This is a genomic window from Acinetobacter sp. ANC 4862 (assembly GCF_004336635.1).
In the GTDB taxonomy this organism is placed as follows: Bacteria; Pseudomonadota; Gammaproteobacteria; order Pseudomonadales; family Moraxellaceae; genus Acinetobacter.
This window is the reverse complement of record NZ_SJXH01000030.1, coordinates 1-41,854: the sequence shown is the minus strand read 5'-3', so window position 1 is coordinate 41,854 and position 41,854 is coordinate 1. Positions and strand designations below refer to the sequence as shown.

The following is a 41,854-nucleotide window of genomic DNA, read 5'->3' as shown; positions in this document are numbered from 1 at the left end:
ATGCAGAGGGCATTGATCTAGACTGACGAATCCATTTATGCAACAGATTCGCATTGACCTGATGTTGCATTGCTACCTTAGCCACCGATGTATCTGGCTGCTGGCATTGCTGAATAAGTTGATGTTTAAATTCAGCCGTGAAGGTTCGACGGGGCTTTTTTAGCGTTGGTGTACTGTCTATAACTGTCTTTAAATCCATAAATAGGTGTCCACTTAAATTTAGTGGACACTATCGCGGTATTAATGAGTTAGAAAAAGTGGGGTTCAGCGGACGCTTACTATTTTATCTGGTACTAAATCTTTAGATTCTAGTTGGTTACTTAGAGATGTGCTTTTATGTAGATAGAAAGGTTTCCAATCATTTGGTACTAAGTTTGATTTACAAGCAGTATCATAGCCTTTGATAATTTCAATAATCATTTTTTGTGTTCTATGATCTAATAGTTCATCAAATTGTTCTAAACAAGAACTCCTATTGAGCCATGCCTGAGGATAAATTGTATTTTGCTTTATGACTAAATTATAAAGTTGTAACGCTTCAGAAAATCGAAATTGCTGTTTTAGAGTATTAGCTAGATTAATCAAATTTTGTTCGTAAAGATCGTAGTCATCTTATTTTTTAATTATTTTATATGCTTTCCAATATAGGTTTTTTACTTCATTAAATATTTCTATATTTTTAAAATTTACTCTTTCTTCAGAATAACCACAATTATTTGCAAGAGCTAATTTTCCATTAGCTAAATTATAAAAATAATTGATATTAAAATTTTCTTCATAGTGGTTAGAGTTGCTTTCAAAAATTTGAATTCCTTTTGAGATAGCATCTGTATTTTTTAAATACGTTCCTGCATCGATAAATTGACTTGCTAGATTAAAGTAAATTTTTAAAACAATATCGCTTTTTTCATGTTTCTCCAATTCACTTAAAATTATTTCAGCATTGAATAATGCTTCGTGCCATTTATCATGATTTATTGAATTAGAGATAGAATTTATAGCGTCATTAATTTTTTTTAATTCAAGTTTCATTTAAATATTTTGTATAAAAAGCCCCACTAGAATATAGCAGGGCTTTTTATAAGTGTCTAAAAATTAAGACACTTTATCACCCGGTTTAGCACCGCTTTCAGGTGAAATCACCCAAACGCCATCGCCATTACCCGCAGCTAACACCATACCGTTTGAAATACCAAAACGCATCTTACGCGGTGCAAGGTTTGCAACCATCACCACCAATTTGCCTTTCAGGTCTTCTGGTTGGTAGAACTCACGAATACCGCTAAATACGTTACGTGGCTCAGCTTCGCCAACATTCAAAGTCAGTTGAAGAAGCTTATCAGAACCTTCAACCGTCGTAGCTTCAAGAACCTCTGCTACACGCAAGTCAACTTTCATAAAATCATCAATATTAATGATTTCAGCTTCGCCAACTTTAGCTTCAGGTTTCTTTTCAGCCTTCTTCTCTTTTTTCTTTTCAGCTTTTGGTGCTTCAGCAGGGGCAGCTAAAGAATCTTTAGAAGCATCGACCATAGCAGCTACAGCTTTTGGATCCACACGTTGCATTAACGGTTGGAACAACGCAATTTCATGACCGACTAATACTTGCTTACGAGATTCAAAGTTGAAGCTGTCTAACTGTAAGAAGGCTTGAACTTGCTCTGCAAGCGTAGGCAATACAGGAGCCAAGTAAACGGCCAATTGACGGAACAAGTTAATACCCACAGAACATACGTCGTGAACCTGTTGATCTTCGCCTTCAATTTTCGCGAGTGCCCAAGGCTTTTTCTCATCAATATACTGGTTGGCTTTGTCAGCCAGCGCCATGATTTCACGGATGGCTGTTGAGAATTCACGTGCTTCATAAGCTGCCGCGATTGAATCGCCTGCATCAATAAAGCTTTGTAACAGTTCAGGCTCTGCACATGTTGCAGATAATTTGTTGTCAAACTTGGTATTGATGAATTTTGCACAGCGGCTGGCAATGTTCACCACTTTACCGACTAAGTCAGAGTTTACTTTCTGAACGAAATCGTCAAGGTTTAAGTCAGAATCTTCAACTTTGTCAGAAAGTTTAGACGCGAAGTAGTAGCGTAGGTATTCAGGGTTCAAATGCTCTAAATACGTTTCAGCTTTAATGAACGTACCACGAGATTTAGACATTTTTTGACCATTTACAGTCAAGAAACCATTGACGAATAAACCTGATGGCGTACGGTAGTTTGCGCCTTCAAGCATTGCCGGCCAGAACAGCGCGTGGAAGTACACGATGTCTTTACCAATGAAGTGATAGACCTCATTTTTAGAATCTTTTTTCCAGTAATCATCAAAGCTGAGTTCAGGACGTTTGGTTTTAATGTAGTTCTCAAAACTTGACATGTAACCAATTGGCGCATCTACCCAAACATAGAAGTATTTGTTTGGTGCATCTGGAATTTCAAAACCGAAATACGGTGCGTCACGAGAGATATCCCAATCGTTTAAACCGGCTTCAAACCATTCATCCAATTTATTTGCGATAGAAACGGGCAAGCGACCTTCATCACGCGTCCATTTTTGCAGGTATTCACCAAAATTCGGAAGTTTAAAGAAGTAATGATCTGATGATTTTTCAACAGGAGCAGCACCACTTAAAGTCGATTTTGGATTCAATAATTCTGTTGCATTATAGGTTGCACCACAAACTTCACATGAGTCGCCGTATTGATCTTCTGCTTTACATTTCGGGCAGGTACCTTTAATGAAACGATCTGACAAGAACATGCCTTTTTCAGGGTCGAATAACTGTTTTACAGGACGAACTGCGATGTTGCCAGCTTCACGGTTTTTAATATAAATCTCAGATGAACGATTTTTATTTTCTTCGCTATTGGTCGAATCATAATGGTCAAAGTGAACACCGAAACCATCAAAATCACGCATATGTTCTTTTTGCACATTGGCAATTTGCGCTTCCGGTGAAATACCGTTTGCTTCAGCGCGAAGCATGATTGCTGTACCGTGAGCATCATCCGCACAGACATAAGTCACGTCATGACCCATTGCACGCATGGCACGAACCCAAATATCTGCTTGGATATAACCGAGTAAGTGACCCATATGGATTGGACCATTGGCGTATGGAAGGGCGTTAGTGACTAGGATATTACGCACGGATATGACTCTCTCATTCGTATATTATGCAAGGTGATCGATTTTACCTTAGTTGCATGCCGGATGCACAAGGGATTAGCTGAATTCTTTTCAAAAGTAGATTTTTATATATTCGCTGATCAAGAACAGCGATAATAGCCTGCTATATAGATGTGAATGAGTAGCAAACCCATGATTGATGATGATTTTGATTTAGATGATTTCGAACGAGAAGTGACCCGAATTCCACAAAATCAGAATGCTCAGAACAAACTCGGGAAAGGCATTTTGCAAAACGCCGAGCAATATCTTCAGGAAATGTCTGCGGGTGAACATACGCATTTAATGCAGGCATTACGTCAACATGCCCAAGTTGAAGCTTATTTTGATGTACTTGCCGATGATCTGGATCAACCGGTCGATGCCAAATTTGCCAATGATGCATTAAACCTGATTCATATCTGGAGCTTGATCAATCAACATGAACAGGATGTAGCAAGCTTCGATCTTTTAGATGTGATCAATACCGATTATTTCCAAGCCGAACTGCTTGAAGCCTTTGATGCTTTGGAAATTGATGCCGAAAATAAAACACAGCGCCGTCTGGTGATTCAAGAAGCGTTTAAACTGTATCAGATGCAGTGTTTTGCAGGTTGTATCCCGCTTTTGTATGCTCAATTGGAAGGTCTATTGACCGATGTCCTGATTGAACGTGGTTTCTTAAAACAGAACCAGACCAAATTTGTCGATGTCTACAAAATTGTTCCGGGGTTAAAAGGTCATGAAATAAAGAGCTTGTGGCATAAAGCTAAAATTGCCTGTGAAATGAATGTTTATTTTGCAGAATTGGCAGCCTATAAAATGGATAGTAGCTCAACTGTGACCATGACACGCCATAATATTTTGCATGGTACGGATGTCAGTCATTTCAGCAAAGAACGCAGTTTTATCTTGTTTATCTGGCTGTTTTCAGTTGTGAGTTTTATGAGCACACTTAGAAAATAATAAAATAAAGATCATTCAATTGAATGCTGCTGATTTGAAATTCACTGAAGTAAAGCTCTGAAATGACCCACCAAATACATCATCCAAACAAAGGGTGGTGTATTTTTCTGAATGCAAAGCTTTCCTAAAGTAATGTTAATCACTCGATTTATCTGTAGATCGGAAATTAAAACAACAGTACATATTGAATGAAAGATTAACCTGAGATTTTAAGTCGATTTAGGGGGCGAGCAATTCGTGAGTTGAAGCTTGCAATTAGAGCTTATTGGATTAAAGAACATTGAGTTAAATTGAAGTTGTTCAATCATTTTATAGGTATCAATCACCGAAGATGGTACAAAAATATTCCATATATTAAGTTAATAATGAATTAACTAGGCTTTAATAATTGAGTGGGCATGATCATTTTTATTTATTCAAAGAGTGGCTAAATATAACAGATACGATGAATTCAATTTTCCTTCGAATGAATGAAATATAGAACTCAGTCAGCTTGTCAGTTTTGAAGAATCAGTGGATAGAAACTTAAAAATAAAAGAACTTAACTAAACGGAAGGAGTTATCTGGTGCTGTTGAAAAAACAACACCAGAACATATTGGATTCATTGTAATGCATTGAAAATTGTATGCTCTTAAAGTTGAGATTAGGGGAATTGCACTCAAATTTAGATTATACAGTACAGCCTTTTATACTTGGAAAGGACGGGTTGAATTTTATAGTTCACGCCATACTTTATTTTCATCATTTAAAGAAACAGTGAAATTAAAGTTTGAGTCGTCAGATACAAGCAGACCGGTAGGTGTATGCATCACAACTTTTAAAATAGTCCCTTGTTCAAAAACTAAAGGATTGCAATTTTCTTTTTTTAGAATGACTGGTTTTAATAATTCGATGACTAAATTGTCCATTTTCTTTCCCCGAGCGTTTTCACTAACCTAGTGAAATACTAGCATGATTTGATAGATGTTTAACCAATTTTATCAGCATTGAGAATTAAATCAAAAAAAATCAGATGGAATTTTTATGTGATATGCACATTAAATAGAAAATTGCGAGTTTGTTGAATTTTATAATCTAATTTTGTAAGTTTTTTATAATTTCCCTTCGTGTCGAAGAAAGGAAAACCCATTAGCTCATTGGATGATTTTTTAATATTGTTTTAATTTATGAGTACTAGCCTATTTAGTCATAGGATTTATGGTTTCGCTGTGCTCTCATCTGCTTTGGGGACTCAAAACAGATGAGAGCACATTGCTTAACTTATGGTTCAAGCATACCTGTGGGGCAACATCTCTAAGCCCTTCACCCTGAGAAAATAAAGCTTATCTTCTTTGCGCTTTGTATCTATGATGAGTTGAAATGATGGAAATATCATCGTTAGGTTAATTTAAAAGTACACATTGTTTATTGAAATGTCGGGTTGTTGAACATGATTCACGCGAAAAAACATTTCACAAACAGTGAATAAGTTGTTACAAAGATGAAAATACTAGAATAATGGCGGATCCATCCATGGGGCTAAAAATCGGTTTGGTTTGAGTGGATGGCTTAGGTTGTAAATTAAAAAATAAAGGAATATCCATACGCAATGTTTAAATCTTTTTTTCCGAACCCGAAGTGGTTCTTTTTGTCGTTGCTGCTTTGGTTTTTAATCAATGTTGCTTTGTGGTATTCAGGTGGAAATAGTTGGGGAACATTTTTAGGCTTTGCACAAGGCTATCATGAGGCTGAATTGCCAATTGGCGTAAGTCGTTTCTGGACCCCTTCATTTTTATGGTTTTATCTGTGGTTTCTGGTCTCAACGGTTATTTTTGCCCTGTTCTGGAAATTTAAATCCAGCAATCCCTGGCAAGGCTGGTCAGTCTGGGGTTCTGCCTTTATTCTGTTTAATATCTGGTTTTCAGTGCAAGTCAACGTCGTGGTGAATGCGTGGTATAGCCCATTTTACGACTTGATCCAGAAAATGCTCGGCAGTGGCGGGGGGGATGTCAATTTACTTTACAGTGAAACCATGACCTTCCTGTACGTTGCCATGGTTTATGTCACGATTGCGGTATTTAACCTGTTCTTTGTCAGTCATTATATCTTCCGCTGGCGTACAGCGATGAATGACTATTACACCGCACATTGGGAACAGTTACGGTATATTGAAGGGGCTTCGCAGCGTATTCAGGAAGATACCATGCGTTTTGCTAAAACTACGGAAAGTTTGGGGGTGAGTTTCATTCAAGCCATGATGACTTTAATGGCGTTTTTACCGGTATTATTACAGTTGTCATCGCATGTGAAACAATTGCCTGTGATTGGTGAAATTCCGTATGCACTGGTCTGGGCAGCCATTAGCTGGGCGGTTTTGGGTACAGTGGTGTTGATGGTTGTGGGTTATAAATTACCCGGTTTGGAATTTAACAACCAGAGGGTTGAAGCTGCATACCGTAAAGAACTGGTCTATGGTGAAGACTATGCTGATCGTGCCGATCCACTGACCTTAAAAGAATTATTTAGCAAAGTCCGTTTTAACTATTTCCGTTTATATTTCCACTATGCCTATTTCAATATGGTGCGGATCTGGTATATGCAACTGGATAATCTGTATGGTTTATTTGTGCTGTTCCCGAGTATTGCCGCAGGGGCGATTACGCTGGGTTTGATGATGCAGATTGCCAATGTGTTTGGTAAGGTGCGTGAGTCATTTCAGTATTTGATTGAGTCATGGCCAACGATTATCGAATTGCTTTCGATTTATAAACGTTTAAGAGCGTTTGAGTCGACCTTGCATAAGTAATTTGAATTGAAATAAAAGCCCGTATCTTGCGGGCTTTTTTGATTCTAATATTTTTAAATAGCTTCAATAGTGCAGGTATGCAGTTGAAAGGGGATAAATAACAGCATTTTGAAATGATTCAGCAACACTGGAAATCGTCATTAGGATGTATATTGATAAAAAAGGCTGGGATAAGAAAAGATGAAAGTTTTCTACAGTTTGATGTCTCTCATTTGTTTAACCGCGCTGAGTCCATTCACTGTGGCCCAAGATATTCAAGGCCGGTCTTTTTCTTATCTGGATTGGGAGGTCCATTGTAGCAATACTGGAACGTGTCGGGCGGCAGGTTATCAGACTGATAGTGCTCAGGCGATGCCGGCTTCGATATTGCTGATGCGTCAGGCCGGGGCGAAACAGGTAGTTCAAGGGAATTTTGCCTTATCCCGTGATGGTCAGACTTTAGACAGTAAAAAACTTAAAAATATTCGACTTTATCTGAATGGCAAAGATTTTGGCGCAGTCAATGTAAAACCTTCCGCTCAAGCTTTAATTGGAACGCTGAATGCCCAGCAAATCAATGGATTATTACAATACACCCAGAAAAATGTAAAAATCGTATTTAAAAATAACCATTACACCTGGCAGGTTTCAGATGCGGGCATGACTGCAACTTTATTGAAAATGGATGATTTCCAGAAGCGTACTGGCACAGTCGGAGCATTGGTAAAAAAAGGATCGGCAAATGAATCAAAAGTTCTAGCTGCACAGCCAAAGCCGATGGTCAAAAAGGTCAACACAGCTACCAAACCTTATTTAACACTACAGCCAAATACTGAACAGTATCAAGCCGTACATACGCTTCTCATGGCTGCCCAACCAGAGCTTCAGGATGCTCATGTATTCTGTGAAGGTATTAATGAAGAAACGGTTGCAAAACCCCAAGCCATAGAACTTTATAAACTCACCAATCATAAAGTTCTGGCAACAACGCTATGCTGGCGTGGTGCCTATAATGAAGGCTATGGTGCCTGGGTGTTGGAAGAATCTTTAAAAGGCAAGGCGACCTTTGTGACTGAATTTGCCTCAGACTTTGCAGCAGGTGAAATCAGCAGTGCGCAAAAGGGGCGTGGTCTTGGAGATTGCTGGGCAATGAGCCAATGGATCTGGAACGGTCAAACTTTTGTGAAAACGCTGGATCGCTGGACAGGCATGTGCAAAGGTTTCCCGGGTGGAATTTGGGATCTGTATCTGATTGAAGCTGTGGTGAAGTGATTCATATGGTAAATAGGAAGGATGAATGAGATCGGTTGGAGCATCTATTGCTCATGAGGCGATTATTGAAAAGCAATCAGTCAGATATATGTTCAAGAAAATAAAAAAATCATTTTGATAAAAAAGATAAAACTTGGTCATTTCATTATTGAAATTGTCGAATGGCTTTAGTGATAAATTTCTTTAAACCACTTATAAAATTTTAAAAATGCGATTTAATTGTTATGTGGTTCAAATTTTAAGCGAAAAACATTTAAAAATTGGCAGTTTTTGGTGGGCTTTAAATGAAAAATTAAAAAATCAATTCAATAAAATCAATAATGAAATCAAAGTTATGAGTTTGTTATTTTTTGTATTTTCATATACTTTCATCTCATACGGCATAATTGAGAATTGATACGTGAATTTCAGAACAATAATCTTGATTGGTGGAGTGGGCATCGCTTTACATGGCTGTACCAGTATTGACAGTTTTAACTCGGATTCAGTTAAAAATTTTACCTCACCTCAGGAGCTCATTGTTCAGAAAAATATTAATGCTGCAAATGGTCGGGCGAAAGAATATGTCTATTCTTGGGGACCAAAGCAAAGCAATAAAGAACCTCAATCTTTATATCCAAGAAAACATTTAAATAGTTATTGTTCTGCCAAGCATGGAAAGTTCTCTCTTTTACATAAAAGTTCAATGAGTTTAGTAAAGAATCAATGGGATAAAAAACTGCTCTCTACCTATAGCAGTGTCAAGCAAGGCATAGGCGCATATAAGTGTGTGCAAAGTGATGGGCAAAGCTGGATTGTATCCATTGAACCTGTTGCTGAACGCAAATTAGATGATGGTAGTGACGCCCGTATGGTCGCGCTTCAAACTAAAATAATGACGGCTTTAGACGCTCAAAAATTTTATTCTAGTGCCAGTTCTTCAAATACTCCTGCTTCAAAAAAAACCACTGCAAATAATCAAACTGCTAAAAATACACCGAGTAAAACGACCACGCCAAAAGAAGTTGAAGTTAAAAAAGAGGCTAAAGAGGCGGAAGCTAAAAAAGAGACCAAGCCTACGCCTCCATTGCCCGTAAAACAGTCTGCATCAGTTGTCGAAACACCACAGCAGCAACAGCTTAAATATTATGTTTCAGCACGTCGTGATTTAAATAAAGGAACCAATCAGGTGGCTGCCTGTAATAATGCACAACGCGCTTATAACTTTGGAAAGTTACATGGTTCGAATGCGGCAAATGTCTATGCGGAATCTGGCGTGCTGGTTGCGCGTTGTTTAACCAGCGTACCGAGTTATAGCAGTCGTTTTTCTAATTCAAAAGCGCAGGCAGTCAAAATTTTGCAGAATTTGGCCAATAATCATAATCATGCTGGGGCGAAGCATATGTTGAGGCAGATCAAGTAATTTGTCTGCATTCATTTTGGATTTTAAAAGACTCGTCCAGTCAGCTGGATGATCCAAATGGTGGGATAAAGGATGATGTCTAAACCATAGCCCAGATGAATTTCATTTTGTTGGATTCGATATTTTACTTGAATAGAAAACATCATTTTTTGGTGTTGAATTCAATTTTTAGTGAGTCCAGTTTACAGAGTCATAACAGGTAAAAACCTCAGCGTTATGATACAAAGACAATGATTTTTCACTGGAGTTCGCCTTATGTCTCGCAAAGTTTTAACCACGACTCATCACAGCATTTCACGTATCGGTTTTTCAGCTTTGATGGCGGTTGCATTGTTGGGTTCCGCGCAATTGGCGACAGCAGGACCAACGGTCGAGCAGCTGAGTGATTGTCTGGTGAAATCGACAACCGAGACGGATAAGAAGACTGTACTGCAATGGACCTTTGTGGCTTTATCGACGCATCCAGATTTAAAAAGTTTTAGTCAGGTGACCGATGTTCAGAAAGAGCAACTGGATAAAAGTCTAGCGACCGTTTTACAGCGCATCTTGGTGGAGCAGTGTCCTGCACAAACCAAAGCCGTGATTCAAGCAGAAGGCTTGCAAGCTGTAGGCGATAGTTTTCAGGAATTAGGTCGTACTACGGGTGAAGCCATTGTGAAAAATCCTGAGGTGAATAAGCAGTTGAAAGGTGTGCTGCGTTATGTCGACCTGAATAAGATGGTGATGACTTTTTTGACGCCTGATGTGTGGAATAAGTTGGGGACTATTCGGAATAAATAAGTAAAAAAGTCCCCCTTTGGAAAAGGGGGATTTAGGGGGATTTTTCAAGATCATCATAAAATCCTCTCCCTAGCCCTCTCCTTTGCCAAAGGAGAGGGAATCACACGTATCGAGTTGATCACTTGACAAAGTCTCCCTTTCTTAAAAATGAGAAGTGAAGCTTCGCAAGGAAAAGAATTACAATAAATTAGGATAGAACTTCTCAAACTCTTTATTCACCGTTTCACCTCTCAGTAAATATCCTTTGGGTTGAATATAACTATAAATTTCCCGTGCAGGCTGCTCATGCCAACCAATATTAAATGCGCACAGTTTTGGGAAAAAAGTAAGGTGGCTATAATTTAAATTGTTATGAATCCAATAGGCAAGCTGTTGCCAGTTTGATTGGTCTTTTTCATACAGTTCTAAAAATGAGGGAATGACAATACACGCTGTTGCACCAAAACCATTGGCATCGGGATAGTCCCAAATATGGCTAGCATAATTTTTCTCATTACTCGCGCAGTTATGTCCTTTTTCATTGCCCATTTGATTCACTCTTGGTGAGCGATATGCAGATCGAATGGCGATACGTCCAAATTTGTCTTGCAGTGGTTCAAGCAGTTTTTCGCAAAGTTGTGTGCCTGTTCGAATGGCAATATCAGGATGATCAGGAAAGTTTGGAACACCGTACCAGTTGGCGATTTCGCTGTAGAGGAAATCACGCATAAAAAAGGATTTGGATAGGCGGGTACGTCCTAAGTCTTCGAGCTTGGTTATAGAGCTTACTTTTTTGATAGTCATATATTTTATTTCTTTAACTTCATATAAGAATGTTTATGACCATTGTCCAAAGTTCTTTCATCATATTCAAAAAGTTGAGGTGTATTTTTTACTAAATCACCAAGTTTTTTAAAGCCATAATTTCTTGGATCAAAATCAGTTTGCAATAGTTTCCATTGAGAACCGAATGATGCAACAGTTATCCATTCAGAATCCTGATTGTCGAAAATTTGCTTAATGGTATGTAAGGGAAGAGTAGTATTTATATTCTGTATTGGTTCACTTTTTAGGATAACTTCATTTTCTTTAGAGGCGGTTTTTGAAATGCTTTTTGGAATAATTATTTCTTCTTCAACTTCATCTGTTCGTAAGTTTTCTACATAAATAAATTGAGAGCACGCGTTCTTGAAAGCTTCAGGAGTCTGTTTTTTTCCAAAACCATAAACTGTAGCTCCTTGTTCTTTGATACGAATAGCTAGAGCAGTAAAGTCACTATCACTAGAGACAATGGCAAAACCGTCAAATCGATTTGTATATAACAAATCCATTGCATCAATAATCATAAAACCGTCAGTGGCATTTTTTCCTGTTGTATATTCAAATTGTTGGACGGGTTTAATAGCAAGCTCGTTTATTATTTTTTTCCATTGGGTGTTTTGTGTGCTTGTGAAGTTTCCATAAATCCTTTTGACTGTTGCTTCACCATATTTTGTGAGTTCATCTAAAATATTTTTTATATCCTTTGCTGAAGCATTATCCGCATCGATTAAAACAGCTAACTTAGAAGTGCGTTCTTCAGTAATATTAAATATCGTTTTACTTGTAGCCAAAATTTACCCCTTGTTCTATATTTTTAATTTTAACTAAATGATAAATATAATTTATTTTGAAATAAAAAGCTTTAGGTAAAGTGGTTTTTATTGTCTCGATAAGAGTAATATTAATCAAAATTTTGTTATGAATGTATTTGAACTATGAAAATTAAATATTTTTCTGTTGCTTTTATTTCCTTAGCTTTAATGACACCTTTAATTGGTTGTGGTGGAAATAGAATCTCAGAAGATGAATATGATGAGATGGTAAGTGAAAAAGATCAAATAATCAGTGAACAACAAGAACAAATCCAAAAATTGAATGATCACATAGCAAATTTAGAAGAAAAGATTAATGAAATTGATAGTCAAGTCCAAAACTTTGAAGATCAAAATTGGAGAGAAGTTGTTCCTGAAGTCGAAGGTCAAATTGACGATTTACAGAATGAAGTGGGAAATAGCCCAGTTGAGTCAGAATATTGAAAATCTAAATTTCAAAACAAAACCCGCTCTAAAGCGGGTTTTTTCTGAATAATTAGATCAGCTTAACCAATCAATTTCTTCATCAATTCATTTACTTGAGCAGGGTTGGCTTTACCGCGTGACGCTTTCATCACTTGACCTACAAGACCGTTAAAGGCTTTCTCTTTACCAGACTTGTATTCTTCAACCATCTTCTCGTTTGCAGCAAGAACTTCTTTAATGATCGCTTCAATCGCGCCAGTATCGGTTTCTTGCTTCAAGCCTTTTTCCGCAATAATGGCATCGGCAGATTGACCATTGGATTCCCACATAAAGCCGAAGACTTGTTTCGCAATTTTACCGCTGATTGTATTGTCTACAATACGCGCAATCATGCCGCCAAGCTGTTCAGCTGAAATTGGAGAATCGGTAATTTCCAGGTTCGCTTTGTTTAAAGCTGCAGAGAATTCACCCATCACCCAGTTAGCTGCCAATTTCGCCTGTTTCGCGCCACCTGCAGCAACCACTACAGCTTCGTAGAAATCAGCCAATTCACGTGAACCAGTGAGTACGTGTGCATCATATTCAGACAATTGATGCTCAGATACAAAACGCTCACGACGTGCTTTCGGTAACTCAGGAAGTTCCGCACGAATCGCTTCAATTTGCTCATCAGAAATAATCACAGGCAACAAGTCTGGATCAGGGAAGTAACGGTAATCGTTGGCTTCTTCTTTAGAACGCATAGAACGCGTTTCCATTTTGTTCGGATCGAACAAACGGGTTTCTTGGATGATTCTGCCGCCACTTTCCAAAATGTCCATTTGGCGTTCAATTTCAACATTGATCGCTTTTTCAATGAAACGGAAAGAGTTGATGTTTTTCAATTCACAACGCGTACCGAATTCATTACCCGGACGACGTAACGACACGTTACAGTCACAACGGAACGAACCTTCCGCCATGTTACCGTCAGAAATACCTAACCAGCGTACAAGGGTGTGAATGGTTTTTACATAAGCCACAGCCTCTTCAACAGAACGCATATCCGGTTCAGATACGATTTCAAGCAGCGGAGTACCGGCACGGTTCAAGTCGATACCGGTCATGCCTGCAAAATCTTCATGTAAAGATTTACCGGCATCTTCTTCCAGATGCGCACGTGTCACGCCAATACGTTTTACAGTGCCATCTTCAAGCTGAATATCAACATGACCCAAGCCCACAATCGGGTTGTCCATCTGGCTGATTTGGTAGCCTTTTGGAGAGTCAGGGTAGAAGTAGTTTTTACGTGCAAATACAGACGCTTTGTCAATATACGCATCGATCCCTAAACCGAAACGCACCGCCAACTCGACAACTGCTTTGTTGAGTACTGGCAATACACCTGGCATCGCCAAGTCAACCAAGCTGGCTTGGGTATTTGGGTCTTGACCAAAAGTCGTCGAAGAACCAGAGAAAATTTTAGAGTTTGTGTTGAGCTGTGTATGGATTTCTAAACCAATAACAACTTCCCAACCATCAATCAGCTTCGCCATTACACTGTCTCCTCTGCAATTGCCGCACGTTTGGTATGCCAATCGGTTGCTTGTTGATACTGATGTACAACAGACAACAATTGAGATTCTGACCAGTAGTTACCAATCAACTGTAAGCCAACGGGTAATTGATCTTTATCAAAACCAACAGGCGCGTTAATTGCTGGCAAACCTGCCAGGTTCACAGCGATGGTGTAGATGTCGCCCAAATACATTTCAACTGGGTCTAAAGATGCACCAATTTTATAGGCTGTGGTTGGTGCAGAAGGTGCAGCAATCACGTCTACAGATTCAAAGGCTTTTAAGAAATCTTGCTGGATGAGACGACGTACTTTTTGTGCTTTTACGTAGTAAGCATCGTAATAACCGGCAGAAAGCGCATATGTACCAATCAAGATACGACGTTGAACTTCAGGACCAAAACCTTCTGAACGTGAACGCTTGTACAAGTCTGTTAAATCCACCGGATTTTCACAGCGGTAGCCGTAACGAACACCATCAAAGCGTTGTAAGTTAGACGATGCTTCAGCAGGTGCAATCAGGTAATAGGTCGGAACATAAGCATCAGTCATGTTGAGATCAATCTCAACCAGAGTCGCGCCCATCTCTTCCAATTTTTTCAACGATTCTTCAACGCGTGCTTTCACGTCAGCATCTAAACCGGCAACATTGAAGTACTGTTTTGGAATACCAATGCGTAAACCTTTAACCGAAGTACCGTTCAAGTTGGCTACGTAATCATCAACGTCTTTATTTACCGAAGTTGAGTCACGGTCATCATGACCTGCCATCCCATTCATCAAATAAGCACAGTCTTCAGCTGAACGCGCCATCGGGCCGCCTTGGTCTAAAGATGATGCATAGGCGATCATCCCGAAACGAGACACACGACCATAAGTCGGTTTAAGCCCTGTAAGACCACAGAAAGACGCAGGTTGGCGAATTGAACCACCCGTGTCAGTACCGGTTGCAAACGGTGCAAGATCAGCCGCTACAGCTGCAGCAGAACCACCTGAAGAACCACCCGGAACATGATCAAGCGCCCACGGGTTTTTGGTTGCGCCAAAGTAAGATGACTCTGAGGTCGAGCCCATGGCGAATTCGTCCATGTTCACTTTACCTAAAGTCACCAAACCTGCAACTTTACCTTTCGCTACAACGGTCGCGTCGTAAGGAGAGATAAAGTTGTCCAGCATTTTAGAACCGGCAGTGGTTTTAATGCCGTGGGTGCAGAAAATATCTTTGTGTGCAACGGGAACACCAGTCAACACATTGGCCATTCCAGATTGGCGCAGGGCATCCGCAGCATCTGCTTGAGCTAAGGCTTGTTCAGGCGTAACCGTGACATAACTTTGTACTTGGGCATCGATTTTTGCAATGCGTTTTAAATAATGTTCGGTGAGTTCACGAGACGAGAATTTAGAGCCAGCTAAACCCTCAGAAAGTTCACGAATCGATAAGCGATGTAAATCTGTCATGAGAAATAATTCTTTACGTTTAATTTAACAAAAATGGTTTGACTGATTGGTATTTATTCAATCACGCGTGGAACAAGGTACAAGCCATCTTGAGTTGCAGGTGCAACAGCTTGATATTCTTCACGATGATTTTCTTCAGAAACCACGTCTTCACGTAAGGGTTGCGGATTGTCAAATGGGCTTTTAAGCGGCTCGACACCTTCTGTGTCAATGCCTTTTAAGGTTTCCATCATGCCTAAAATTTTATTTAGACTTTGAGCATATTCAGCAGATTGCGTATCATCTAGCGACAATCGTGCAAGATTGGCGATTGCTGAAACTGTTTGTGCATTTAAATCTGCAGAATGCTGTGCATCCGTTGTAGACATAACATCACCTGATCAGTATTAAAAAAATTCAAAATATCGTGCGTTATAATAAGCGATTGACTTGTTCAAATCATCACATTTAGTTAAAGTTGCCACCTTGCGTCCACATAAAGTTTAATCGAGAACGTCTCCGTGATTCTAAAAAGACTAATTGGCTTGTTTTCGCCCGATCTAGCCATTGATTTAGGTACAGCAAATACACTTATTTATGCACCAGGACGAGGCATTATATTAAATGAACCGACGGTTGTGGCAATTCGTCACAGTGGTTCACAAAAAATTGTTGCCGCGGTAGGTCTTGATGCAAAGCAAATGCTTGGTCGTACTCCTGCGAATATTACTGCAATCCGTCCCATGAAAGATGGTGTGATTGCCGATTTTGAAGTTACAGAAACCATGCTGAACCAATTTATCAGCAAAGTGCATGAAAGACGTCTATTTCCACCTGCACCGCGTGTCGTGGTTTGTGTTCCTTGCAAATCAACCCTGGTAGAACGCCGTGCCATCCGTGAAGCGGTATTTAATGCCGGTGCGCGTGATGTTCGCTTGATTGAAGAGCCAATGGCTGCTGCAATTGGTGCGGGTATGCCGGTTGAGCAAGCATGTGGTTCAATGGTGGTTGATGTCGGTGGTGGTACCACTGAAATTGCCATTATTTCATTACAAGGCTGTGTCTATGCAGACTCGCTACGTATTGGCGGTGATGTATTTGATGAACAGATCATTAACTATGTACGTAAAGCACATGGCTGCGTGATTGGTGAAACCACTGCTGAAGTGATTAAAAAAGAAGTGGGTATGGCATTGCCGGATGAAGGTGCTAAACCGCTCGAAATCGAAGTTCGTGGTCGTAACCTGGCTGAAGGTGTGCCTCGTGCAATTACTGTGACTTCTGATGAAATTATGCAAGCCATTTCTGACCCATTACAAAATATTGTATCTGCGGTTAAATCTGCACTTGAACAAACACCTCCTGAATTGTCGTCTGACATTGCAGAACGTGGCATTGTCTTGACAGGTGGCGGTGCATTATTACGTAACCTCGATAAACTGCTTGCACAAGAAACAGGTTTACCTGTGGTTGTCGCAGAAGATCCTTTAACTTGCGTGACGCGTGGTGGTGGTAAAGTCTTAGAATTCTTTGATAATCCAAATCATGACATGCTATTTGTAGGCTAAGTTAAGGACCAGGCGGGTGCAAACAAATCTGTTTTCTAGACAACCGCCATCTTTTCGCTCATTTATCATTGCGGTCATCACATGCTGGGTCGTGCTATTTTTTAATTGGCGCATGCCGCATGTGATTCAGCCCGCACGTGATGTCTTGTATGCGGCATATAATCCTATTTATGCCTTAGCAAGTTATCCAGTGTTATCGCGAGAATGGCTAAATCAACAAACCAAGTCTGAAGCCCAGTTACGTCGTGAAAATACCGCGATGCAAGCCGAGCTTTTACAGGCGCAAGTTCGTCTGCAAAAATTATCTGAACTTTCTGCTGAAAATACCCGTCTAAGAGGTTTACTCGATACCCCACTGATTATTGATGGGCGTATGGAAATTGCAGAGGTGATTGGTACAGATGCAGATCCACTCAGACATATTATTGTGATTAACCGTGGTGCAAGCAGTCAGCTCAAAGTCGGTCAAACGGTTTTGGATGACAAAGGCATTATGGGGCAAATTATCGATGTTTATCCGCATAGTAGCCGGATCATGCTGTTGTCCGATAAAGAGCATTCTCTATCTGTACGTTTAGAACATACCGGAATGCGTGCCATTGTGACCGGTACAGGTGATTTAGGTCATTTGAAAATGGAATATGTTCCAACCAGTGCCAATATCAAAGTCGGTGAAAAAGTCTATAGCTCAGGTTTGGGTGCACATTTCCCTGCGGGTTACTTAGTGGGAACAGTGTCTAAAGTGAATCGACATAATTCGGGTGAATTTGCCAAAATCGAGGTGATTCCAGCAGCGCTATTGGCAGGTGGACATCATGTGGTGGTGCTCTTTTCTGATTCTTTAGCGATGGAGCAACCGTATGCTGCTCGCTAAATTACGTTCTGAAAATAACCGTGATCCTTTAATTGCCATTATTGTTTCAGTCATTATCTGTTCAGTACTGATCGTTTATCCATTGTCCTATGCTATTTCAGGCGCACGTCCATTATTCATGTTGCTGGTGATGCTGTTCTGGATCATGTGCCAGCCGACATGGTGCGGGATCTGGTTTGCCTTTGCGACCGGTATTTTTACCGATCTTCTGATGGACGCACCCTTGGGGATGAATGCTTTAACCTTTGTGATGATCACTTTTATTGCCAGATTTTTAACTCGGGAACGACGCATTTTGACCTTTGCTAATCTATGGGTCATTAGTTTCTTGGCCGTGTTGGCACATTTGTTTATGACCTGGATCGCTCAAATTATGGGTGGTATGCAATTTTCCATTGCAAGACACTGGCAGCCCTTTGTGAGCAGCGTTTTAGTTTTCCCTGTTATTTATTTTATGTTAAGAAAATGGCGCGTTTAATTCTCGCTTCGAGTTCTCCGCGCCGTCGGGAGCTGCTTCAGCAACTTGGACTGGAATTTGAAATTTTTAGTCCAGAGATTGATGAATCGGTTTTAGCAGGCGAGGGCATTGCAGCTTATGTGGAACGTCTCGCATGTACCAAGGCTCAAGTGGTCTTGGACCAATTCCCTGGTGCCATTGTTATCGCAGCTGACACCAGTTTAGGTGTCGATCATCAAATTTTAGGTAAACCTGAATCTAAACAACATGCTTTTGAAATGTGGCAACGCATTTCAGGTCGTAAACATGATGTATTTTCAGGTGTTTGCGTACGTACAATGACAGAAAAATCAAGTATAGTGGTACGAACGCAGGTTGAGTTTCAACAATTAAGTCTCGATGATATGGAAAGTTATTGGGCGACAGGCGAACCTGTAGGTAAAGCGGGAGCTTATGCCATTCAGGGGATTGCAGCACGTTATATTCCTCGCATAGAAGGAAGTTATAGTAACGTTGTGGGCTTACCTTTATATGAGACAGTACAGTTATTACAGTCGGTTAAGGCACTAAATTAACGGCTGAAAAAAAGAATTTTTATAATGTTTTGAGTCTTATTATGTCTGACGAGTTGTTGATTAACGTCACACCTATGGAATGTCGGGTGGCCTTAATCCAAAATGGTACGGTCAATGAACTATTTGTAGAGCGCACGGTTAAACGTGGTTTGGTTGGAAATATTTACAAAGGCAAAGTTGTTCGCGTTTTGCCAGGTATGCAAGCCGCGTTTGTAGATATTGGTTTATCTCGGACCGCATTTTTGCATATTAACGATATGGTATGGCCGCGTAATCAGCCGACACCCAATGTTTTTGAGCTGCTACAACCGGGTCAGATCCTCACTGTTCAAGTGATGAAAGATATGCTCGGAACCAAAGGTGCGCGTTTAAGTACTGACCTTTCTATTCCTTCGCGTTATCTCGTTCTTATGCCCTATGGTCATCATACTGGCGTTTCACAACGGATTGAATCTGAACAGGAGCGTGATCGCTTACGTTCGATGATTGAAGGCATTCAAACTGAACATAAGCTACCGGGCAGTGTGATTGTACGTACTGCTGCTGAAGGTATTCCAGAATCAGAAATTGCCCAAGATATGGCTTATCTGGCGAAGCTTTGGGAATTTATTCAGCGCAAGCAAACCAGTATCGCTGTTCCTTCACTGATTTTTGAAGAGCTTCCGCTTCCGCAACGGGTGATTCGTGATTTAGCCAATGAAGATACCGCTAAGATTTCAGTCGATTCGCGTGAAATTCATGCAAAGTTGCTAGAGTTTGTCGAAGAATTTGTACCGAGTATGCAAACCAGACTGGTGCACTACCCAGGTGAACGTCCTATTTTCGACTTGTACAATGTCGAAGAAGATATTCAAAAAGCGTTACAAACACGTGTAGCGCTTAAGTCTGGCGGATATTTGATGTTAGACCAGACTGAAGCGATGACCACGATTGATGTCAATACCGGTTCATATGTCGGTGGTCGGACACTGGAAGACACCGTGTTCAAAACCAATATGGAAGCGACGCAAGTGATTGCACGTCAGCTGCGTTTGCGCAATTTGGGTGGCATTATCATTATCGACTTCATTGATATGCAGGAAGCGCAGCATCGTGAAGAAGTGATGAGCCAGTTTGAGCGCATGCTTGAACGCGATCATGCCAAAACTAAAATCACGCAAGTATCGGAGCTTGGCCTGGTCGAAATGACCCGTAAGCGTACCCGTGAATCTTTAGAGCACTTGTTATGTGAATCATGTTCGACCTGTCAGGGACGTGGTTATGTGAAAACTGCAGAGACGGTGTGTTATGAAATTTTTCGAGAAATTTTAAGATATGCGCGCGCTTTTGAATCAAAAAGTGAATTTACCGTTGTTGCGCACCCTTTGGTGATTGACCGATTGTTAACAGCCGAAGCACCGGCAGTGGCCGATTTAGAGCACTTTATAGGGCGTATGATCAAGTTCCAGGTGGAAAATCTATATACGCAAGAGCAATACGATATCATTCTGAGCTGAAATTGTAACAGAATATCGTTAAATACTTGTTACATCTGAAATTTTACTTTCTTGATGTAATTTCTAATACTAGTCATACACAGTAGCCAAAGCCAAAATCTCCCTTTTTGGCTTAGCAAAAAAAGAGGTATGACATGAGTATGAGTCAAGTAGTTATTAAAAAAAGTTTGAATGCGTTAGATAATAAACCAACACAGAATGGTTACATCGTCGATGAGCAAGGTAAAGAAGTTCAGATTACTGCTGCCATGATTCGTTCGGTCTGCCATCAATTATTAAATCAATGTCGTGCAATTAAAAATTAAGGGGCTCATCAAAAGCCCCTTAATTTATTCATATTTACTCTTTATCACTTGCGGTTAACTCACCGCCTGTAACTTTGGGGTTTCTTGACCCACGACCTCTTCAAATCGCTGAATTTCATCTTCTAGGTGAGTCAGTAGGTTTTGCATTTTAGGTAAGGCATTTCGACAGCCTGTTAAGCCCACTTCCAATTTATCCAAATAACTGGTCATTGTAATATTGAGGGCCTGTCCATCTAAAACAATAGAAGCCGGGTAGAGTGCATCCAGTTTGGCACCATTCCAATATAACGGTTCACGCGGTCCGGGTACATTAGAAATCACAATATTGAACGCTTGGCGTTTTGGCATCATTCCCGAGACAATATTTAGACCCGCTGCACCGTAAACCAGCGCGCTATAGTTTAAAATCTGATTTGAATTCATGCGTTTGAACCGCTGCTTGGCATTTAATACACTACGGCGAATAATTTGCAGGCGTTCTAAAGGCGTATCTTTATGCGTACCCAGATTAGCTAAAATCATGGTAATACGATTTGAAACTTCAGAATCATCATCACGAATTGAAGCAGGAACCATAGCAATCAGCGGTTTTTTCGGCAATGCGTTATGACTGAGCAAATACTCACGCAGAGCGCCAGAACAGATGGCCAAGACTACATCATTGATGGTGACACCGAGTGCTTTTGCGATTTTACTTAAACGGCCCAATTCAAAGGATTGGGCAGCAAAACGGCGTGATGAACTGACTCGCTGATTTAAAATACTGCTGGGTGCCTGAAAGCTGGAAACATAGTCCGGATTGCGCCCCATATCTTTGCAGATGGTTTGCGATAGTTCATACATAACTTTAGGGGTAGCTTCAAATTGTGATTTTACTGCTCCCATGATTTTCTTTATACGGCTTGCTTTTGGTTCTTTTAATCGTTTAGCACGAGGACCTTCGACACACCAGAGAGGAACAATACTCTTGGCTTCTGGATCATAGGATAGTGATTTTTCGACTAAACGCATGCCGGCAATACCATCAACCATCGCATGGTGAATTTTAAAGTACATGGCAAAGCGGTTGCCTTCAATACCTTCAATAATATTACAGGTCCAGAGTGGTTTAGCACGATCAAGCAGTGCGCTATGCTCTTGTGAAATATAAGTCAGTAATTCACGGATTCGACCTGGATGCGGAAGCGCGATGTGACGGAAATGATGGTCTAAATCAAATTCCTGGTCTTCGTCCCAAAATAGGCCATTGAGTTTATTATTAAAAGGCGCAACAGGAAGACACTTGGATTTACGAATATCAGCAACGAGATCTTGAATGAATGTGTCAGGTGCATTGTCAGGAATTTGAAATAGAAACAGTCCACCGACATGCATCGGTTGTTGCCGTTTTTCTAGCGACAAAAAAATAAAATCAATTGGGTGTAATGGACGCATAGCGCGGAATGCCTCACTGCAATTTTTGGCTGTTCTTATATGAACAGGCTTGTTAGAATTATAAAAACCGTTTTTTAGTATATCTTTTTTCAAAAAGAAAAGAACTGCTTTCTGTGTAATGATAAGTTAAAAAAACCACTGAATAACAGTGGTTTTTTTGAAAATTATTTTAAATTTCCTGCGTGCAATCCGCATTCTTTATGGGTAGCTTCTTCCCACCACCAGCGACCTTCACGTTCATGCTGGTTTGGCAATACAGGGCGGGTGCAAGGTTCACAGCCAATCGAAATAAAACCACGTTCATGCAAAGGATTATATGGAATTTCCATCATACGAATATAGTTCCATACATCAGCGCTTGACCAGTTAGCCAAGGGATTATATTTAATGAGTTGTTTACCTGGACCTGAAAAACCGGCATCCGCCTGAACTACGGGAATTTCATTCCGAGTACCCGGACTTTGATCTTTACGCTGACCGGTAATCCAACCATCCAGCGTAGCCAGTTTTTTACGTAAGGGCTGAACTTTACGAATCCCGCAACATTCTTTATGCCCATCTTGATAGAAGCTAAAGAAACCTTTTTCAGTGACCAGTTTTTGCATCGTTTCTGTTTCTGGGAAGCAAATTTCGATCTCAATATTGTAGTGTTTACGGACAGTATCGATAAATTGATAGGTTTCTGCATGTAAGCGGCCGGTATCTAAACTAAAGACACGGAAGGGCTTACCCAGATGGGAGGCCATATCAATCAAAACGACATCTTCAGCACCTGAAAATGAAATGGCAATTTCGCCTTGCTGGCTTAATGCAAGTTCCAGAATCTCACTGGGAGATTTATCGGCATATTCAGATGCAAGTGCATCCACAAGGTCAATGGTAGGGATGGTAGTCATGACAGTTCCTGGCTATAGGCTTGGATACTTAAAAACCTATATTAATTTATTTCACAACGATTTTAATAGAATTGAAATAATCTGCTTAGCACTAAAAAATAAATACTTATGAATAAAATAGATTTGAAAAACAGCACCTGAAATATCAGTTTTTAAGCTATGATAGCGCAAAATTTTTTCACTCACATTGGGAGAACCCATGGAAATCGTATGTCTTGATCTTGAGGGTGTGTTAGTTCCAGAAATTTGGATTAACTTTGCCAAAAAAACTGGAATTAAAGCATTGGAAGCCACTACACGTGACATTCCGGACTACGATGTGTTGATGACGCAGCGCCTGAATATTTTAAAAGAGCACGGTTTAGGCTTGAATGATATTCAGGACGTGATTGCAGATATGGGACCTTTCCCGGGTGCTAAAGAATTTGTGAAATGGGTAAGTACGCATTTCCAGTTGATTATTCTTTCAGACACTTTCTATGAATTTGCTCATCCTTTAATGAAGCAGCTGGATTGGCCAACCATTTTCTGCCATAAATTGGAAACTGATGAAAATGGCATGATCTCTGCGTACAAACTTCGCCAGCCGGATCAAAAGCGTCAGGCAGTTAAAGCATTGCACGGTTTAAACTTTCGTGTGATTGCTGCAGGTGATTCATATAATGACACCACCATGTTGGGCGAAGCAGATCATGGCTTCCTGTTTGATGCTCCTGAAAATGTGATTGCTGAGTTCCCGCAATTTCCAGCTATTCACGGTTATGAAGCATTGAAAGAGGCGATTCGTAATGCTTCTGTACGTGATATTCCAGCTTAAGATCCTAAATCTTTGAAATAAGAAAAGGGCGCCAATGGTGCCCTTTCTTGTTTAGTCCTAATGTTTAACGCAATTAGAAGCGGTAACCGATTTTCAGGCCATAGGCAAGTGCTGTGTTGTCTTCAAAATCACCGACCACATTGCCGCCAGTTTGTGCTTTCGCATCACCTAACCAAAGATATTTTACGCCAGCTGCGATAAAATAGCTTTCTGCTGGACTATACTGAGCACCTAGACCCACATTCCAGTTTCCTTCAACAGGACCTAAAGTGGTTACAGGGTTGCCTGCGCCAGAATCGTATCCAACAGAAGCTGTGCCAGCCCATTTGTCATTGATTTTTCGAGAAATACCCGTAGTAATAGACCATTGGTCATCCGAGTAATCAATTAAATTCTTGCCACCAGATTTTGCATGTAAATTTTTAGGCGCTACCGCAAATTGATCCCATTGCACCCAGCGAATATTTGCAAATGCTAAAGTATTTTTAGCAATACCTGACTGCAAATCCAAATTTACAGATTGCGGTGTGACCACTTCTGTTTCACTTTGCAAGCCACTTAGTTTGCCAAAAGCAAAGCTTTCGGTTGTATTTAATTCATGTTTGATTTCGGAACGATATGTTACTGCAGCTTTTAATGCGATTTCAGGAATGGAGTAAGCTGCACCCGCAAGCCAACCATAGGCTTCCGCTTCTTTAAAGTTAATGTCATAGCCGCCTAAAACCGCTGGGCCACCATAAGCTGCACCACGTAAAGAAACTTTACCTTCAACGGTTTGATAGACAGGGCCTGCGTAGAAATTCCAGTTTTTATTCGGTTGATAGCCTATTAATGCTGTTACATTATTGGTTTTAACTTCTACACGCGTACCTTGATTTACTGTTTTATCCGCAAATACACTGTTTTCCACAGCATATGTCGCATCAGCACCATAAGGTTGATCATATAATAGACCTAATGAAATTTGATCTGTTGCTTGAATTTTCACAGCTGCAGTAGGGAAATAATAGTCATCACCCATATCGCTGACTTGATTTCCAACAATGTCTTTACCTTCTACAGTTGGATCAATAACTGTAAAACCTGCTTCAGCATAATTTCCTGGCTGTAAAAAAGCAGAAATTGATTGGCCTGAACGGTCTAAACCACCCGCAATTACTGAAGTAAGTGGAAGAGTGCTAATAAAGATAGCCATAGATAAGGTGTTGAGCTTCATAGTTCTTTCCGTGATGCCATTTTGTAACTAAAAGTCATGGAAAAGTAACATAAATAAAAAAAGAGTAAATGCTCAGCTCTGGGTAGATAATAAACTGTACAATTCAAATAATAGACTTGAATAGAGTAAAGGTACTAATAATACTTTTGTATATTAATGATTTTTAAGTGAAAAATTAGAGTAATTAATTTAATTTTATGTATTGGGGAAAGTACAACTGATTGTTTAAATTAGAAACACTTAGTCATGGATAAGTTTGAATGGATAGTCAATTTTGATTTAAAGGATGTATAAAAGACCATTGCGAACAATGGTCTTTTTATCTTTTAGTTAAATAATATTAGAAACGGTAACCAATTTTAAGACCATAAGCAAGCGCGTGATTGTCTTCAAATTTAGCTACAGTCGCTGGCGTATTGAATTGAGCACCTGATTGAGCATTAGCATCACCTAACCAGAAGTATTTCACACCACCTGCGATGAAGTAGTTTGGTGCTGGGCTGAATTGTAAACCTAAACCTACATTCCAGTAACCTTCAGTAGGACCAAGAGTAGATACTGGATTACCTGCACCAGTGTCATAACCTACTGATACGTTACCTGCCCATTGATCATTTACTTTACGACCAACACCAACAGTTGCAGAAATTTGATCATCGGAATATGCAACTAAATCAAAGCCATTTGGTTTTCCAGTTGAAGCTACAACCGGTGCTTGTACACTAGCTGTACCAAATTTAGGTGGGCGAATGGAGAAGTTAGACCATTCAACCCAGCGTACATTAGCAAATGCTACTGTATCTGCCATGATGCCGGTTTGGAAATCTAAGTTAACAGATTGTGGTGTCGTGATAGAAGTATCTGAATTTGGTAGTGCGTTAAATCCAGCAAATAAACCTGTATTGAAAGTTTCAGTGGTTTTGGCATCATGGTCAATTTCAGAACGATAGGTTAAAGATGCTTTTAAAGCAATATCAGGAATTTGATAAGCAAAACCTGCTAACCACCCAACAGAACCATCTTCTTTTATATTGGCATCATAAGAACCAAATGTAGAACTGCCACCGTATGCTAAACCACGTAATTGAACGTCACCTTTTACAGTTTGATAAACTGGACCTGCATAAAAATTTAAATTTTCATTTGGCTGAAAACCAAATAGCATTGATATATTTTGTGTTTTCACTTCAACTTTGGTCGATTCAGACCCGTTATGGAATAAACCCTCTCCAGTAAGTGGGTTTAAAACTTGGTCGGTAGTAGAGTAAGTTGCATCAGCACCAAATGGTTGATCGTAAATTAAACCAAATGAAAAATTATCCGTTAGTTGTAGTTTTAGTGCCGCACTTGGGAAGTAATAATCATCTCCCATATCTGAGAGATTAGAATTATTTGCATTTGCCTTACCAGATACATCTGGATCTAAAACCGAAATACCCGCTTCAAAATAGTTGCCAGGTTGTAGGAATGCTGAAATAGATTGACCTGAACGGTCTAGCGCGGCTGCAAAAGCCCCTGTCATTGGTACTGTTGCAAGAAGAATCGCGGTACTAAGAGTTTTTAATTTCATTTTGTGTCTTTCCTTGAGGTACAAATTTTTTTACTGCAGATTTATGTTATTTATGCTCAGTATTCATTTTTTGGTAACTTCGGTTTTTTACCGAATATCATTTGTTACTCCATGTGACAAAAATAACACAATAAAAAAAAGAGTAAATGCTCTAGAAAAACAAATAAGTGTAAAAATACACTTTATTAGAGCTTTTAATCTAAATATGGGTGAGGGTGTGTTTGTAATATATTGAAAAATAAAAATAAAAAATTATTGATTGGAATTTGGTTTAGATTTTCATTTGATTAAAAAACAACCATTTACCGTGAAAAGTGTAGTGATAATTTGTTAGCTAGATCACACTATTTTGTTCTAGGAACTCTGCGGCTTAGATTAAAGAACTCAATATATTGAAGTCTGGATACTGGAAGCTATTTTTTAGGTTATATCTTTTTATATTTATTATGAATTTTTAAAAATTTCTGGTCTTATTTATGGGATTAGTAAAGTTTAAGTGGTGAATAAAAAATGTCATTGAAAGTGAATTGATTAAATATTTATTTCATGTGGCCATCTGAGTTTCAGAGATTTTGTATATGAAAATTTTGTATTTCTCTAAAACGATTGTGCGCCCTGCGCGAATAGAACTATGAGCTGTATATCTTTATAATATTGGGTTTGATGATTTCTATTTTTGATTTGTATCCCTATTTGTATCCTTATTTACCTAAGTACTTTTGATTTGATATGACTCCCTGTTTAAGATTCAAATTGGCTTAATTCTATAGTTACTTAAAAGTACTTCAAGATTGGGCTTGCTTAAGTCAATAGATTCAAGAGGAGGGTGTATTAAAGATGGGCAATTGTTGAGTGAAATTATTGATCATTACTTATATAGCAATTCATGGTCTGAGATGGTGACCACATGAACGCAGTCAGCTAGATGCCTCAATGAATGTGAAGTATGGGGTAGCTGCATTGCGTAGTCATTATGGGTTTATCCGGTATGTTTGAATCCAAATATTAAGCTTGGTTGACAAATAATGAAATCAGCAATAAAAGTTGGTTGACAGAAGTTAAAATTAGCAATAAATTGATTTTAACCCAACATTTCACTATTTATTGCGGATATTTTTATGGAATGGCGTCATCCTTCTTGTTTTGAACCACAATTAACCGATGAGGTTATAAGCTTCTTCGCCAAGTATATGTTAGATATTTATCGCGAGATAAATTATCTGCTGAGTGAAAAATACGATTCAAACTATGGACGTGGAACAAGTATCTTTGACAGGACATATAATTGCTTTTTAGACATGATCGTTAATAAGCAATGTCCCGTAGATGTTCATTTGATTAATGGCTCATATAAACTTATCTTTCAAATAGGTAATGCTTCTATACGGTTTTTAAAAGATGATTTTGAAAAGCCAAAAAAGAAAAAATTCCTAATGCAACAATTGCAAAGTCTTAGCTTATTTCCTTTAGATGACCATCAGCCTCATTTTTGGCGTTTTATATTGAATGAACCTAAAACATTAGATGATGAACCACTTGTTGTATTTGCTGGTTATAACTTGGCAAATGAAGTTGTTGCATATTGGGATTCTAGTAGTATCACTGATATCAACCATATTTATTTAGTCGAGCCAGAAACTCCAACATCTGTGGAATTAGGTTCACCGTTGGTTGAAGATCCTGAGATGGATAATGAAAAAGAAGATGACGACGATTCCGAAGCTGTAAACAACTAATTGTAAGATGACTAGCCATGACAACTGAGTTTAATGGCTTGGAACTAAAGCTCCTTAGACAATTCAATGAATTATCTTTAGAAGATTTAGGTAGCAAGCTGGACTATACACGTCAATATCTTCATAAAGTTGAAACTGGGCAGACTCTACCCAATGATCAATTTATTGATAAGGTGGCGCATTATTTTAATGTGCCACAGTCCTTTTTTATGCAACTAAAAGCTGTTTTACAGGAAGAGCAGATCCATTTTAGAAGTAATCGTACTGCTAAAGTTTCATTTAAGCAGATTGTTATCGCTAGAGGTGAATACATTAAGCGATTGACTGAATACTTAGACTCAAAACTTCGGCTGCCAAAGTATGATATTCATACTTCAGAAGATGAGCCTACTGCTTATGATCCAGCGATTGAATCTATAGCTGAACAATGTCGTGAAAAATGGGGTTTAGGTTTAGGGCCAATTAGTAATATGGTTCGGCTTTGCGAAACGCATGGCATTATTGTAACCACATTTCCTTCTATATCTAAAGATGTAGATGCTTTGTCTTTAGCTACAAAACGTCCAATTTTTGTGCGCAATGAAGCAAAGGAAAGCATATGCCGTCAGCGTTTTGATCTGGGGCATGAACTTGGCCATCTTGTACTTCATGATGGCATTGTTACAGGTGATCGACTCACAGAGTCACAGGCAAATCATTTTGCTTCTGCTTTGCTAATTCCTCAAGTAATGATGCGGACGCATTTTCCAACTTGGTACAAAAATGGTCGTTTCAACTGGTCGAAGCTGAGTGAGTTTAAACAAACATGGAAGGTAAGTAAGGCAGCGATTTTGTATCGTGCCAAGCAATTGGGTTTATTAACTCAAGAGCAATATACCAGTGGTGTGATTTACCTGAAAAAAACAGGTGAGGGTATAACTGAAAAAGAAGATTACTTAATTCCGAAGGAGAAGCCTGAACTTCTTCAAGCTTGCTTTGCCATGCTCGCAAAAAAGAAAATTTTTGCTGAAGATATTGCTCAGTCTTTAGATGTGAATGTTAGTTTTCTTGAAAATTTGGTTGGAATGGATATTCCAAGAAAACCTAAAGTTTTAAGAATTTTGGAAGAAAGCGCCTAAGGGCGCTTTTTTTATATTTTTATATTTAAATTTCATTAGGATATTTACACGATATCCTATTAATTTAGTGCAAAATTTAAGAATGTAATTATTATTGATACAATTTTATTTATTAGAATAAATTATGAAGCGACTTCCTGAATATACTGGCCTCAATAAAAATATTTGGAATGATTTTAAAGTTTTAAAAAAATCATTACAACTTTCTCCGATAGAAAAGCCTGATATGTCTCCATTCTTGGTTCATATGACAGGAAAGAATCAAATTTTAGAAATTCTAAAGTCTGGTGAAGATAAAAAACATGGATTAATAAAATCTTCAGTACCATCTCAGTCAAAATCGAAATGGTATACAAGAGAAGTGGTCTGTTTTACAGAATCTGTATTACATTCTATTGATTCTTTTCGCTATATCGCAATCAATCGTTTTGAATCTAATCTTTTTTATGGAATAGGGTTTTCAAAAGAAAAATTAGCAATTTATGAGGGTATTAGACCAGCTTTATATATGGATAAAAATACAATTGGAGATTTAGCTGCTTTGGAAACCTCTCTTTCAGCAGTTACAGAAGAATTCACCAGTGAAAATAAAAAAACTAAAGAACTTTTAAATAAATTAATTCCTTTTATTACCCCTGTTTTTCAGGATGATCGGAGGCAAGGTTATACTTGGGAGCGTGAATGGAGATATTTTGACTCAAAAAAAACTGGGTTTGAGTTTTCATATGAGGATATAGAAATTATATGCTGCCCATTATCCGAGAAAGCAGCTATAGAAGAACAACTAGGGGGCTTCTCTAAAAATATTAAGTTTGTAAGTACATGGGGAGAATATAATGAAGTTGTTGAGTTTATGAAAAGTCGGCAACATAATTTTTCATCAGGTGTATATAAGTATTCACTAATAGAAGGATTAGAACAGCATAAACAAGAGTTTAGTAGAGCAAAGAATCAACTAGAAGCATATAAAGAATATGCTGTAACACTTGCTAATCAAATCAATGATTTGAAAGAATATATATCTGATTATGGAAGTGAAATACAGAAAATAGATATTGCTTTAAATGAGGCGAGAATAAAAGAAAAAGAAATAGCTGAACGTCAAGCTATTTTAGATTCTAGATGTGATGAATGCGTAAGAAATTTTGAGCCACAAGAAAGAAAAACAAAATATAAAAAAGGGCTAGATTTTGATCGCGGACTCCAACCTTATATCTGTAGAGAGTGTGCTCTAAGATTAGATGTAAATATTGACTAAAAAAGCACCTTAAAGTGCTTTTCTATATTCTGGAGGTAAATTTTTTAGTCATAACAAATTAAACTACGTGACAATAAAAATTTACAGGTTCCAATAATACGTTCCACCAAATACCCTGATTCATCTATATTCTTTAATCCTTGAAAGTCTCATTCAAAGCCTGTTGTACCGCGTCTACACGTGATTTGCAGGCTTTGTAAGCAGACATGGATTCTTCAACGATATTAAGAGATGATGAATCTGTAATCAAAAAAACTATAACTATTGCTTTGGCGTATATGTCAACTTGATCCAAAAATGTCTTATAAGATATGGATATCCAGAATCTTCATGTTCATGTGAACTATCAAAATATAATTTTCGATGAGGTATATCATTACATTGAATACTAATCTGTTCAGGATCAGCAGTTAAGAAGCTTTTCCATTCTGTAAGTGATGTCAAAGCCTTTTTAGTAGTATTCTGATGATAGATAATAACGCCTCCATGGTATCCAAAATCATTTCCTCTACTATAACGAGTAGTTAATTGTTGGAAACCTCCAAGTGTATTTTCATTACCTTTTTGGAGTTTACATTCGCCAAACCATGTGAAAGGAGGATCATTTAAATTGATATCTACATGGCCATTGCTATTTCCATCATGAGTGACAGGATAACCACTACTTCTTAAACCATTAACAATAAAGGCTGTAATCAGATCCTCACCCTTATCATGTAATTGATTACACTGTAATTCAAGTTCACTGATTTGATATTCAAAATCTATATAGAATTGATTAATATAAGCTTCATAATCACGTTTAACCCTAGCTCTTTTTCTTAACAGAATACTTTTTTCAAAATGATTGGAAATATCAAATTTTTCAATATCATTAGACATTTAGGTCTCCTAAAAGTTCTTCTGAAATTGAAAAAAAAGTTGTTATCATTTTAGAAAATTCTAATTCGCTGATTTCTTCTTCTGTAAAAGGATTAATGAATTTATTTTCAATAATAAAGTCAGTAATTTCATCAAAACTTAAAATCAAACTTTCGTCAGACTCTACATTATGTGCTTCAAAAATCTCTTCTAAAATATTAACTCTTTCATCAGTTAGTATTGCTAAAACTAATTTAAAATAGTTAGGTGGTAAATCTGTCGGATAAGCAGCTATTTCTTTTAAACGTGAAAAATTAAGATGTTTCAATTTCGATGGCTTAGGAGTTTCGACTAAAAAAAGAAAAATTTTAGTTGAGCTTTCATATGTGAGTAATGAAAGTTGATCTTCTTTTTCTAAAAAACATCTTTCCCGTAAACGTGAAAGATATTTTTCATTGATAACATTCTTGTTATTCATAAGCTTTTACTTATTGAGAAAAAGCTATTAGTTTATTAACCATATCATTCATATCCTGTGCAGAATTCACTGTTATGGTAACATTTGTAAGGATAGGGGTAGGTAAATTTAATATATACCAGCTCCCTTTTAACAACAAATCCTTTTTGTCGTTGAACTTTTTACCACCATAAATTTTTTTAATATCATATGGTTGAATGCTAGTTGAAGCAGTACCACCAACATGATAATCGCCTTCGCGGACATCATCTATACCACCACGTGCAATCTCTCGGTGAGCTACGCCGTCATCAGTTTTAAATGCTAATTCCTTTATCACGCCAGGTTGCTCATGGTAAAGTTTTGCTACACATGGAAAGAGATTGATACCTGTATCTTCAATAGTATGACCTAAACCAGTAGTTTGTCTAATTAACCCTAGTTACGGATAAGCTAAATTTCTAACGACATGAATTTTTGGCTTATTCTTCTGACAGAGTTGATAGGCACATAGAGAAGAAAATATGCCTGCTAGGAAACCGGAAATAGCCCGATGTTTACTGCTTACTAAATGGTATTTTTCTTTCAATAAGCCAATTAAAGTTTCAATTCTTTTCCGCTGTCTCAAGTGGTATTCATCAGAAAAAGGCAATAGACTTACTCGCATATTCTTTCTAGGATAAGTAATTAAATCGATATTTTGCTCTAATAATTTGGTTTTTATCGATTTCCCAATATAACCTCTATCTCCATAAACAGTTGCCAATAAGCCATCAACTAATTCTTCGATTTTTCTAATGTCTGAAATGTGTCCAGTGGATAAAACTGTATTCACAATTTGTCCTTCACTATTCATGAGAAGGTGTAATTTGCAACCATAAAACCAGTCTATAGAACTTTTGCCACGAGAAGCAATATCGTCCAAAGCATGGTGACCTCTAGGAATTCTTTTGTTTTTACAAACAGGTAAAGGTGTTGAATCAATCCATAGATATTGACATGCTTGTCCTTTGCTTAAAGCACGGTGTAGTGCATGAATCGCAAGCTGATGTTGGTTAATCAGGCTGAGCATATTTTTATAGCAAGGCAAAGACTTAAATAATTTACTCTCAAATTGATAAAGCAATTGAAAAAATGTTTTAAAGTTATTTACTTGCGAGGTTTTATAACAAATTGCAATCGTCACAATTTCAGAGAGGGATAAGGTTGCTAATCGAATTCGTTTACGCTTATTTTCCTGCTTGAGAAATTGCCAATAGATCGGTTCAAATTTCTTAAAAAAATCATCAATGGCACAGAAGATTTCTGTAAAATCAGACATGGTGGTTAGAGTCTTTGGTTTGTGTAGTAACTTTCTAAATGGCTCTAGCCATCTTTTTTTCAAGCGGTTTTCTTATCCGTAATTCGGGTTAATTACATATTTTTATTTAGTACTTTATTTAATCAATTTTTTATGATAAAAATGCAAATTAGAAATAGGAATTAACGATAAATAAATCGGAATAGAGCTTTCCATGAAAATCGTGCAAGAAGAAAATATACAACAAGTTGAACATCAACTTGGAAAACGCTTCCAGTTAGACACCATCTCATGCTTATTTTTTGTATTAGGCATGTTTATGTCTGCCTATCTTTTACATCTCTTTATTCTTTAAGCTTATTTTAACGGCTGATTTTCAACAGACTTGTTTCAAAAAAATTATTTTTAATCAATAAAAAGCCCATCATGTGATGGGCTTTTTTCGCTTTAAGGCTTAAGCATTGCGTTTCGCAAAGTCATCCATAAAGTTCACTAAGGCTTGTACGCCTTCTAATGGTACGGCATTATAAATACTTGCACGCATACCACCGACTGAACGGTGACCTGCCAAATTAAGAAGATGATTTTGTTCAGCTTCTTTCAGAAACAATTTATCTAGATCCGCATTTGCCAAAGTAAATGGTACGTTCATGATGGAACGGTTTTGTTCCGCAATCGGGTTGGCGTAGAAATCACTTGCATCGATATAACCATAAAGCAATTTAGCTTTTTCAAGGTTTACTTTGTGAATAGCTTCAACACCACCATTTTCAAGTAACCATTCGAATACTAGACCAGACAAGTACCAAGCATAGGTTGATGGTGTATTCACCATTGAATCATTCTTCGCTTGCGCAGAATATTTCAAAATACTTGGAATTTCAGGTTTCGCTTGATCAAGCAAATCATCACGAATAATCACTAGAGTTAAGCCAGCAGGACCAATATTCTTTTGCGCGCCTGCATAGATTAAACCAAACTTCGACACATCAATCGGTGCTGAAAGAATGCTTGAAGATAAATCCGATACCAAAGGTGCATTCACTTCAGGAATACCGGAAAATTGAAGACCACCGATGGTTTCGTTATCAGCATAATGCACATAAGCAGCATCGTCAGATAAGTTCCACTGGCTTTGATCCGTAATCGCTAACTTACCGTTAATGCTTGTGCCCGCTTCCACGACATTGATATCGCCATAGCGTTGCGCTTCTTTAAGCGCTTTTTCAGACCAGATCCCGGTATGGATATAATCAGCTTTGTTATTTTTGCCTAAAAGGTTTAAAGGAATTGCAGAGAATTGAAGTGAAGCACCACCCTGCAAGAACAATACTTTATAGTTCTCTGGGATGTTCATCAATTTGCGTAAATCTGCTTCTGCTTTTTCTGCCACAGCCACATAGTCACTACTACGGTGACTCATTTCCATGATCGAAAGACCTTTGCCATGCCAATCGAGCATTTCAGCTTGGGCTTTTTCTAAAACGGCAGTCGGTAATGCAGCAGGGCCAGCACAGAAATTGTACGCGCGCATGATTTTTCCTTTCAAAGTGAAACACAATAAAATAACGGCATTTAACCACAGATAGCCTGAGCTTGCAGTAAATTATCCTGAAAATATTTCAATGCTGTCGGACATTTAAAGTCAAAAGTTCAATAAAGATCGGCTTTAATAAACCATTTTGTAATCCTTGGCACCTGGCTTAAAGGCGCAACTGCATCTTATTTCTGATCTTTTCAAAGTTGCTACTGCAAGACGTTGGCATTTAAAATTTAATCACATGATTGATATACAAATGCATATTAAACAATACAACAACTTATTGATTAGACATACAATTCAATCTGTGCAATATAATTGTTACAAAGAAATTGAGCGTCTGATCGATGTCACTGCGTTTATATGCATCACCAAAGAAACTTGCACTACTCATACAACATCATCTCCGTCTTGGAATTTGTACTGCCTGCCTAATTCTTGCCCCACAGGTTTTTGCGGAAAGCATCAGTTATGCACAAGCTGAAGAATCAGTTTTAAAGGATTCTTATAGCACCCAGGCCAATCAAGCCTTACAACAGGCTGCAAAACTTGAAGCAGAAGCCGTAAAAGGTCTAGGGCTGCCGCGGGTGGACTTAAATGTCCGTGCATACGCTTTTCATAATGAAGTGGATATTCCACTCGATTCTTTTAAAAACAATTTGGAACAAACGCTTGCTCAAGGCATTAATGACCGGATTAATCAAGAAAACCTTCCCGCCAATATTGCCGATCCTTTAAAAGAAGGACTGAATCAAACCATTCATAGCGGTGTGAGTCTATTTCCCGATTCAGCCAATGTGATTTTGGAAGACCAAGTGGTTCGTCCCACAGTTTCAGTCTTAATGCCGCTTTATACGGGTGGACTGACTTCCGGTGCCAAAGAAGTCACCAGCATTAAGGCACAGCGCAGCCAGCTGAATACCCAGCAGCAACAAGATTTACAACGTTTTGAACTGATTCAGGCTTATTTCAACGCCCAACTGCAAAAGCAATTACTCGATTCAAGCCGTTCCAATTTTAACGCCATGCAAAGCCACTATAACAATGCGCTTAAACTGGAAAATCAGGGTTTTATTAGCAAAGGGCAACGGATGCAGTTTGAAGTGGCAAAAAACAATGCTGAACGAACTTATCAAAATGCCGAAGCCAGTCTCAGATCCAGCATGTTTCAACTGAATAATCTTTTGCAAAGCAGCCAGATTACGGACTTGAGCACCCCACTCTTTGTAAATTCTGCCCAAAGCCAGTCTTTAAATAGCTTGCTGAAAAGCTATCAGGATCAATCCTCGCTGATTCGTAAAATGCAAATGGATACCCAACTGGCCAATGCCAATGTCAAAGCACAAAGTGCAGCGAAAAAACCGAATCTTTTTGCATTTGGGGAATACAGTCTGGATGAAAAGCAAAACTGGATTGTCGGTGTGGTGGCACGTTACAACCTGTTTTCAGGAGTCGATAAAAACAAAAATATTCAGGCAGCAGAATTACAACGCTATGCTTCTGAACTGATGACGGAGCGTACCAAACAGGAAATTGAAAATATTATTTATAAGTCCTATAGCGAACTGACCACTGCCCAGCAAAGTCATCAACTGTTACAGAAAAACATGAAAGCCGCTCAGGAAAACCTGCGTATTCAAACGCTGTCTTTTAAAGAAGATATGGGCACTGCTACCCAAGTGATTGATGCGCAAAATACCCTAACCGGTTTAAAAAGTGAAATGGCATTGAATGCCTATAAATATGTGATGTCTCTAGCGACTTTATTGCAAAGTCATGGCTCAATCAATCAGTTTCAGAGCTACGTCAATCAGGCTCAAACCAACTATATCCGTTAATTTTTGCTGGGGAAAAACATGACTCAAGATCAAAACAAACCTGATCAAGATGTAGAAAATGCCTCATCAGAAGGCAGCGCTACAGACACATCTGTTCAAAGCAGCAAAGTGGATACTCAAGCGACATCTGAACAGAAAAGCAATACAAATGATGAATTTTTCAGTTATTCAGAACAAGCTCAGACGACTGAAACTACCGAGCCAAATCCAAAAAAATCAGCTGTCATTAAACTGGTCGGCATCATCGTTTTGATTTTACTGTTGGGCTTGATTGCTTTTGGTTTATGGAAAAGTTATCAACCGCAACAAGTTGAACTGCAAGGTCGAGTTGAAGCAGAAACCGTTCATATCAGTACTAAAGTGCCGAGCCGTATTGAAGAAGTCTATGTACATGATGGCGACAAAGTTAAAAAAGGTCAGGAGTTGGTGCGTTTATTCAGTCCGGAAATTGAGGCAAAAAAACAGCAGGCTTTAGCTTCTTTGCAATCTGCCCTTGCGCTGCAATCGACGGCAGATCGTGGTTCGCAACAGGAAAATATTGACACGCTATACGCCAACTGGCAAAGCCTGAAGGCGCAACAGGCATTGGCTCAAACCACCTATCAGCGTGGAGCAAATTTGTTTAAAGAAGGCGTAATTTCCCGACAGCGTCGTGACGAAATGCAGGCCGCAGCAATTTCAGCCAGTCAAATGACTGAATCTGCCTATCAACAATATAAACGTGCAAAACGTGGCAGCACACCTGAACAAAAATCTTCAGCCAATGCACAAGTGGATATTGCCAAAGCAGCAGTTAGCGAGGCCAATGCCTTGGAAGCCGAAACCCAATTGCTTTCTCCAATCAATGGCACCATTTCTAAAACCTACGGTAAAGCATCTGAACTTGTAGCCATGGGCGTACCGGTCGTCAGTATTATTCAGGATGATGATTTATGGGTCAGCGTCAATGTCCGTGAAGACCTTTATGCGCAAGTTTATAAAAGCAAAACCATTGAAGGTTTTATTCCAGCCTTAAATCAAACGGCCACTTTTAAAATTAAAAACATTGATGCTGAAGGTGAATTTGCCACCATTAAAACCACGCGCCAAACCGGTGGTTATGACATTCGCAGCTTTAAGGTTCATTTAACTCCGGTACAACCGATTGCAGATTTAAAAGTGGGCATGAGTGTGCTGTTTAAAATTGCAGAGCCAAAATAATGGGGTCTGGCATGCTGCGTGAACTGCGCTATTTACTGACCCATAAATGGGACTTGTGCTTGGTCACACTCGCGCCTTTATGTATGATTGTGTTATTTAGCAGCATGTTTTCTCAGGGAAAACCTGAACATTTACCGATTGCGATTATTGACCAAGACCAAAGCGAACTCAGCCGGAATATTGAAAAATATGTCAGCCATAATTCCACTCTAGACATCGTGGCTGTTTCACAAAGCCCGGATGACGTCGAAAAGCTGCTCAATCAAACCAAAATCTGGGGTTATATTTCTATTCCGGCTGGGGCTGAACAACGACTGGTTCAAGCCAAAGATGCCGAGATTAGTATTGCCTTCAACCAAAGCTATTTTAGTGTCGGGAATTCTATTTCCTCTGCGATGATGCTCAGTACCGTACAGGCAATGACCGATTTTACCGGATACAATTATCTGGAAAATAAAATTCCCTATGTCGATGTTGCAACGCCGAATGTCAAAATTTCCCCTTTATATAATCCGGGTTTAAGTTACGAGTTCTACCTTGAACCGTTTATGATTCCTGCAATTTTGCATTTATTGCTGTGTTGTTGTGTGGCTTTTTCAGTTGGACAAGAGCTGAAATTTAACACCACCGGACAATGGCTCAACCAATCCAGTATTTTTAAGGCATTGTTATCCAAGAATTTAACTTATGTGCTGATTTTTACCGCATGGACGTGGGCATGGATGTTCTGGCTAATTGAATTCCGCGGCTGGTTTGTTGCAGGTCAGTTATGGATCGTTCTACTCGGACAGCTTTTCTTTTATAGCGCTTATGCCTTTATGAGTAGTACGGTGGTTTTAGCCACGCGTGACCTAGCCAAGTCTTTCGGTCTTATTGCCGTGTATGGTGGTTCTTCCTTAAGTTTTGCCGGAGTCACTTTACCTTTAAACAATGCGCCGCTGTTTACCCAATTTTGGGCCAATATCATCCCTTATACACCATATGCAAAATTACAAACCGAACAATGGGTGATTGGCAGCCCTGTATCTATTTCACTGTTACCGCTTTTAATCTTAGCTATTTATTGTCTGTTGTATTTTGCGACTGCCTATTTCTTCCTGAATAAATATTTAAAGGGAGTTAAAGCATGAAAAGTAGCATTAGAAACTTCCTGCATTTTTATTTAAAAACCTTTAAAGATATTGCACGTAACGCTTCAATCTTTACCACTTTGATACTCTCGGTATTGGTATATAGCTTTTTCTATCCGACTGCGTATAAAGCCGAACATGCCGAATCTTTACCAATTGTGATTGTGGATGAAGAACAGAGCCTGATCACCTCTACCATTATTGGTGAAGTTTCAAAAAGCCCGAATGTGAAAATCGCGGCGGTTACAGGTAATTTTACTGAAGCGGAAATGCTGGTGAAAACCCAGCAAGCCGATGGTATTTTGTTATTACCGGAGAATTTGTCCAACAGTATTCACCGTGGAGAAGTCGGTGGTGTAGGCTTATATTTAAGTGCTGCCTATTTTTTAAGGACTAAACAGATTGGTTTAGGGCTTGCCACCTCCATTGAAAATGCCATTGCTGAACAGGCGCAGAAATTTAGTGATATTTCTCATTTCACCCCTGCACTATCTGTTCATCAAATTCCGTTATTCAATCCCCTGTCCGGTTATGGCAGTTATATTTTCCCCGCCATTGCCCCCTTAATTATTCATCAAACAATTGTTTTGGGTTTAAGCATGCTGATTGCAGGCTACCGGCTGCAAAACTGGCGACCCAGCAAGACTGAATTTTTTGCAATCTTTAGCGCCATTTTAACCATTGGCTGTTTGGGTTGTTTCTATTTATTTGGGTTTACCTTCTGGTTCTATGATTATCCGCATGGCGGTAATTTCTTCGGCATGTTGATTGGCGTACCCATTTTTATCAGTTGCGTGATTGGTCTAACCATGCTGATCGCTTCATATTTGGACATGCCTGAACGTACTGGCCATGTGATTGTCTTTACATCCATTCCACTGTTTTTACTCTCAGGGACAGCATGGCCGCATTCAGCCATGCCCGAGTGGATGCAATGGCTTGGAAACATTTTACCCTCGACCCAAGGTATTCAAATGTTCATTCAGTTGAACCAAATGGGTGTGCCTTTAAATATCGTCATTCCGAAAATGATTTATCTGGCGACCGTTGCAACCGTATTATTGCTTTGGGGATATTTCCGACTGACCCACGCCAATAAAAAATCATGATCTAGCATTATATTGCATAAGATTAGTAAATAAAACTTAACAAATAGATCGAATATTCAACTAAAACTGAAAGTTTTTTAGCCTATTGAACAGATTGTGAAGAAAAAATGTTAGATTGAATATACTAATCGATGCAAAATAGCCCGTTGTTCATATTTCATGAATATTTTTTATATTATTCATTCCCACGCTCCCCGTAACATGCCGATGTGATATCGACAGTGTTATAGCAGCTTTTTTATTGAAATTTGATTTTAAGGGCTTAGCATGAAAAAGATTAAGATTAGTCTTGCTTGGCAAATCGTCATTGCGCTCATTTTAGGTGTACTTGTAGGCTCTTTTCTACACTATTCTCCCGAATATCGTGAAACTCTGATTAATAATCTGCTGAGTCCTTTGGGCGCAATCTTTATTAATTTGATTAAAATGATCGTGATTCCACTTGTAGTTTCAATGCTGATTTTAGGTATTGCCAATGCAAGTCATGGTCAAAATATAGGTAAGCTCGGTTTCAGAACCATTGTCTATTTTGAAATTATTACCACAGTGGCAATTATTGTTGGTTTGGTTGCAGCAAATGTGTTCCAGCCGGGTGCCGGTATTGATATGTCGAGTTTGACGCAAACTGACATTTCTCAATATCAGCAAACCACACAAGAAGTGAGTAGCCATTCTCATGGTCTGGTTAACACCATTTTATCTCTCATTCCTTCCAATATTTTTGGATCACTGACTGATGGGCATATGCTGCCAATCATTTTCTTCTCCGTGATCTTCGGTATTGGTTTGGGATCTTTGGCGAAAGAAACCAGAAAACCGCTGATTGATGTGTTGCATGCAGTTTCTGAAACCATGTTCAAAGTGACACATATGATTATGCTTTTTGCACCTTTTGGTGTATTTGGTCTGATTGCGGTAACCGTTGCGAACTTTGGTTTTAGCTCCCTTCTTCCATTAGTGAAGCTGGCCGTTTTGGTTTATGGCGCTATCTTCTTCTTCATCTTTGTCATTTTAGGTCTTGTTGCTAAATTCTGTGGTTTCAGTATTTGGAAAATTATTAAAATTCTAAAAGATGAACTGATTCTGTCGTATTCAACTGCCAGTTCTGAAACCGTTTTACCGCGTATCATGGAAAAAATGGAAGCGTACGGTGCACCTAAATCAATCACCAGTTTTGTCATTCCAATCGGTTATTCATTTAACCTGGATGGTTCGACCTTATATCAAAGTATTGCAGCAATCTTTATTGCACAACTTTACGGTATCGACTTGAGCATGACTCAGCAAATCATTCTGGTTTTAACCTTGATGATTACTTCTAAAGGTATCGCGGGTGTTCCCGGTGTGTCTTTCGTTGTATTGTTAGCAACCTTGGGCAGTGTAGGTATTCCGCTTGAAGGCTTGGCATTTATTGCTGGTATTGACCGTATTTTAGATATGGCTCGTACTGTATTGAATGTGATTGGTAACTCGTTGGCTGTTCTTGTGATCAGTAAATGGGAAGGTCAATTTGATGCTGAAAAACAAAAAGATTATCAAGCTGAAATGAAACAGGCTGCATAATCTATAAAATCAAAAAAGGAAGCTTCGGCTCACTGCTGTCCCACAATTTTTCATAAAAGGAGGCTCAATTGAGCTTCCTTTTGTTTTATCGGTATTTTATCGGGCATGAATAAAGCTTTTAAGGTTTTTCTCTCAAACAGATTTACTTG

Annotated in this window: 39 protein-coding genes and 2 pseudogenes; 22 read left to right on the top strand and 19 right to left on the bottom strand. The window is 38.8% G+C overall.

Annotated elements, in window-relative coordinates; all coding sequences use genetic code 11:
• The 3 genes from E0409_RS12490 to metG form a co-directional block, all read right to left on the bottom strand.
• The coding region (locus E0409_RS12490) for a transposase (RefSeq protein WP_131291345.1) at positions 1 to 199 on the bottom strand (199 nt) is incomplete at its 3' end.
• A gap of 413 nt (positions 200 to 612) precedes the next feature.
• Complete coding sequence (locus tag E0409_RS12485; protein WP_131291343.1) at positions 613 to 1,032, bottom strand: hypothetical protein; 420 nt, start codon at positions 1,030 to 1,032, stop codon at positions 613 to 615.
• Between the two features lie 63 nt (positions 1,033 to 1,095).
• Positions 1,096 to 3,153, bottom strand: a complete 2,058-nt coding sequence (gene metG, locus E0409_RS12480; RefSeq protein WP_131291340.1) for a methionine--tRNA ligase — start codon at positions 3,151 to 3,153, stop codon at positions 1,096 to 1,098.
• Positions 3,154 to 3,324: 171 nt separating this feature from the next.
• Between metG and E0409_RS12475 the strand changes: the two genes are divergently transcribed.
• On the top strand, positions 3,325 to 4,137 hold the full coding sequence (locus E0409_RS12475; protein WP_131291349.1) for a hypothetical protein: 813 nt from the start codon (positions 3,325 to 3,327) through the stop codon (positions 4,135 to 4,137).
• A gap of 714 nt (positions 4,138 to 4,851) precedes the next feature.
• Here the strand turns inward: E0409_RS12475 and E0409_RS12470 are convergent.
• A complete protein-coding gene (locus E0409_RS12470; protein WP_067723917.1) occupies positions 4,852 to 5,046 on the bottom strand; it encodes a hypothetical protein in 195 nt (64 codons plus the stop codon).
• A gap of 680 nt (positions 5,047 to 5,726) precedes the next feature.
• On the opposite strand from E0409_RS12470, the gene sbmA reads away from it, so the two are divergent.
• The 4 genes from sbmA to E0409_RS12450 all read left to right on the top strand — a co-directional run bounded on the left by sbmA (position 5,727) and on the right by E0409_RS12450 (position 10,356).
• The gene (sbmA, locus tag E0409_RS12465; RefSeq protein ID WP_131291338.1) at positions 5,727 to 6,923 is read left to right on the top strand and encodes a peptide antibiotic transporter SbmA; all 1,197 of its coding nucleotides are present in this window, start codon (positions 5,727 to 5,729) and stop codon (positions 6,921 to 6,923) included.
• A 180-nt stretch (positions 6,924 to 7,103) separates the two neighbouring features.
• The gene (locus E0409_RS12460; protein WP_131291336.1) at positions 7,104 to 8,174 is read left to right on the top strand and encodes a DUF1176 domain-containing protein; all 1,071 of its coding nucleotides are present in this window, start codon (positions 7,104 to 7,106) and stop codon (positions 8,172 to 8,174) included.
• Positions 8,175 to 8,574: 400 nt separating this feature from the next.
• Positions 8,575 to 9,576 (top strand): hypothetical protein, encoded by a 1,002-nt coding sequence (locus E0409_RS12455; protein WP_131291334.1) that lies wholly within the window; start codon positions 8,575 to 8,577, stop codon positions 9,574 to 9,576.
• A gap of 255 nt (positions 9,577 to 9,831) precedes the next feature.
• Positions 9,832 to 10,356, top strand: a complete 525-nt coding sequence (locus tag E0409_RS12450; protein WP_131291332.1) for a hypothetical protein — start codon at positions 9,832 to 9,834, stop codon at positions 10,354 to 10,356.
• A gap of 177 nt (positions 10,357 to 10,533) precedes the next feature.
• On the opposite strand, the gene E0409_RS12445 is transcribed toward E0409_RS12450, so the two are convergent.
• The gene (locus E0409_RS12445) at positions 10,534 to 11,139 is read right to left on the bottom strand and encodes a hypothetical protein (RefSeq protein ID WP_131291330.1); all 606 of its coding nucleotides are present in this window, start codon (positions 11,137 to 11,139) and stop codon (positions 10,534 to 10,536) included.
• Between the two features lie 5 nt (positions 11,140 to 11,144).
• On the bottom strand, positions 11,145 to 11,948 hold the full coding sequence (locus E0409_RS12440) for an NYN domain-containing protein (RefSeq protein ID WP_131291329.1): 804 nt from the start codon (positions 11,946 to 11,948) through the stop codon (positions 11,145 to 11,147).
• Positions 11,949 to 12,092: 144 nt separating this feature from the next.
• On the opposite strand from E0409_RS12440, the gene E0409_RS12435 reads away from it, so the two are divergent.
• Positions 12,093 to 12,413 carry a bZIP transcription factor gene (locus E0409_RS12435; RefSeq protein WP_131291327.1) on the top strand — a complete coding sequence of 107 codons (321 nt, stop codon included), beginning with the start codon at positions 12,093 to 12,095 and terminating at the stop codon, positions 12,411 to 12,413.
• Positions 12,414 to 12,475: 62 nt separating this feature from the next.
• On the opposite strand, the gene gatB is transcribed toward E0409_RS12435, so the two are convergent.
• Genes gatB through gatC form a run of 3 tightly spaced genes read right to left on the bottom strand, consistent with a single transcriptional unit; the run spans position 12,476 to position 15,776 of the window.
• A complete protein-coding gene (gatB, locus tag E0409_RS12430; RefSeq protein ID WP_131291324.1) occupies positions 12,476 to 13,930 on the bottom strand; it encodes an Asp-tRNA(Asn)/Glu-tRNA(Gln) amidotransferase subunit GatB in 1,455 nt (484 codons plus the stop codon).
• Positions 13,930 to 15,408 carry an Asp-tRNA(Asn)/Glu-tRNA(Gln) amidotransferase subunit GatA gene (gene gatA, locus E0409_RS12425; protein ID WP_131291322.1) on the bottom strand — a complete coding sequence of 493 codons (1,479 nt, stop codon included), beginning with the start codon at positions 15,406 to 15,408 and terminating at the stop codon, positions 13,930 to 13,932. The genes gatB and gatA overlap by 1 nt, the downstream gene beginning before the upstream one ends.
• Before the next feature lie 53 nt (positions 15,409 to 15,461).
• The gene (gene gatC / locus E0409_RS12420; RefSeq protein ID WP_067723929.1) at positions 15,462 to 15,776 is read right to left on the bottom strand and encodes an Asp-tRNA(Asn)/Glu-tRNA(Gln) amidotransferase subunit GatC; all 315 of its coding nucleotides are present in this window, start codon (positions 15,774 to 15,776) and stop codon (positions 15,462 to 15,464) included.
• Between the two features lie 132 nt (positions 15,777 to 15,908).
• Here gatC and E0409_RS12415 point away from each other — a divergent pair, with 132 nt between their 5' ends.
• The 6 genes from E0409_RS12415 (at position 15,909) to E0409_RS16520 (ending at position 20,662) form a co-directional block, all read left to right on the top strand.
• Positions 15,909 to 16,955: a rod shape-determining protein gene (locus tag E0409_RS12415; RefSeq protein ID WP_067723930.1), complete on the top strand. Its 1,047-nt coding sequence runs from the start codon at positions 15,909 to 15,911 to the stop codon at positions 16,953 to 16,955.
• 16 nt (positions 16,956 to 16,971) lie between these two features.
• Positions 16,972 to 17,829 carry a rod shape-determining protein MreC gene (gene mreC, locus E0409_RS12410; protein ID WP_086192625.1) on the top strand — a complete coding sequence of 286 codons (858 nt, stop codon included), beginning with the start codon at positions 16,972 to 16,974 and terminating at the stop codon, positions 17,827 to 17,829.
• The gene (gene mreD / locus E0409_RS12405; protein ID WP_131291320.1) at positions 17,816 to 18,307 is read left to right on the top strand and encodes a rod shape-determining protein MreD; all 492 of its coding nucleotides are present in this window, start codon (positions 17,816 to 17,818) and stop codon (positions 18,305 to 18,307) included. The genes mreC and mreD overlap by 14 nt, the downstream gene beginning before the upstream one ends.
• A complete protein-coding gene (locus tag E0409_RS12400) occupies positions 18,295 to 18,861 on the top strand; it encodes a Maf-like protein (RefSeq protein WP_131291318.1) in 567 nt (188 codons plus the stop codon). The genes mreD and E0409_RS12400 overlap by 13 nt, the downstream gene beginning before the upstream one ends.
• A 41-nt stretch (positions 18,862 to 18,902) precedes the next feature.
• Positions 18,903 to 20,357, top strand: coding sequence for a ribonuclease G (rng, locus tag E0409_RS12395; protein ID WP_067723934.1), 1,455 nt, complete (start codon positions 18,903 to 18,905; stop codon positions 20,355 to 20,357).
• Between the two features lie 134 nt (positions 20,358 to 20,491).
• Positions 20,492 to 20,662: a PA1571 family protein gene (locus tag E0409_RS16520; RefSeq protein ID WP_165493735.1), complete on the top strand. Its 171-nt coding sequence runs from the start codon at positions 20,492 to 20,494 to the stop codon at positions 20,660 to 20,662.
• Positions 20,663 to 20,716: 54 nt separating this feature from the next.
• Here E0409_RS16520 and E0409_RS12390 read toward each other — a convergent pair whose 3' ends face one another.
• Together E0409_RS12390 and E0409_RS12385 are read right to left on the bottom strand one after the other, a co-directional pair.
• A complete protein-coding gene (locus E0409_RS12390) occupies positions 20,717 to 22,096 on the bottom strand; it encodes a WS/DGAT/MGAT family O-acyltransferase (protein ID WP_131291316.1) in 1,380 nt (459 codons plus the stop codon).
• Between the two features lie 164 nt (positions 22,097 to 22,260).
• On the bottom strand, positions 22,261 to 22,992 hold the full coding sequence (locus tag E0409_RS12385) for a phosphoadenylyl-sulfate reductase (RefSeq protein WP_086174764.1): 732 nt from the start codon (positions 22,990 to 22,992) through the stop codon (positions 22,261 to 22,263).
• A gap of 199 nt (positions 22,993 to 23,191) precedes the next feature.
• Between E0409_RS12385 and thrH the strand changes: the two genes are divergently transcribed.
• Positions 23,192 to 23,809, top strand: a complete 618-nt coding sequence (thrH, locus tag E0409_RS12380; protein ID WP_086174763.1) for a bifunctional phosphoserine phosphatase/homoserine phosphotransferase ThrH — start codon at positions 23,192 to 23,194, stop codon at positions 23,807 to 23,809.
• 73 nt (positions 23,810 to 23,882) lie between these two features.
• Here the strand turns inward: thrH and E0409_RS12375 are convergent, their stop codons facing one another.
• Together E0409_RS12375 and E0409_RS12370 are read right to left on the bottom strand one after the other, a co-directional pair.
• A complete protein-coding gene (locus tag E0409_RS12375; RefSeq protein ID WP_131291314.1) occupies positions 23,883 to 25,025 on the bottom strand; it encodes an OmpP1/FadL family transporter in 1,143 nt (380 codons plus the stop codon).
• A gap of 340 nt (positions 25,026 to 25,365) precedes the next feature.
• Entirely contained in the window at positions 25,366 to 26,595 is a 1,230-nt protein-coding gene (locus E0409_RS12370; protein ID WP_131291312.1) for an OmpP1/FadL family transporter, read from the bottom strand.
• A 1,118-nt stretch (positions 26,596 to 27,713) separates the two neighbouring features.
• Here E0409_RS12370 and E0409_RS12365 point away from each other — a divergent pair.
• The 3 genes from E0409_RS12365 (at position 27,714) to E0409_RS12355 (ending at position 30,707) form a co-directional block, all read left to right on the top strand.
• Positions 27,714 to 28,331, top strand: coding sequence for a hypothetical protein (locus E0409_RS12365; RefSeq protein ID WP_131291310.1), 618 nt, complete (start codon positions 27,714 to 27,716; stop codon positions 28,329 to 28,331).
• 17 nt (positions 28,332 to 28,348) lie between these two features.
• On the top strand, positions 28,349 to 29,449 hold the full coding sequence (locus E0409_RS12360) for an XRE family transcriptional regulator (protein ID WP_131291308.1): 1,101 nt from the start codon (positions 28,349 to 28,351) through the stop codon (positions 29,447 to 29,449).
• A gap of 124 nt (positions 29,450 to 29,573) precedes the next feature.
• Positions 29,574 to 30,707, top strand: coding sequence for a hypothetical protein (locus E0409_RS12355; RefSeq protein ID WP_131291306.1), 1,134 nt, complete (start codon positions 29,574 to 29,576; stop codon positions 30,705 to 30,707).
• A 133-nt stretch (positions 30,708 to 30,840) separates the two neighbouring features.
• On the opposite strand, the pseudogene xseB reads toward E0409_RS12355, so the two are convergent.
• The 5 genes and pseudogenes from xseB to E0409_RS12330 all read right to left on the bottom strand — a co-directional run.
• Positions 30,841 to 30,936: pseudogene (xseB, locus tag E0409_RS12350) on the bottom strand (exodeoxyribonuclease VII small subunit); the annotation flags it as partial.
• Between the two features lie 32 nt (positions 30,937 to 30,968).
• The gene (locus E0409_RS12345) at positions 30,969 to 31,589 is read right to left on the bottom strand and encodes a hypothetical protein (protein ID WP_131291304.1); all 621 of its coding nucleotides are present in this window, start codon (positions 31,587 to 31,589) and stop codon (positions 30,969 to 30,971) included.
• Complete coding sequence (locus E0409_RS12340) at positions 31,582 to 32,046, bottom strand: hypothetical protein (RefSeq protein ID WP_131291302.1); 465 nt, start codon at positions 32,044 to 32,046, stop codon at positions 31,582 to 31,584. Before E0409_RS12340 ends, E0409_RS12345 begins: the two co-directional genes overlap by 8 nt.
• Positions 32,047 to 32,056: 10 nt before the next feature.
• Positions 32,057 to 32,365: a hypothetical protein gene (locus tag E0409_RS12335; protein ID WP_131291300.1), complete on the bottom strand. Its 309-nt coding sequence runs from the start codon at positions 32,363 to 32,365 to the stop codon at positions 32,057 to 32,059.
• Between the two features lie 102 nt (positions 32,366 to 32,467).
• A complete protein-coding gene (locus tag E0409_RS12330; protein WP_131291298.1) occupies positions 32,468 to 33,346 on the bottom strand; it encodes an IS982 family transposase in 879 nt (292 codons plus the stop codon).
• A 193-nt stretch (positions 33,347 to 33,539) separates the two neighbouring features.
• Between E0409_RS12330 and E0409_RS16515 the strand changes: the two genes are divergently transcribed.
• A complete protein-coding gene (locus tag E0409_RS16515) occupies positions 33,540 to 33,680 on the top strand; it encodes a hypothetical protein (protein ID WP_165493727.1) in 141 nt (46 codons plus the stop codon).
• A 99-nt stretch (positions 33,681 to 33,779) separates the two neighbouring features.
• Here E0409_RS16515 and serC read toward each other — a convergent pair whose 3' ends face one another.
• Positions 33,780 to 34,859, bottom strand: a complete 1,080-nt coding sequence (gene serC / locus E0409_RS12325; RefSeq protein ID WP_131291296.1) for a 3-phosphoserine/phosphohydroxythreonine transaminase — start codon at positions 34,857 to 34,859, stop codon at positions 33,780 to 33,782.
• Positions 34,860 to 35,212: 353 nt separating this feature from the next.
• Between serC and E0409_RS12320 the strand changes: the two genes are divergently transcribed.
• The 5 genes and pseudogenes from E0409_RS12320 to gltP all read left to right on the top strand — a co-directional run bounded on the left by E0409_RS12320 (position 35,213) and on the right by gltP (position 41,705).
• Positions 35,213 to 36,703 carry a TolC family protein gene (locus E0409_RS12320; protein ID WP_131291294.1) on the top strand — a complete coding sequence of 497 codons (1,491 nt, stop codon included), beginning with the start codon at positions 35,213 to 35,215 and terminating at the stop codon, positions 36,701 to 36,703.
• 213 nt (positions 36,704 to 36,916) lie between these two features.
• Positions 36,917 to 37,903, top strand: a pseudogene (locus E0409_RS12315) (HlyD family secretion protein); the annotation flags it as partial.
• A complete protein-coding gene (locus E0409_RS12310) occupies positions 37,903 to 39,033 on the top strand; it encodes an ABC transporter permease (protein WP_131291290.1) in 1,131 nt (376 codons plus the stop codon). The pseudogene E0409_RS12315 and the gene E0409_RS12310, both read left to right, overlap by 1 nt.
• An 8-nt stretch (positions 39,034 to 39,041) precedes the next feature.
• Positions 39,042 to 40,142, top strand: a complete 1,101-nt coding sequence (locus tag E0409_RS12305) for an ABC transporter permease (protein WP_131291347.1) — start codon at positions 39,042 to 39,044, stop codon at positions 40,140 to 40,142.
• A gap of 267 nt (positions 40,143 to 40,409) precedes the next feature.
• On the top strand, positions 40,410 to 41,705 hold the full coding sequence (gene gltP / locus E0409_RS12300) for a glutamate/aspartate:proton symporter GltP (protein WP_131291288.1): 1,296 nt from the start codon (positions 40,410 to 40,412) through the stop codon (positions 41,703 to 41,705).
• Positions 41,706 to 41,854 lie beyond the last annotated feature (149 nt).

Coding starts and splice junctions, on each gene's coding strand:
- E0409_RS12485 (WP_131291343.1), bottom strand. CDS start 1,032: ATGAAACTTGAATTAAAAAAAATTAATGACGCTATAAATTCTATCTCT.
- E0409_RS12475 (WP_131291349.1), top strand. CDS start 3,325: ATGATTGATGATGATTTTGATTTAGATGATTTCGAACGAGAAGTGACC.
- E0409_RS12470 (WP_067723917.1), bottom strand. CDS start 5,046: ATGGACAATTTAGTCATCGAATTATTAAAACCAGTCATTCTAAAAAAA.
- sbmA (WP_131291338.1), top strand. CDS start 5,727: ATGTTTAAATCTTTTTTTCCGAACCCGAAGTGGTTCTTTTTGTCGTTG.
- E0409_RS12460 (WP_131291336.1), top strand. CDS start 7,104: ATGAAAGTTTTCTACAGTTTGATGTCTCTCATTTGTTTAACCGCGCTG.
- E0409_RS12450 (WP_131291332.1), top strand. CDS start 9,832: ATGTCTCGCAAAGTTTTAACCACGACTCATCACAGCATTTCACGTATC.
- E0409_RS12445 (WP_131291330.1), bottom strand. CDS start 11,139: ATGACTATCAAAAAAGTAAGCTCTATAACCAAGCTCGAAGACTTAGGA.
- E0409_RS12435 (WP_131291327.1), top strand. CDS start 12,093: ATGAAAATTAAATATTTTTCTGTTGCTTTTATTTCCTTAGCTTTAATG.
- gatB (WP_131291324.1), bottom strand. CDS start 13,930: ATGGCGAAGCTGATTGATGGTTGGGAAGTTGTTATTGGTTTAGAAATC.
- gatA (WP_131291322.1), bottom strand. CDS start 15,408: ATGACAGATTTACATCGCTTATCGATTCGTGAACTTTCTGAGGGTTTA.
- gatC (WP_067723929.1), bottom strand. CDS start 15,776: ATGTCTACAACGGATGCACAGCATTCTGCAGATTTAAATGCACAAACA.
- mreD (WP_131291320.1), top strand. CDS start 17,816: ATGCTGCTCGCTAAATTACGTTCTGAAAATAACCGTGATCCTTTAATT.
- E0409_RS12400 (WP_131291318.1), top strand. CDS start 18,295: ATGGCGCGTTTAATTCTCGCTTCGAGTTCTCCGCGCCGTCGGGAGCTG.
- rng (WP_067723934.1), top strand. CDS start 18,903: ATGTCTGACGAGTTGTTGATTAACGTCACACCTATGGAATGTCGGGTG.
- E0409_RS16520 (WP_165493735.1), top strand. CDS start 20,492: ATGAGTATGAGTCAAGTAGTTATTAAAAAAAGTTTGAATGCGTTAGAT.
- E0409_RS12390 (WP_131291316.1), bottom strand. CDS start 22,096: ATGCGTCCATTACACCCAATTGATTTTATTTTTTTGTCGCTAGAAAAA.
- E0409_RS12385 (WP_086174764.1), bottom strand. CDS start 22,992: ATGACTACCATCCCTACCATTGACCTTGTGGATGCACTTGCATCTGAA.
- thrH (WP_086174763.1), top strand. CDS start 23,192: ATGGAAATCGTATGTCTTGATCTTGAGGGTGTGTTAGTTCCAGAAATT.
- E0409_RS12375 (WP_131291314.1), bottom strand. CDS start 25,025: ATGAAGCTCAACACCTTATCTATGGCTATCTTTATTAGCACTCTTCCA.
- E0409_RS12370 (WP_131291312.1), bottom strand. CDS start 26,595: ATGAAATTAAAAACTCTTAGTACCGCGATTCTTCTTGCAACAGTACCA.
- E0409_RS12365 (WP_131291310.1), top strand. CDS start 27,714: ATGGAATGGCGTCATCCTTCTTGTTTTGAACCACAATTAACCGATGAG.
- E0409_RS12360 (WP_131291308.1), top strand. CDS start 28,349: ATGACAACTGAGTTTAATGGCTTGGAACTAAAGCTCCTTAGACAATTC.
- E0409_RS12355 (WP_131291306.1), top strand. CDS start 29,574: ATGAAGCGACTTCCTGAATATACTGGCCTCAATAAAAATATTTGGAAT.
- E0409_RS12345 (WP_131291304.1), bottom strand. CDS start 31,589: ATGTCTAATGATATTGAAAAATTTGATATTTCCAATCATTTTGAAAAA.
- E0409_RS12340 (WP_131291302.1), bottom strand. CDS start 32,046: ATGAATAACAAGAATGTTATCAATGAAAAATATCTTTCACGTTTACGG.
- E0409_RS12330 (WP_131291298.1), bottom strand. CDS start 33,346: ATGTCTGATTTTACAGAAATCTTCTGTGCCATTGATGATTTTTTTAAG.
- E0409_RS16515 (WP_165493727.1), top strand. CDS start 33,540: ATGAAAATCGTGCAAGAAGAAAATATACAACAAGTTGAACATCAACTT.
- serC (WP_131291296.1), bottom strand. CDS start 34,859: ATGCGCGCGTACAATTTCTGTGCTGGCCCTGCTGCATTACCGACTGCC.
- E0409_RS12320 (WP_131291294.1), top strand. CDS start 35,213: ATGTCACTGCGTTTATATGCATCACCAAAGAAACTTGCACTACTCATA.
- E0409_RS12310 (WP_131291290.1), top strand. CDS start 37,903: ATGGGGTCTGGCATGCTGCGTGAACTGCGCTATTTACTGACCCATAAA.
- gltP (WP_131291288.1), top strand. CDS start 40,410: ATGAAAAAGATTAAGATTAGTCTTGCTTGGCAAATCGTCATTGCGCTC.